Raw genomic sequence first — 41,098 nt, 5'->3', positions numbered from 1 at the left:
GCGATGTCTGCAGGGCCCACGGCCGGTGCATTGCTCCGCGCGGCGAGAGAAGCTGCAGGCATTCACATTGCTGCCTTGGCGGCGCTGCTCAAGGTTCCCGAGACGAAGCTTCAAGCGCTGGAGCATGACCGCCTGGACTTGTTACTCGACGCCGTTTTCGCGCGCGCGCTGGCCTCCAGCGTGTGCCGTACTCTTAAAATTGATGCGCGGCCAGTGCTTGAGCGGCTGCCTCCAACCAGTGCCTGTCAGCTCAAACGATCTGGTGGCGAGATCAATGCACCGTTTCGCTCGTCAGTTGCCGGCCCGGTATTGTCAGCCCGTTCACGCATTTCGCGGCCCGTAGTTCTTGCGGGGATTGCACTACTGCTTGGGGCAATGGTTCTGATCGTTTTACCCACCATCGAGCAGTACGGTGAGCAGGAACAACGCGATCCAGACGGTGCGCCTGGCAGTGCTGGTCTTGTATTGCTGCCGCTTGCAAGCGCGAGGGCTGGTTCAGGCGATGACTTGCCTGTGCCCGTGGCTGAAATCCCTGGCGCGGGTGTCGCTGACGGCCCTGCTACGGTGGATGCTCCGCTTTCCGGGTCTTCGAATTCACCTGCATTGGTATCTCAAGACACGTTGGTTGCCGTTCAAGCGCCAGTGCCTCCATCAGGCAATTCAGCAATACCAGCCGCCCCCGCAGCTTCAACTGCTGGCCCAGTGGCGCAGGTCGCTTCCCCGGGGAATGTGTCGTTTCGCGCAAGCGGCCAGTCCTGGGTCAAGGTGACGGATGCGAACGGCATGGTTGTGTTGACCCGAACCCTTGCGAGTGGCGAGGCTGCCGAGGCTTCCGGCGCGCTACCGCTTTCGGTTGTTGTGGGCAGGTCTGACCTGACACAGGTTCAAGTACGTGGGAAAGCTTTTGATTTGTCCGCAGTCTCCAGAGATAACGTAGCCCGATTCGAGGTGAAATAGTGCAGGTTTGTCTCCCTATAGAGTCGGCATTTCCAAAGGCCAAACGCTCTACCCAAGTACAGGTCGTCTGGGCTTCCCGCATCGTGACGGTGGGCGGCGACGCGCCGGTCCGAATTCAGTCCATGACCAATACGGACACTGTAGATGCCATAGGCACTGCCATTCAGGTCAAAGAACTGGCTGTGGCTGGATCCGAAATGGTCCGTATCACGGTCAATACGCCTGAGGCGGCCGAGGCCGTACCCTACGTGCGTGAGCAACTGGATCGAATGGGTATTGACGTCCCCTTGATTGGCGATTTCCATTACAACGGCCACCGCTTGTTAACCGACTATCCCGCCTGCGCTGAGGCCTTGTCCAAATACCGGATCAATCCCGGCAATGTGGGCAAGGGCAACAAGCGAGACAGACAGTATGGGCAGATGATCGACGTCGCCATGCGCTGGAACAAACCGGTGCGTATTGGGGTGAACTGGGGTAGCCTTGATCAGGAATTGCTGGCCAGCCTGATGGACGACAACAGCGCACGCGCCGCGCCTTGGGACGCCAGGCAGGTCATGTACGAAGCGCTGATCACTTCGGCGATTGACTCCGCCCGGCGCGCCGAGGAAATGGGTATGCAGCGCAACAAAATTATTTTGTCGTGCAAGGTAAGCGGTGTTCAGGATTTGTTATCGGTCTACCGTGAATTGGCCAGGCGCGGCGATTATGCCCTTCACCTTGGTCTGACCGAAGCCGGCATGGGAACCAAGGGGACCGTGGCATCTGCAACGGCGCTGTCCATCTTGCTGCAAGAAGGCATTGGCGACACCATTCGGGTATCGCTGACGCCTCAGCCCGGTGAGGCCCGCACGCAGGAAGTCGTGGTTGCGTCCGAAATTCTCCAGGCGCTGGGATTGCGCAACTTTGTGCCCAGCGTGACCGCATGCCCCGGATGCGGGCGCACGACAAGCACCACTTTTCAGGAACTGGCCAAGCAGATCGACGACTTTTTGCGTGCCCAGATGCCAGTCTGGCGCCTGCGATACCCGGGCGTTGAAGGTCTTAAAGTTGCAGTGATGGGTTGCATTGTCAATGGCCCCGGTGAAAGCAAGCACGCGGACATCGGCATCAGCTTGCCTGGTTCCGGTGAAGTGCCGGTTGCCCCAGTGTTTATCGATGGCGAAAAAAGACTGACCTTGCGTGGTGAAAATATTTCGCAGGAGTTCCAGGCCATTGTTGAAAACTACATAGAAAAACGCTTTGGCACGCAGCCCGCTGTTGCTGAAGTCGCATAGTACTGACGAATCCATGCTTGAAAATATGACTGCCAACCCGGCAGGGAAACCGCCTTTTCCAAAGGCCGAGAAACTGACTGCTGTCAAAGGCATGAACGACATTTTGCCGCCGGACTCAGCTCGCTGGGAGTGGCTTGAGGGCAAGGTGCGTACCTTGATGGAGTGTTACGCCTACCGCAACATCCGTACGCCCATTCTGGAACATACCCAGCTGTTTGTGCGGGGCATCGGCGAGGTGACGGACATCGTCGAAAAAGAGATGTATTCGTTCGAAGACCGTTCTGACAAACACGGCGACCACGATCACCTGACCATGCGGCCTGAAAATACTGCCAGTGTGGTGCGTGCGGTCACGGAACACAATTTGCTCTATGACGGCGGCAAGCGTCTCTATTACATGGGGCCGATGTTTCGGCGTGAACGGCCGCAACGTGGCCGCTACCGCCAGTTCCACCAAATAGGCGCAGAAGCGCTTGGCTTTGCTGGGCCCGAGGTCGATGCTGAATTGATTTTGCTCGCGGCCGCGCTGTGGAAGGAATTGGGTCTCACGGATTGGCGCCTGGAAATCAATAGCCTGGGTCAGCCCGAAGAGCGCGCACAGCATCGCGCGCAACTGATTGCCCATTTCGAATTGCATGCAGATGCGCTTGATGAAGAAGCGCGCAGGCGGCTTCACAGCAATCCGCTGCGTATTCTGGATTCCAAGAATCCTGCCATGAAGGCGGTGATTGAAAGCGCTCCCCGTCTTATCGACTTTTTGGGGACCGAGTCGCTGGCGCATTTTGACGAGCTTAAAGCCATTCTCGATGCCAATCGAATTTCCTGGACGCTCAATCACCGCCTGGTACGCGGCCTGGACTATTACAACCTCACCGTATTCGAATTTGTGACCGATCGACTGGGGGCACAGGGCACCATTTGCGCCGGTGGTCGCTATGACTACCTGATTGAACAAATTGGCGGTAAAGCGGCACCTGCCGTGGGTTGGGCGCTGGGGGTGGAACGTGTACTGGAGCTTATCAAGGAGCAGGGCAAGCAGGTCCCCGTCCTGGTGCCAGATGCCTATGCGGTGATTCCGGATGCGTCTGCCTTACCCGTCGTTTTGAGGACGCTGCAGGCTTTGCGCGCAGCAGGCGTGCGTGTGCAAATGCATGCGGGCGCCAGCGTCGACGGCATGGGGAGCATGAAATCGCAATTCAAGAAGGCTGATGGCAGCGGTGCAAAGTACGCATTGATTTTTGGTGCCACCGAACTCTCGGAAGGCTTCGTTGCCGTCAAACCTTTGCGAGGCGAGAAATCGGAGGGTGAACAGGTACAGACGCATCAGTCGCTGGACGATGTCCATGCATGGGCTCAGATGCTGCGCGCTTAAGCCGGGATCAGAGCAACCACTTAAGCGCGCGTTAGCGCCCTTTACAATCGACCTCACGCATTTCGCGCCGTTATCGGGCAGAACCAGCAGAATTTTTATGGCAAAACACCTCGATTTGGAAGAACAGGAACAGCTTGACGAGCTTAAGCATTTCTGGAAACAGTATGGCAACCTCATTACGTGGTCCCTTATTGCAGTATTAAGCGCCTTTGCTGTCTGGAACGGCTACCAGTATTGGCAGCGGAATCAGGCCGCGCAGGCGGCAGTGATGTACGACGAGGTCGAACGCGCCTTGAAGTCGGGCGACCTGGCAAGGGTAGACCGCTCATTTGCCGACATGAAAGACCGTTTCAGCCGCACCACCTATGCACAGCAAGCGGGTCTCCTGGCAGCCCGGGCACACTACGACAAAGGCAATGTCGACGCCTCCCGCGCTGCATTGACTTGGGTCGCAGAGAAGTCTTCGGATGAAGGTTATCAGGCCATTGCCAAGTTGCGCCTTGCCGGGCTCTTGCTCGACAAGAAGTCATATGACGAGGCTTTGCAGCAACTCTCCGGCAACTTCCCCAAGGATTTCGCGGCGCTGGCAGCCGACCGGCGCGGTGACATCCTGGTAGCGCAAGGGAAAAAGACTGAAGCCAGAGCGGAATATGAAAAGGCCTACAGCGGCCTTGAGGACCGTGTCGAGTACCGTCGGCTCGTCGAGGTCAAGCTCAATGCGTTGGGCGTTGACCCGACTGCAAACCAAGCCAAGTTGGCTGAAGCAGCATCCACCTCTGGGGTCAATAAATGAGTCGTCAGTCCTTTGCCTCTCTAACCCTCTCTGTGCGGGCTCCTGTTGCTATTTTGCTGGTAGCTGCGCTGAGCGGCTGTTTCGGTGGCGTGAAGAAGCCCCAACCTGCAGAGCTTCAGCCGGTGGTTGCCCTGGTGTCCGCCAGTCAAAGCTGGAGTACGCGTATTGGAACTGTACGCTTTCCGCTCGAGGTGGCAGTTTCTGGTAACACCGTGGCGCTTGCGAGCGGTGATGGTACCGTCGCCTTGCTGGAGGCCACTACGGGCCGGGATGTTTGGCGAATGGCGCTCAACACGCCTATCGCCGCAGGCGCCGGGAGTGACGGAAAAGTGGTGGCGGTGGTGACGAAAGCCAACGATGTCGTCGCCCTGCAGGATGGCCGTGAAATCTGGCGCCAGAAGCTTGGTGCGCAGGTCTTTACCGCGCCTCTGGTTGCAGGGGCCCGGGTGTTTGTGCTGGCAGCTGATCGCTCCGTCAATGCTTTCGACGGGCAGACGGGCCGCAAGTTGTGGTCTCAGCAGCGCCCCACCGAACCCTTGGTATTGCGTCAGTCCGGCGTGCTGCGTGCTGTGGGCGATACCCTCGTCGCTGGCTTGTCGGGTCGGCTGGCAGGGCTCAATCCCTCCAACGGAAGTATTCAATGGGAGGCGCCAATTGCCTCGCCACGCGGCATCAATGACGTGGAGCGCCTGGTCGATCTGGTCGGCCGGGTCAGCCGGGTCGGGGATACGGTGTGCGCGCGGGCTTTCCAGGCCAGCATCGGATGCGTGAATGCGGTGCGCGGCAGCTTGCTCTGGACCAAGCCCGCCAGCGGCGCGCAGGGTATAGACGGTGATGAGCGCTTTCTGTTTGGCACCGAATCGGACGGGACGGTCATGGCTTGGCGACGTAACGACGGCGAGCGCGTATGGTCGACAGATCGCTTGCGCTACCGTGGCCTGACGGCGCCGCTGATGGCCGGGCGCTCGATCGCTATCGGCGATTCGAGCGGGTTTGTTCACCTGTTGTCGCGGGAAGACGGTTCACTGTTCAACCGCTTGCCGACCGATGGATCTGCCATCGTTGCATCTCCTGTACTCGCGGGCAATACGCTTATTGCGGTGACCCAAAACGGCGGCGTTTACGGCTTCAAGCCTGAATAAACACGCCTTACCAGAAACCTTATTGATGAAACCTGTAATTGCATTAGTTGGTCGCCCGAATGTGGGTAAATCGACAATTTTCAACCGGCTGACCAAGACGCGGGATGCGATCGTGGCCGATTTCGCCGGGCTGACACGGGACCGTCATTACGGCAATGGTGACTTGGGGGACCACGAATATATCGTCATCGATACCGGTGGTTTCGAGCCTGATGCCATCACCGGAATTTACAAGGAAATGGCCAAGCAAACCCGGCAGGCGGTAGCTGAAGCTGACGTCGTTGTCTTTGTGGTGGATGCCCGCGCTGGCATTAGCGCCCAAGACCACGACATCGCCAAGTACCTGCGCAAGCTAGGCAAGCCGACGGTCCTGACGGCGAACAAGGCCGAAGGCATGACGGAGGGCGGCCGCTTCTCCGAGTTTTTTGAGCTTGGATTGGGGGAGGTGTTGCCGGTCTCCGCTTCCCATGGGCAGGGCATGCGCATGTTGGTGGACATGGCACTGGCGCCGCTGCATTTGCCAGAAGTCGACGAAGACGTTGAACCGCAGGATCCTTCGGTGATCAAGCTGGCGGTTGCGGGCCGTCCCAACGTGGGCAAGTCCACGCTGATCAATGCCTGGCTTGGAGAAGAGCGGCTGGTTGCATTTGATTTGCCTGGTACAACCCGGGATGCGATTTCGGTTCCGTTTGAGCACGCCGGCCAAAAATTTGAGTTGATTGATACGGCTGGTTTGCGGCGCAAGGGTAAGGTTTTCGAGGCGATCGAGAAGTTCTCGGTGGTCAAGACCTTGCAGGCGATTGAAAGCGCGAACGTGGTGCTACTGCTGCTGGATGCCACGCAAGGCGTGACCGATCAGGATGCGCACATCGCGGGTTACATTCTTGAAAGCGGACGGGCGGTGGTGCTGGCCATCAACAAGTCCGATGCAGTTGATTCTTACCAGCGCGAGCTTCTTGAGCGGTCGATTGAAACCCGTTTGGGTTTCCTGAAATTCGCGGCAATTCACCGGATATCGGCTACCAAGCGCCAGGGTTTGGGCCCGGTCTGGAAGTCGATCATCCAGGCCCATGCATCGGCCAACCGCAAGATGTCCACGCCGGTGCTGACGCGCCTGTTGCTGGAAGCCGTGCAGTTTCAGCAGCCCCAGCGCTCTGGCGTCTTTCGGCCCAAGATGCGTTATGCGCATCAGGGCGGGATGAATCCACCGATCATCATCATTCACGGAAATTCCCTGGAGCATGTCACCGAGTCCTACAAACGCTTCCTGGAAGGCCGGTTTCGAAAAGAGTTTGACCTGGTCGGCACCCCGCTGCGCATCCAGATGAAAACCTCTCAGAATCCGTTTTCCGGTAAGGATTAGACGGGGCGCCGCAGGGTACAAAGATGCGCTGTGGTAAGGTCAAGGTCTCTTAACTTTTGAACACGGAAAATATCGTGAGCACAAATAAAAGCCAGCTATTGCAGGATCCATTTCTCAACACATTACGTCGCGAGCATGTTCCTGTTTCCATTTATCTTGTCAACGGCATTAAATTGCAGGGCCAGATCGAGTCTTTCGACCAGTATGTGGTCTTGCTTCGCAATACGGTAACCCAAATGGTTTACAAGCACGCGATCTCGACGATTGTGCCGGGTCGCGCTGTTACCTTTTCAACGGGCGAGACTGAAGAAAGTCCCTCCAACTGAGCCCGAACGATACACCCCTGAAATCACGCCCTCTGGCCTTGCTGGTGGGTGTGGATCTGGGGTTTCCCAATTTTGATGGCGATCTGCATGAGCTGGGCTTGCTGGCGCAGACTGCAGGCCTGGAGCCTGTCGCTCGCGTGACCTGCAAGCGCAAAGCGCCTGACGCCGCGCTGTTTATTGGCACTGGAAAAGCCGACGAGATCAAAATGTTGGCCCTTGAGACTGGGGCGACCGAGGTGATTTTCGACCAGTCGCTCAGTCCGGCGCAGCAACGCAACCTGGAGCGTCATCTTGACCTCCCTGTCAATGACCGGACCTTGCTGATCCTGGAGATTTTCGGTCAGCGGGCGCGCAGTCACGAAGGCAAACTACAGGTTGAATTAGCCCGACTTCAGTATATGTCCACCCGGCTGGTGCGCCGATGGTCTCACCTTGAACGTCAAACAGGGGGCGCAGGTGTGCGTGGCGGGCCAGGCGAGAAGCAGATTGAACTCGACAAACGCATGATTGGCGAAGCCATCAAGCGGACCAAGGAGCGTCTGGTAAAAGTCAAGAAGCAGCGCCAGACGCAGCGCAAACAGAGGGAGCGGCGTAACTCCTTCACGATCTCGCTGGTTGGCTACACCAACGCCGGAAAATCGACGTTGTTCAATGCATTGGTCAAGGCCCGGGCCTATGCGGCCGATCAGCTTTTTGCAACGCTTGACACCACGACGAGGCAACTCTACCTCGGTGAGTCGGCCCGTTCAGTATCGCTTTCTGACACTGTAGGTTTTATTCGGGATTTGCCCCACGGCCTGGTCGATGCATTTGCAGCCACGCTGCAGGAGGCCGTTGACGCGGACCTGTTGCTGCATGTCGTTGATGGCTCGAACCCTGACTATCTTGAGCAAATTGAGCAAGTGCAGCGGGTCCTGTCCGAAATTGGGGCCGCTGAAGTTCCGCAGATTCTGGTATTCAATAAACTTGATGCCATTGACCAGGACAGCCTGCCACTACAACTGCGGGACATGTTTGAATTGAAGGATGCGTTTGATGGTTCAGGCAAAAGCGTGGACCGGGTATTTGTGAGCGCCAAGACGGGTGAGGGATTGCCGCAATTGCGTGAACTTCTGTCCGCCAGAGCAACCAGTTTGCCGCCAGGATAAATCCACAAACAACTGAGGGCGTTGCCCGGTGCTACAAGTTCATTAGGCACAATGGTGCGGTAGTAAAAAAAATGTATCAAAAAAGTGAGTTTGATCCCATGAATCTGAATCCCGTGCTGCAGACGTTGACGGCTTTGCCAGGCCAGCTGAAACAACGCGCCCAAGGCATGTTCAACCTCAATGACCCGCGCTGGGGTCGGGATGACGACAAGGCGTCTTCTGGAGAACCCAGGCCGGAACAGCCACGCGAGGAAAAACAGCCACCAAAGCCGACCAACCGTCCCCAAGGCCAGGGGCCAAACCAGGGTCCGCCTGATCTGGATGAACTCTGGCGTGATTTCAATCGCAAACTCGGCGGTCTCTTCGGCGGTGGAAAAAAGGGTGGCAGTCAAGGTCCCAATTGGGGTGGCGCCGGAGGAGGCGGCAGCGGGGGGTTTCAGCCCGACATGAAAAGCGCGGGTATCGGCGTTGGCTTGATTGCCGGCGTGGTGGGCCTGATCTGGTTGGGCACGGGCTTTTTCATTGTCCAGGAGGGTCAGCAGGCCGTGATTACCCAGTTCGGGAAGTATCAGTCCACTGTAGGGGCAGGTTTTAACTGGCGCCTGCCTTATCCGATACAGCGGCATGAAATTGTCGTGGTGACGCAGATTCGCTCGGTCGATGTGGGCCGTGATGTGGTGATCAAGGCGACAGGTTTGCGCGATTCAGCCATGCTGACTGAAGACGAGAACATCGTCGAGATCAAGTTTGCCGTTCAATACCGTCTGAGTGACGCGCGTGCTTACCTGTTTGAGAGCAAGGATCCTGCCAGTGCAGTGGTTCAGGCGGCTGAAACAGCCGTCCGCGAGGTAGTCGGGAAAATGAAGATGGACTTGGCACTGGCTGAGGAGCGCGACCAGATCGGTCCACGCGTTCGCGTGCTGATGCAGACCATTCTTGATCGCTACAAGGTTGGCGTGGAAGTTGTGGCCATCAATCTGCAGCAGAGCGGTGTACGTCCGCCCGAGCAAGTGCAGGCGGCCTTTGATGATGTGCTCAAGGCCGGCCAGGAGCGTGAGCGCGCCAAGAACGAAGCACAGGCTTACGCCAATGATGTGATTCCGCGTGCAGTAGGTTCGGCGTCGCGCCTGAAAGAGGAGGCTGATGCCTACAAGGCGCGTATCGCGGCGCAAGCCCAAGGCGATGCCCAACGCTTCAGTTCTGTGCTGGTCGAATACCAGAAGGCGCCCCAGGTCACCCGTGACCGCATGTACACCGACGCCATGCAGCAGGTGTACACCAACGTGACCAAGGTACTGGTGGAATCACGCCAGGGATCCAACCTGCTATACCTGCCGATTGACAAAATCATGCAGATGTCCGCACAAGGCGGCGTGGCGGGTGCCGATTCACCGGCGACCGCTGGCGCCGTTGCGCCATCATCCGGGACCGCGCCGTCCCAGCCCGCCTCTAGCGTGCCCCTTGACGCGCGTGCGCGTGATGCATCCCGTACCCGCGACCGTGAAACCCGCTAAGGAAGAAAAAAGTGAACAGAGTTGGACTAATCGTTTCTTCGTTCCTGGTAGCGCTGGCGCTGCTGGCTTCTACGCTGTTTGTGGTCGACCAACGCCAGTTTGGCGTGGTGTATGCACTGGGCCAGATCAAGGAGGTGATCACTGAGCCGGGCCTCAATTTCAAGCTTCCGCCGCCATTTCAGAACGTTTCCTATATCGACAAGCGTTTGCTGACGCTGGACAGCACGGATGCAGAACCCATGCTGACCGCTGAAAAGCAGCGCGTCGTGATTGACTGGTATGTGCGCTGGCGCATCACCAATCCGTCTGAATACATTCGCAACGTCGGCCTGGACGAGCGGGCCGGTGCCAACCAGCTTAATCGGGTGGTCCGCAACGCCTTCCAGGCAGAAATCAACAAGCGCACCGTGAAAGATTTGCTGTCGCTTGAGCGCGAAGCGCTGATGGCTGATGTGAAAAAAGAAGTGCTGCAGGTCGTCAAGGGCACCAAAGCCTGGGGTGTTGATGTCATTGACGTGCGGATCACCCGTGTCGATTACGTTGAGGCCATCACTGAATCGGTTTATCGCCGGATGGAAGCGGAGCGCAAGCGGGTTGCCAACGAGTTGCGGTCCACAGGTGCTGCTGAAGGTGAAAAAATCCGTGCAGATGCCGACAGACAGCGCGAAGTGACCATCGCCAATGCCTACCGGGACGCGCAGAAGATCAAGGGCGAGGGCGATGCCGAGGCGGCACGTACTTACGCTGAATCATTTGGCCGCGATCCGCAATTTGCGCAGTTCTATCGCAGCCTTGATGCCTACAAGGCGAGTTTTGGCAAGAAAAGCGATGTGATGGTGGTTGATCAGTCTTCAGACTTTTTCAAGGCCATGCGTGGCGCTGGCAGCAGCACGACGTCCCCTGCCAAAAAATAACTGCCCTTGCGCAAGGGCGGCAGATGTTTTAATAGAGGCTTCGCCGTTCACCACGGGGAGCCTTTTTTATGCGCTGCAGCAGCCCGTGACGCGTCCGTAGTGGACCTGATTTCACTCCGTCCGGATGCTATACAAAAGCCAAGTCTGGCGCCTCTATTTGTCGTTGACTTTCCCTTGGCTGGCGCGACGGGGAAAAAAGCGGCTCCAAGCCCGGTAAAATCTGTTCTTTAACAGCCCCCGAGAAAATCACAATGCCCGCTTGGTCATCATCATGGCAATTGCCCGATCAAATTGCCGATGTCCTTCCCTCAGAGGCGCGTCACATCGAAGAGTTGCGCCGTCTGTTTCTGGATACCGCCCGCAGCTACGGCTATGAGCTGGTCATGCCTCCCATGCTTGAGCATCTGGAGTCCTTGCTGACAGGGACGGGTGAAGCGCTGGATCTGCAGACCTTCAAACTGGTGGATCAGTTGTCGGGCCGTACTTTGGGATTGCGTGCCGACACGACGCCCCAAGTCGCCCGCATCGATGCCCACCTGCTGAACCGCAGCGGCGTGGCCCGTCTTTGCTATTGCGGGCCTGTGCTGCATACCCGCGCCGAGCGCCCGCACGCCACCCGTGAGCCTTTGCAGTTTGGCGCAGAAATTTACGGCCATGCCGGACTTGAAGCCGATCTTGAAGCCCAGTTGCTCGCCCTGGAGGGCCTTCGGGCCGCTGGTGTCACTGCGCTGTCGGTCGACATGGCGGATGTGCGCATCGTCAACAGCCTGCTGGCCGGCGCGCAGGTCGATGCGTCCACCATGGCGCTGATTCATGCCGCTTTGGCGGCCAAGGATGCCAGTGCGCTGGGCAGCCTTACCGCTCGTCTTGACGGCAGTGTTTCCCTGGCTGCGCGCGAAGGGCTGAAAGCCCTGCTGCAGCTTTACGGTGACAGCCAAGTCCTGCTTGAGGCTGAAAGAGTCCTGCCGCCCCTGCCGGGCGTGCAGGAGGCGCTGCAAAATTTGAAATGGCTGGCTTCCCACATCTCCCATGGGGATGATGTCAAGGTCAGCTTCGATCTGGCTGATTTGCGCGGCTACGCCTATTACAGCGGAACCCGCTTTGCAATCTATGGCCAGGGCGCCGAACTGGCGCGTGGCGGCCGCTACGACGAGGTGGGCGCCGTGTTTGGCCGCAACCGTCCAGCGGCAGGTTTCAGCCTGGATTTGAAGGAACTCGTTCGCGTGCTGCCACCCCGGCCTTTGCGGGCTGCCATTTGCGCGCCCTGGGGTGAAGACGCCGGGCTGCGCGCTGCCATTGCCCGGCTGCGTGCCAGTGGTGAAACCGTGGTGTGCGCACTGCCCGGGCACGAGCACGAACTCAGTGAATTTGACTGCGACCGCATGTTGACAGAAGCTGCGGGACACTGGGTACTGCAGCCCATGCCGGAATCTGCATGAATAACCGGATGAAAAGCATCCAGAAGCGCCAGACGCCAAGTCGGCTAAGTTGACTTTTTCCCACCGAACCCTAACGAGAAAATCGAAGATGATAAATAAACCAACCGCAACCGCGGGTCGCAATGTCGTGGTCGTTGGCACCCAGTGGGGCGACGAAGGCAAGGGCAAGCTGGTCGACTGGCTGACTGAAATGTCCCAGGGCGTAGTGCGCTTTCAGGGCGGTCACAACGCCGGCCATACCCTGGTGATCAATGGTGTCAAGACCGCCTTGCACCTGATACCCAGCGGCATCATGCGCCCCGGCGTCAAATGCTATATCGGCAACGGCGTGGTGCTGTCGGCCGCCAAATTGTTCGAGGAAATCGAAGGGCTGGAAAAAGCTGGTGTTGAAGTGCGTTCGCGCCTGCGCATCAGCGAAGCCTGTCCACTCATTTTGCCGTTCCACGCGGCGATTGACATTGCCCGTGAAGCCTTCCGCGAAAAGGGCGGCACCGAAAAGATCGGCACCACCGGACGCGGCATTGGCCCGGCCTACGAGGACAAGATTGCCCGCCGCGCCCTGCGCGTGCAAGACCTCAAGTACCCCGAGCGCTTTGCCACGAAGTTGCGTGAACTGCTGACATTGCACAACTTTGTGCTGACCGGCTTTTTGAACGCCCCGGCGGTTGACTTTGATACCGTGTACGACGAGGCCATGCGCCACGCCGAGCTGCTCAAGCCCATGATGGCCGATGTTTCGCGCGAGCTCAATGATGCGAACCGTGATGGCGCCAACCTGCTGTTTGAAGGCGCGCAGGGCACCTTGCTCGACGTCGACCATGGCACTTATCCGTACGTGACTTCCAGCAACTGCGTGGCCGGCAACGCCGCTGCGGGCGCGGGCGTGGGTCCGGGCATGCTGCATTACATCCTGGGCATCACCAAGGCGTACTGCACCCGCGTCGGCGGAGGCCCGTTCCCGACTGAACTTGACTGGGAAAAGCCGGGAACACCGGGTTACCACATGAGCACCGTGGGCGCTGAAAAAGGCGTGACCACTGGTCGCAGCCGCCGTTGTGGCTGGTTTGATGCGGCCTTGCTCAAGCGCTCGGCCCAGGTCAATGGCCTGTCGGGTCTTTGCATCACCAAGCTGGACGTGCTCGACGGCATTGACGAATTGAAACTGTGCACCGGCTACGAGCTGGACGGTCACATCACCGATATTTTGCCGATGGGGGCCGATGACATTTCCCGCTGCGTGCCGATTTATGAAACGATGCCAGGCTGGACCCAGAGCACGGTTGGCGTGACGCAATACGACAAACTGCCCGCCGCGGCGCAGCAGTACCTGCGGCGTATCGAGGAGATCACTGGCGTGCCCATCGACATGATTTCGACCAGCCCGGATCGGGACCACACCATCCTGCTGCGCAACCCCTACGTAGCCTGAATTCGGAATTTTTAGAGAAATAGGCCGCCAGCGCAATGAGTACCGGCGCAGGCAGCTATTAAATCAGGAGTAATTTCATGTTGACCGAAGACGGCAAGCATCTCTACGTCAGCTATGACGAATACCACAACCTGATTGAAAAACTGGCCATCAAGATTCACCAGTCCGATTGGGAGTTCGACACCATCCTGTGCCTGGCGCGCGGCGGCATGCGGCCGGGTGACATTCTTTCGCGCATTTTTGACAAGCCGCTGGCCATCATGTCGACCAGCTCCTACCGCGCTGACTCCGGCACGCTGCAGGGCAACCTCGACATCGCCCGTTTCATCACCACGCCCAAGGGTGAAATCGCAGGAAAAGTGCTGCTGGTGGACGATCTGGCCGATTCCGGAAAAACCCTGAACGCCGTGATTCACCAGTTGCGCAACAACTACAAGCCAATCACCGAGCTGCGCAGCGCGGTGATCTGGACCAAAGGCGTGTCCACGTTTCAGCCCGACTATGCGGTGGAGTTTTTGCCCACCAATCCGTGGATTCATCAGCCTTTTGAGAGCTACGATGCGCTGACGCCTGTCCAGTTGCTGGCCAAGTGGAAGATCTAGCACCGTAAAGCCGGCTGCGGCAGGGCGGGCCTGCCGTTAACATGGGCGCATGAGCGACCTATTTACCGACCCATCTCCGGACCCATCTACCCAACTGATTCACCACCCCTACGTCCCGCCCGCGGGGTTTGAAACCGTCACCACAGCGGTGCACAAGGCTTCCACCGTCATCTTTCCGAGCGTTGCGGCCTTGCGCAATCGCGACTGGAAACACAAAAGCGGCTACACCTACGGCCTGCACGGCACGCCCACCACCTTCACCCTGGAGGCACGCATCGCCACGCTGGAGGGCGGCAAGTACTGCACCCTGGTGCCTAGTGGCCTGGCTGCAGTGACGCTGGTGGACATGGCCTTGCTCAAGGCAGGCGATGAAGTCTTGATTCCCGACAATGCCTACGGCCCCAACAAGGCCTTCGCCCAGGGTGAACTCGCGGGGTGGGCCATCAGTTTGCAGTTTTATGACGCCATGAATCCGGCCGATCTGGCGGCGAAACTGAACGCCAGAACGCGCCTAGTCTGGCTCGAAGCACCCGGCTCGATCACGCTGGAGTTCCCCGACCTTACGGCACTGGTCGCCACCGTGCGGGCGCACAACCAGACCCCGGGGCAGGCGCATCCGCTGGGCGTCATCACGGCCCTCGACAACACCTGGGGCGCCGGTCTGGCGTTCAATGCCTTCACGCTGGGCGTTGACCTGTCCATGCAGGCGTTGACCAAATATCCTAGCGGCGGCGCCGACGTGCTGATGGGCTCGGTGGTGACCAATAACGAGGCGCTGCACCACCTGATCCACCTGTGCCACATGCGCGTTGGTTTTGGCATCAGCGGCAATGACGCCGAACTGGTGCTGCGTGGCCTGAACACCATGGCGCTGCGCTACGCGGCCCAAGACGCAGCAACCCGGCAGCTGGCGGCCTGGCTGGCCAACCAGCCGCAGATTGCGGTCGTGCTGCATCCGGCCTTGCCCGGCTCGCCCGGGCATGCCGAGTGGCAGCGCGATTGCACCGGCGCCGCCTGCCTGTTCAGCGCGGTGTTCAAACCTGACCTGAGCCAGACGCAGATTGACCATTTTTGCGACAGTCTGAAACTGTTCAGGCTGGGCTACAGCTGGGCCGGCCCCATGAGTCTTTGCGTCCCTTATGACGTGCCCGCCATTCGCACAACCCCATGGCCCCATCAGGGCGGACTGGTGCGCTTTTCAGTGGGGCTTGAGGCGGTTGCCGACCTCCAGGCCGACCTGGCCCAGGCGCTGATGGCAATGCAGTACAGTAAGGGCTAATTATTCAAGAAAGCACGCAGTGGCAACTCCCAATTATTCCTACGAAAAGCGCCAGAAAGAGCTTGCGAAAAAACGCAAAAAAGAAGACAAGCTCAAGCGCAAAGGCGAAGGCAGGCCAGATGACGCGCCCGATGACGGCACCGAAACGTCGGACACGCCCGCAGAGCCGCAGACGGACCTGCCATCGGCTGCGTCCTGAACTACGGGTGCTGAAGGCTACTGGTTCAGTAGGCTTCAGCCCGCAGTCAAACCCGACATCACCAAAGCGGTGGGGTCGGGTTTTTTTATGTCAGGCTGTCGCCAGCATGGTGCGCGCCAGCGCCGCCATGGCGGCCACCGAATGGCCTCTGGGCGCAATGACACGGGCGGCTTCATACTGCTCAAAATTGCGCCGCATCGACTGCAGGTAGACCGGGTCGTAGTGCTTCACCAGCAACTCGCGCACGACTGACGCCACGCCGCCGCTGCGCGCGCGCGCCTGCCAGTCCTCCACTACTGCCTTGCCACGCGCCTCGGTCAGCGCGCCCAGGCGGTCGCAGAAAAATTCGATGTCCTGGACAAAAAAATCATAGTCCTCCAGTAGCAGCGCCACACGTTCGTCTTCGGGCAAGTCCAGTTGCAGGCACGGGCTGCTGCGCATGGCGGCAATCAGGCCTTCCGGGACCGCCACGTTGCCGACTTTCTTGCTTTCGCTTTCGATGTAAACCGGGCGCGCCGGGTCAAAGCTGCGCAGGGCAGCCCAGATTCGGCTGTCGAAGGCCTTCTGGCTCGGTTGCGGCAGGCCCGGAATCAGGCCCAGCACCGAGCTGCGGTGATGCGCCAGTCCTTCCAGGTCCAGTACCTGCGCGCCTTGGGCGGCCAGGGCCTGCAGCAGCCTGGTCTTGCCCGACCCGGTGGTGCCACAAATGACCTGGTACTGGTGCCGGGCCGCCAGTTGCGGCAAGTCGGCCACCAGCGCCGCCCGAAAAGCCTTGTAGCCGCCGTCCACCAGCGTGACCTTGAAGCCGATCTGGTCCAGGATCAGCGCCAGCGAGCCGCTGCGCTTGCCGCCGCGCCAGCAATACACCAGCGGCTGCCATTCCCGGGGTTTGTCCAGCACCTCGCGCAGGATGTGCGTGGCAATGTTCTGGGCCACCAGCGCGGCACCGAGCTTTTTGGCCTCGAACTGGCTGATCTGCTTGTAGCGGGTGCCGACGATTTTTCGTTCCTCGTCATGCAGGCTGGGCCAGTTCACGGCGCCGGGCAGGTGGTCCTCAGCGTATTCGCCCTCGCTTCGGGCGTCGATGACTTCAGAGAAATGGCCTAATTGGCTGAGTGCGGCCTCAGCGGAAATGCGTTCAATGCTCACTTGATCAGCTTCTTCAGTTCGGGCCACACATTGGCCAGCATGCTGGCCTGTGACTGCTCGTTGGGGTGAATCCGGTCGGCCTGGAAGTTGGCGGTCGCGCCATCCACGTCGGCAATGCCCTTGAGGAAAAAGGGCACCAGCGCGACTTTTTCGGTCTTGGCGACCTGGGTAAACAAACCGGAAAATTCAGCGCCATAGGCCGCGCCGTAGTTGGGCGGCACCTGCATGCCCAGCAGCAGCACCTTGGCGCCGGCTTTTTTGGCGGCCTGCGTCATGGCCAGCAGGTTGCTCTGGGTCATGCTCATGGGCAGGCCGCGCAGGGCATCGTTGCCGCCCAGCTCAATCACCACCGCCGTCGGCTTGTGCTGCGCCAGCAGGGCCGGCAGGCGCGAACGTCCGCCCGAGGTGGTGTCGCCGCTGACGCTGGCATTGACCACTTTCACAGCATTTTTTTGTTTGGCAGCCAGTTGCTGTTCCAGCAACGCGACCCAGCCGGTGCCGCGCTTCAGACCATATTCGGCGCTCAGCGAATCTCCCAGCACCAAAATGACCGTGGCAGTGGGGGCCGTGGTTTTGGCGGCGGCGTTGGCGATCTGTCCATGCGCCAGCCAGGGCGTGCCCAGCAGCGCCGCGACCAGCAGCGCGCCAAAAGGTTTTAGCCCGCGCATCCGCTTTGCAAGGCCAGGCTTGGGACATACTGGCAGCGTGAATTTCAAGTTTTCTGATAAGGCTGACATGTTTGAACCTGTGGTTTCTGTTTCTGGCGACGTTGCGGCAACGTCCGCCCTCTCTTCAATTATTTCCGTTGAGCATGTTTTCAAGTCGGTGACGGACTCAACGGGCACGTTGACCATTTTGCGCGATATTGACTTTGCCCTGGCGCCGCGCGAAACCGCCGCCATTGTCGGCGCCTCCGGCTCGGGTAAAAGCACGCTGCTGTCCATCATCGCCGGCCTCGATACCCCTACAAAAGGGACGGTGCGACTGGCCGGCCAGGATATTTTTGCTCTCAGTGAAGACGACCGTGCCGCCTTGCGCGCCCAGCAGGTCGGCTTTGTTTTTCAGAGCTTTCAGCTCATGGGCAACTTGACTGCGCTTGAAAACGTCATGCTGCCGCTGGAGCTGTCGGGCACCAAAGGCGCGCGGCAACTGGCCACTGAAATGCTCAAGCGCGTCGGCCTGGGCCAGCGGCTGGGGCATTACCCCAAGGTGCTGTCGGGCGGCGAGCAGCAGCGCGTGGCGCTGGCGCGGGCGTTTGTGGTGGCGCCAGCGGTGCTGCTGGCCGATGAGCCGACTGGTAGCCTGGACTTTGCCACTGGCGACACCGTGATGAAGCTGATGTTTGAACTCAACCAGGAACTGGGCACCACGCTGGTGTTGGTCACGCACGACCCGGCGATTGCCGCGCGCTGCCAGCGGCGCATCACGATCGAGGCCGGTAAGATCATCAATTCTTGAGGGAAATACGGCTCCGGCGCCAATGGCGCTGAGCCGTATCGGCGCGCTGGCACAGTGCTGCCGCCGCGCCAGCAGCGATAATCCCGGCATGTCTTCATCCTCTAAAGTTCTTTTTGGCTTTCATGCCGTCGGTGTCCGCCTTAAAACCGCACCCAAGTCGGTGCTGGAAGTTTTTTACGATGTGTCGCGTCGCGACGCCCGCATGCGCCAGTTCACCGACCGCGCCCGCGAAGCCGGCGTGCGGCTGGTCGAGTCCGACGGCCTGCGCCTGGCCAAAATGTGCGGCAGCCACGGCCACCAGGGCGTGGTGGCTCGGGTGGACGCGGTGGCGCAGGTCACCTCGCTCGACGAGTTGCTGGAGCAGCTGGAGGCCGCCGGCACCGCCCAGCCCCTGCTGCTGGTGCTCGACGGCGTGACCGACCCGCACAACCTGGGCGCCTGCCTGCGGGTGGCCGATGGCGCGGGGGCGCAGGCCGTGATTGCGCCCAAGGACCACGCGGCAGGCATCAACGCCACCGTGTCCAAGGTCGCCAGCGGCGCGGCTGAAACCGTACCGTATTTCATGGTGACCAACCTGGCGCGCACGCTGGGTGAACTCAAGGAGCGCAACATCTGGTGCATTGGCACCAGCGACGACGCGACCAAGACGATTTACGACGTGGACCTGACCGGCCCGGTGGCGCTGATTTTGGGCGCCGAAGGCGAAGGCATGCGCCAGCTCACGCGCAAAACCTGTGACGAGCTGGTCCGCATCCCGATGCAGGGCGCGGTCGAAAGCCTGAACGTGTCGGTGGCCAGCGGCGTTTGCCTGTACGAAGCGCTGCGCCAGCGCCGCCCGGCAGCCGCCTAAATCAGGCCGTACCAGCCCAGCAGGGCGCCGGCGCCCAGCAGCCAGAGCAGGTGGGTCCGGGTGCGCCAGACGATGAGCGCCGTCGCGACCGTGACCAGCCACACTGGCCAGTCGTTCAGCGAACTTCCGTTGGCGCTGGCCAGAATCCAGCCGGTGGCCATCAGCAGCGCCACCACGATGGGCGCCATACCCTGCTTGAATGCACGCACAGCCCGTAATTCACGGTTGCGGTGTCCCCACCGGGAAGCAACATAGGTCAGCACGGTGCTGGGTATCAGGATGCCCAGGAGAGACAGTAGAACCCCTAGTAATCCGGTCAGCATGCCGCCCGCGTTAAGGCCCACATTCCAGCCCAGCAGCGCAACAAACAGCACATTCGGGCCGGGCGCGGCTTGTGCGATGGCAATGGAGGCATTGAACTGCGCGTCGGTCAGCCAGTGCTGCTGGTCCACCAGAAAGCGGTGCATGTCGGGCGCCGTGGTGATGGCGCCGCCTATCGAGAGCAGGGAAAGCGTCAGGTAATGCAGGAACAGGGTAAACCAGTCCTGCAGTGTGAAAATGAGCGCGAGCGGCTCGGTCATGGCTTGAGCTTTTTGTACGCCAGCACGCAGGCCACGCTGCCCAGGCCAGACAACACATAAAACAGCGGCCAGCGCAGCAGCGCGATAGCCACAAAGCACACCGCGCCAAGGGCCAGGCACTGGCGCATGCCCAGCACGTTATTGAGCAGGGCGCCAGAAAGTCTCAGGCCGGTTGCGGCAATCAGTCCGGCGGCCACCGCGCCCATGCCGCGCAGTGCGCCCGCTACGCCGGGCAGATCCGCAAACTGTGCGTACACCAGCGCCAGCAGCAACACCAGAATGAGCGGCACGGTCAGCATGCCGGCCAGCGCCACCATGGCGCCCTTCAGGCCAAAGTAGCGCCCGCCTATCATCAACGACAGGTTCACCACGTTGGGCCCCGGCATGACCTGCGCCACCGCCCAGTCTTCAATGAACTCGTCGCGCGTCATCCAGCGTTTTTTTTCGACGAGTTCGCGCTGCACCACGGCCAGCACCCCGCCAAAGCCCTGAAGCGCCAGCCAGGTGAAGGAAAAAAACAGATCGGTTAGCGACTGGGGGTGCGGGTGGTCGGGCGCGAGCAGTGAATTCATGGCCAGATTATCGCCGTTCACCCCAACTTCACAGGCGCCGTACAGGCATTTCTGCGACTTTTTTGCTATTTAAAATATAGCTATATATTGCCGTCGATATTGGGCTGGAGTCTTGAAATGCTTAAAAATAGAAAAGGTGTCCCATCAGACGGTCATGCCGCCCGACACCTCGATCACCGCGCCATTGACGTAACTGGCCTCTTCGCTGGCCAGGAAGGCGTACACGTTGGCAATTTCCCCGGGCTGGCCCAGCCGCTTGAGCGGCACGCGGGTTTCCATTTCCTTTAAAACGTTCTCGGGAATGGTGGCCAGGATGGGCGTGGCAATAAAGCCGGGCGCTACTGCGTTCACGCGCACGCCCTTGGGCCCGAGTTCGCGGCTCCAGGTCTTGGTAAAACCGATCACGCCGAACTTGGTGGCGGCATAGTTGGTCTGGCCAAAGTTGCCGTAAATGCCCACCACCGAACTGGCGTTCAGGATCACGCCCTGTCCCTGCGCGATCATGGTGTCAGCCACGGCCTGCGCGCAATGAAACACGCCGCGCAGGTTGACATCAATCACGCGGTCGAACTGCTCCAGCGTCATCTTGACCAGCCGCGCATCCTGCGTGATGCCGGCGTTGTTGACCAACACGTCGATGCGGCCAAACTGCGCCTTGACCTGGGCCACCACGGCGTCCACGGCGGGCCGCTGCGTCACGTCCATGACATAGCCGACCGCCTGCGCGCCGAGCGCCTGGCACTGTTTCACAGCCTCGTCAACGGCGGCCTGCTTCAGGTCGCAGACGATGACGATGGCGCCTTCCTGTGCAAACTTGAGGGCGGTGGCCAGGCCTATGCCTTGCGCCGCGCCGGTGATGAGGCTGACCTTGTTCTGGAGTCTTGGCATGAGGGGACCTTTTTTGGAGTGAGAAAAGATGAATCAGTACACCGGCTGGTGCTGGCGGATGGGCGCTTTTACCGCGTCCGTCAGCAGGAATCCCGCACCGAACCGGGCCGCCAGCGCATCGCAGCGCGCAACAAAGGCGTCCACGCCCATGCCATAGATGAACTGCATCGCGCCGCCAGTCCAGGCCGGAAAGCCAATGCCAAAGAGCGAGCCGATGTTGGCCTCGTGCACGCTGGTCAGCACACCTTCGGCCAGGCAGCGGGCGGTTTCCACCGCCTGGCGGTAGAGCAGGCGGTCCTTCAGGTCCTGGATGTCCCAGGCAAGCTCCGGTTTTTCAAACAGCGGTTTGAGTCCGGTCCACAGCGTCTTTTTGCCGCCTTTTTCAGGTGGGTAGTCATAAAACCCGCCACCTGCCGCGCGGCCGCTGCGCTTGAACTCCTTGACCATGCGTTCCACCAGCAACTCGCCCGGCGTCGCGCTGTAGGTCTGGCCCTGGGCGCTGAAGTCGGCGCGCGTCTGGTCCAGCACCAGCACGCTCAGCGACAGCGCGGTTTCATCCAGCACGGCCAGCGGCCCGACCGGCATGCCCGCCTGCATGCCGGCGTTCTCAATCGCGGCGGCCGGGATGCCTTCGCCGAGCATGGCCGCGCCTTCCATCACAAACGTGCCAAAGGTGCGGCTGGTGTAAAAACCGCGCGCGTCGTTGACGACGATCGGGATCTTGCCCAGCGCCTGCACGTAGTCGAAGGCGCGCGCCACGGTGTCATCGTCGGTGTGTTGGCCGCGAATGATCTCGACCAGCTTCATCTTGTCGACCGGGCTGAAGAAGTGGAGGCCGATGAATTTCTCGGGCCGCGCGCTGGCCGTGGCCAGGCCGCTGATGGGCAGCGTGGAGGTGTTGGATGCAAAAAAGCCGCCTGGCGCCAGCCAGGGTTCTGCTTCCCGCGTGACCTGGGCTTTCAGCGCGCGGTTTTCAAACACCGCTTCGATGATCAGGTCGCAACCGGCCAGGTCTGCCGCCTCGCCGGTGGCCGTGATGCGGGACAGCAGGGCGGTCTGCTCGTCCGGCGTCATCCTGCCTTTGTCAACGCGCTGCTGGGTCAGCCTGGCGCTCCAGGCCTTGCCCGCATCGGCCTTGGCCTGGTTCACATCCTTGAGCACCGTGGCGATTCCCCGGTTGGCCTGGGCGTAGGCGATGCCCGCGCCCATCATGCCGGCCCCCAGAACGCCGACTTTTTGCGGCTTGAACGCAGGAAATCCCCGGGGCCGCGACTGGCTGGACTTGATCGCGTTCAGGTCAAAAAAGAAGGCGCTGATCATCGCCTTGGCGTTGGTGCCGATCAGCAGCGGCGCCAGGTAGCGGCTTTCAATGCGCAAGGCGGTGTCCATGTCGACCAGCGTGCCTTCCACCATGCAGGCCAGGATGGCTTCAGGGGCGGGGTAAAGCCCGCGCGTCTGCTTCTTGAGCAGGGCGGGCGCCACGCTGAGCGCAGCGGCTACTTGCGGGTCGGCCGGCGTGCCGCCCGGGATCTTGTAGCCCTTGGCATCCCAGGGGTGTTGCGCGCTCGGGTGGGCGGCAATCCAGGCCAGCGCCCTGGCGCGCAATTGCGACGCGTCGGCCACCAGTTCATGCACCAGGCCCAGCGCCAGTGCCTCGCGCGGGCCAAACAGCTGGCCTTGCAGCAAGTAAGGCTGGGCCGCCGTCAGGCCGAGGTGGCGCGTCATTTTGGTCACGCCGCCGGCCCCTGGCAGCAGGCCCAGCGTGACTTCGGGCAGGCCGAACTCGATTTTCGGGTCATCGACCGCGAGCCGGTGGTGGCCCACCAGCGCCACTTCCCAGCCGCCGCCCAGCGCCGTGCCGTTCAGGCAACTGACGACCGGTATGCCCAGCGTTTCGAGTGCGCGGAAATGGTGTTTCAGTCGCTCGACTTCGGCATAGGCCTGCGGCGCGTCGGAAGGCTGCAGCCGCATCACGGCTTTGAGGTCGGCGCCGGCAAAAAAAGTGCTTTTGGCCGAGGCCAGGATGATGCCCTTGATCGCGTCCCGGTTTTTAAGCACCAGCGCCGTGACGTCGCCCAGGTCGTTTTGCCACTGCTGGCACATCGTGTTGACCGGCGAGCCGGGCTCGTCAAAGGTCAGGGTGGCCACGCCGTCGTTGTTCAGTGCGTACTGGATGGTTTTCATCAGATTCTTTCCACGATGGTGGCAATGCCCATGCCGCCGCCCACGCACAGCGTGGCCATGCCGTAGCGCAGCTGGCGCCGGTGCAGCTCGTCCACCAGCGTGCCCAGAATCATCGCGCCGGTCGCGCCCAGCGGGTGGCCCATGGCAATCGCGCCGCCGTTCGCGTTGACCTTGTCGGGCAACACCTTCATCTCCCGCATGAAGCGCATCACCACGGCGGCAAAGGCTTCGTTGACCTCAAACAGGTCGATCTGGTCCACCGTCATGCCGGCCTTGACCAGCGCCTTGCGCGCCGCCGGCATGGGGCCGGTCAGCATGATGGTCGGGTCGGCGCCACTCAGTGCGGCAGCCACAATGCGCGCCCGGGGCGTCAGACCGTGGGTTTTTCCGGCGGCTTCGGAGCCGATCAGGACCGCTGCCGCACCATCGACAATGCCCGACGAGTTGCCCGCATGGTGCACATGGTGGATGCGCTCGATGTGCGGGTAGCGCTGCAGCGCGACGCTGTCAAAGCCCATCGCGCCGAGCTGCTCGAACGCGGGTTTGAGTTGCGCCAGGCCTTCGCGCGTGGTGTGGGGTTTGATGAATTCGTCGTGGTCCAGGATGATCTGGCCGATGGCGTCCCGGACCGGCACCACAGAGCCCGCAAAGTAACCGGCCGCCTGCGCCTTGGTGGCGCGGCGCTGGCTTTCCAGCGCATAGTCGTCCACGTCGGTGCGGCTGAAGCCTTCTATCGTGGCGATCAGGTCGGCGCCTATGCCCTGCGGCACAAAAAGGGTCGCACTGTTGGTTTCCGGATCTTGCGCCCAGGCACCGCCGTCAGCGCCCAGCGGCACGCGGCTCATGCTTTCCACGCCGCCGGCCACCACCAGGTCTTCCCAGCCCGAGCGCACCTTTTGCGCCGCCAGGTTCACCGCTTCCAGGCCCGAGGCGCAAAAGCGGTTGATCTGCACGCCCGAGGCGCGAAAGTCCCAGCCGGCTTTCAGCGCCGCCACCTTGGCAATCACCGCGCCTTGCTCGCCTACCGGCGACACCACGCCCATCACCACGTCGTCGACGGCCGCCGTGTCAAAGCCATTGCGGCGTTGCAGTTCGGTCAACACGCCAGCCAGCAGGTTGACCGGCTTGACCTCGTGCAGGCTGCCGTCCTTTTTACCCTTGCCGCGTGGCGTGCGGATGGCGTCGTAGATGAATGCTTCGGTCATGCGGGCTTTCCTGGGAGCGGCACGGGGCCGGTAAGAAAAAATACTTTAAAAGTATAGGCACGAGACGTTGCATTTGCCTGACGCGAAGGCGCCATGTGGGCTGCGGCGGACTGCGCAACTGCTATTTTTTTAGTAGCTAATTATTCCCGTATTCATTGGGCATCAGGCATTAATGCTCGATGGAAAAGCTCAGGAGGCGTCTTTGCTGCGCGTGCGGCCTACCGCGCTGAAAATACCGATGCCCAGCACGATCAGAGAGCCGATGCCGATGTAGAGGTGCGGCACGCCCGCCACCACGGCACCCCAGACCACGCCGCCCAAAAACATCAAGAACCCGACCATGTAAATTGCGAAAGACATTTATTTTCTCCAAAGTTGTGGGCTGACTATGCGGCTGAGCGGAGTTTTCGGCCATCGGGGACAGGCGCTGTTTGCTGTCAGCGGCGGCCTACCCGCCACCGGCCAGGCCGATGAAGAGTCCCCGCATCCAGACAAGATGACGGTTTCTGCCGCAAAATCCGGGCTTGCGCGCATCAACAAAGGCTCCCATGACCACTTCCCTCAAAATTGATTTTGTGTCCGACATTTCCTGCCCTTGGTGCGTGGTCGGCCTGAAGGCGCTGGACCAGGCGCTGGCGCGCGTGGCCGGTGACATCAGCGCCGAACTGCATTTCCAGCCCTTCGAGCTCAATCCGAACATGGCCGCCGAGGGCCAGGAAATCACCGAGCACATCACGCAAAAGTACGGCATCACGCCCGAGCAGGCCCAAGCCAACCGCGAAAACATTCGCCAGCGCGGCGCGCAGCTGGGCTTCAAGTTCAGCGCTGCCGATGAGCCCGGCGGCGGGCGCCATCGCATCTACAACACTTTTGATGCGCACCGGCTGCTGCACTGGGCCGAGCTGCAGGGCGCAGGCCCGCAGCGGGCGCTCAAGGAAGCGCTGTTTGCAGCCTATTTCACCGACGGCGAAAGCCCGGCCTCGCACGAGGTGCTGGCGCGCGTGGCGGGCGAGGTGGGCCTGGATGCGGCGGGTGCGCGCGAGGTGCTGGCCTCCAACGCCTACGCCGACGAGGTGCGCGAGCGCGCGCAGTTCTACCTGAGCCAGGGCATTCACTCGGTGCCGGCCGTCATCATCAATGACCGCCACCTGATCTCGGGCGGCCAGCCGGTCGAGGTGTTCGAGCAGGCCCTGCGCCAGATCGCGGCAGCGGGCTGAGGCGGCCATGCGCTACGAACTGCACTATTGGCCGACGATTCAGGGCCGTGGCGAATTTGTCCGGCTGGCCCTGGAAGCGGCAGGCGCCGACTACCTGGACGTGGCGCGCGGCCCCGAGGGCGAAGGGCAGGGCGTGCCGGCCATGCTGCGCTTCCTGGAGGGCCCTGACGTGCCGCACCCGCCGTTTGCGCCGCCTTTTCTGGTCCATGGCCAGCTCGTCGTTGGCCAGACTGCGGCCATCCTGCTTTACCTGGGTCCGCGCCTGGGCCTGGTAGCCAAAAACGAGGCCCAGCGCCTGTGGACGCACCAGCTACAGCTGACCATCGCCGACGCGGTGGCCGAAGCGCACGACACGCACCACCCGATTGCCGGCAGCCTGTACTACGAAGACCAGAAACCCGAGGCCGCCAGGCGGGCTCAGGAGTTCCGCGAGTTTCGCGTGCCCAAGTACCTGGCCTGGTTTGAAAGCGTGCTGCAGCGCAACCCCAGGGGCAGCGCGCATCTGGTGGGGGCGCGGCTCAGCTACGCCGACCTGTCGCTGTTCCAGTTGGTCGAAGGCCTGCTGTACGCCTTTCCCAAAGCGGGCCGGCGCGCGCTGGCCCAGGCTCCGCGGGTTCAGGCCCTGCATGACCTCGTCGCGCTGCACCCGCGCGTGACGGACTACCTGGCCAGCGAACGGCGCCTGCCTTTCAGTGAGGACGGCATTTTCAGACGCTATCCGGAACTGGACGCCTGAGCGCTGCGCCAGGCAGGCAGGCGAAAAAAAGCTGGCGACCGCCAGCTTTTTTCGTTTTCACCAGAAAATCAATACTGTGTCAGTCCCTGTTTCCGTGTCCCTTGCCGTTGCCTTTGCCATTACCGTGGCCTTTGTTCCCGTGTTCGTCATGGCCCCGATCTTCCTTGTGCTTGTCCTTTTTGAACTTTTGCTGCTGCACCGGAACGTACTGAACTTCGCGCACCCAGCTGCCAGGTTGCCGGTAGTAGCCACCACTTTTTTGCTCCCAACGGTCGGGGGCCCAGCGGTAGCCATCGCGCTTCATGATGGAGTGACCGCGCACCCAGACGTGGCGATCGCCGTTCCAGGCCCAGTAACCGGGTGCCCAGACGCGGTTGGGGGCGAGCACCGGAACCACTTCATATTGCGGCTGGGGTGGGGCCAGGTTGATGTTGATGCTGACTTGCGCCAGTGCCGGCGCGGCTGCCGCACCTGCGAGCAGGGCAGCGAGCAGGATTTTTTTGAGCGGGTTGCTGAGGGTCATAAAAGTTTCCTTCGGTGTTTGATGGGAGTGTCTGCCCCGGCGGGATACGGCGTTGCGCATGCCGCGTAAAGTTCTTTGTGGCGCCGGGCTTGATCTGTAAAGCGGTTGGGCCGGATGCTACTGCATGGAGGCGCCCTGGCGGTCAAGCTTGCTGCCGCAATCGACCTGGGCATCGAGTTGCAGGCCCTGGCGTGACCAGTCGCTGTCGGTCACTTTGCAACCCGATGCTTTTGCGATCGCGTCCAGCAGCGCGCTCCGGCTGGACTGCGTGATGGCAAACGGCTTGCCGATCCCGCTGGGCGTGGCGATCCAGGTGCTGTTGGTCAGCTGCCCGATCTGGTAGGTCCGGCCATCAATGCTGACCGGATGTTCAGCGGTGCCCGTGGCCGACGGCAGCGCGCAGGCACTGAGGCAGACGGCGCTGGCCGCGATCAGGATTTTCATGCGCTCACCCAGCCAGACCCTGGCAGCGGGGTTGCGGGATCGGCCGGGCCGGCGGGCTTGTGCAGCGCGCTGCCAGCGGCTTTGGGTACAGGCACATTCGGCGGCGGCGTGGGCAGTTTGGCGTCAGGACAGCCGCTGAGCAGCAAGCCCAGCAAGGCGATCAGGGTTAATGGCAAAAGGTGTTTCATGATGTCTCCAGACGTAATCAGTCTGCGTTTTGGCGAATCATAGGCTGCAGCTCGGCGCCAGACCAGTACCGCACGCCAACTCGCGGCAAACGCCTACAAACCCGAATGCTTGTGTCGGGTTTGTCCTAGGGCGGGCCGCTGATGCGCCCATGACAATCATTTTTAAACTTGAAAAGGAAGCCCGCCATGTCTACACGTCGCCACGTCACCCGTCTTTCCCTGGCCGCCATTTTGGTGGCTGCCGCCGCGTTGTCAGGCTGCAGCATGATGGAGCGCCAGTCCAACCTGGTGGCCTTTACCACCCAGCTGCGCGCTGGCAACGAAGTACCGCCCAACACCAGCCAGGGCAGCGGCTCGGTCGACGCGGTGCTCAACAAGGACACCAATCTGTTTCGCTGGAAGGTCAACTACACCGGTTTGACCGGCCCCGCTACCGCCGCCCACTTTCATGGCCCGGCGGCCGTGGGCGCCAACGCTGGCGTGGCCCTGGCATGGCCCAGCCCGGTTCGCAGCCCCCTGGAAGGCCGCGCCACGCTGACGCCAGCGCAAGCGGCCGATCTGCTGGCGGGCCGCTGGTACGCCAACATCCACACGGCAGCCTATCCGGCGGGCGAAGTGCGCGGCCAGATGACACCGCGCTACTGAGCCAGATTCGGGCGTCAGGTCGGGCATTCAGCGCGCCAAGAGTCCCTTGCCGGTGCGTGGCCCGGCTTAAAACCTTAAAATCGCGGGTTAACTTTCAACTGCTGGCGCATCCACACGGTGATTTTGCGCAGTTACAACCGATCGCCCCATGAACGCCCCCGTCGACGTCTCCTTTTTCACGCGCTCCGCCAAGCCGCTGACCAGTTACCGCAAGTACTGGGCAGCCCGCTTTGGCACGGCCAGGTTTTTGCCCACCAGCCGGGCTGAAATGGACGCACTGGGCTGGGACAGTTGCGACGTCATCATCGTGACCGGCGACGCCTATGTCGACCACCCGAGCTTTGGCATGGCGGTGATTGGCCGCATGCTTGAAGCGCAGGGCTTTCGCGTCGGCATCATTGCGCAGCCCGACTGGCAAAGCGCCGAGCCCTTCAAGGTGCTGGGCAAGCCCAACCTGTTTTATGGCGTGGCGGCCGGCAACATGGACTCGATGATCAACCGCTACACGGCGGACCGCAAGATCCGCAGCGACGACGCCTACACCCCCGGCGACATCGGTGGCAAGCGCCCCGACCGCGCCGCGCTGGTGTATTCGCAGCGCTGCCGCGAAGCCTACAAGGAAGTTCCCATCATTCTGGGCGGCATCGAAGGCTCGCTGCGCCGCATTGCCCATTACGACTACTGGTCCGACAAGGTCCGCCGTAGCGTGGTGATCGACTCCAAGTGCGACCTGCTGCTCTACGGCAACGCCGAGCGCGCCGTGGTCGAGGTGGCGCACCGCCTGGCCGCCAGGGAACCCATCGAGAACATGACCGACATTCGCGGCACGGCGTTTGTTCGCCGTAGCGGCGACGAAACCGCGCAGGGCTGGTTCGAGATTGATTCGACCAGCGTGGATGCGCCCGGCCGGGTCGAGGCGCACGTCAATCCTTACCTGATGATTTCGGAGCAGGCCAAGGAGCAGGGCGCCACCTGCGCCCGCGAAGACGAAGCCGCCGAGGTGGCCGTGAACGCCGAGTCGGCCGGCTCGCCCGCGCTGAAAAAGATGCAGCAGGCCAACCCCGCCATCAAGCCGCTGACCTTTGTGCCCAACCCCAGCCTGCCGTCCATGCAGGGCAAAATCCGGGTGCCGCCGCGCGACCGCTCGGTGATTCGCCTGCCGTCCTACGAGCAGGTCAAGAGCGACGCCGTGCTGTATGCCCACGCCAACCGCGTGCTGCACCTGGAAACCAACCCCGGCAATGCGCGTGCCCTGGTGCAGGCGCACGGCGAAGGCGCCACGGCCCGGGACGTGTGGATCACGCCACCGCCCATCCCGCTGACCACGGCCGAGATGGACTTTGTGTTTGACCTGCCGTACGCGCGCAGCCCGCACCCCCGCTACGCCGACGAAAACGGCAGCCATGACCACGCCACCAAGATTCCGGCCTGGGAAATGATCCGCTTCAGCGTCAACATCATGCGCGGCTGCTTTGGCGGCTGCACCTTCTGCTCGATCACCGAGCACGAAGGCCGCATCATCCAGAGCCGCTCCGAAGACTCGGTGATCCGTGAGATCGAGGCGATCCGCGACACCGTCAAGGGCTTTACCGGCGCGATTTCCGACCTGGGCGGTCCCACGGCCAATATGTACCGCATCGGCTGCAAAAGCCCCGAGATTGAGGCCGCCTGCCGCAAGCCGTCCTGCGTGTACCCGGGCATTTGCTCCAACCTGAACACCGACCACAACCCGCTGATCAAGATGTATCGCCGCGCGCGGGCGCTCAAGGGTGTGAAAAAGATCCTGATCAGCTCCGGCGTGCGTTACGACCTGGCGGTGCAAAGCCCCGAGTACGTCAAGGAACTGGTGACCCACCATGTGGGCGGCTACCTCAAGATCGCGCCCGAGCACACCGAGCAGGGGCCGCTGACCAAGATGATGAAGCCGGGCATCGGCAGCTACGACAAGTTCAAGCAGCTGTTTGAAAAGTTCACGCTTGAAGCCGGCAAGAAGCAGTTTTTGATTCCGTACTTCATCGCTGCCCACCCCGGCACCAGCGACGAAGACATGATGAACCTGGCGATCTGGCTCAAAAAGAGCGGTTTCCGGGCCGACCAGGTGCAGACGTTCTACCCGAGCCCGATGGCCACGGCCACGACGATGTACCACACCAGCCGCAACCCGCTGCGCAAGATCACGCGCGACAGCGAGACCGTGGACATTGTGCGGGGCGACAAACGCCGCCGCCTGCACAAAGCCTTTTTGCGCTACCACGACGCCAACAACTGGCCGCTGCTGCGCGAAGCGCTCAAGGCCATGGGCCGCGCCGACCTGATCGGCAACGGCAAGCACCACCTGATCCCGACCTATCAGCCGCTGACCGACGGCGGCTACACCAGCGCGCGCAAGAAGAACTCGACGACCGTGGCCTTGAAGCCGGCCGCACCCGTCAAGGGCCGCTTGCTGACGCAGCACACCGGCCTGCCGCCGCGGGACAACGGCGCGGCCAAGCCGCCGGGCGTGAAGTCTTCGCGTAAACCGCGCTGATTCGCAGTCTGCGCCAGGCGCAGGCGCCCACCAGGCCAGGCTCTATTTGTAACTAAAATAGAGCCTGGCCTTTATGTTTAGGGCGTCGTTAGCTATTTTACTTATAGCAAGATCCGCCCGCCCCAATAGCACCTCAAACCACATGGCGACTCTGCCACTGACCACCTTCCTGTCCCACCATGAACATCACCGTCAACGAAGAACTTCTTGCCTACATCGACCCGCTGACCCCCGACGAGCACGAGGCGCTGGAGCGCAGCCTGCTGGCCGAGGGCTGCCGCGACGCGCTGGTGCTGTGGGGTGAGGTGCTGGTCGACGGCCACAACCGCTATGGCATTTGCAGCAAGCACGGGATTGCCTTCAACACCGTGCAAAACACCCAGTTCAAGTCGATGGACGACGTTCACCTGTGGATGATCGACCAGCACTTGGGCCGACGCAGCCTGTCGGACTTCCAGCGCGGCGTGCTGGCGCTACGCAAAAAAGACATTCTGGCCGCGAGCGTGCCGCCAGCGCCGGCCGAGCCGTCAGCAGGAGCGCCCATCAAGCCCGAAGTGACCACCCGCGACGCCATTGCCAAGTCCGCGCGCATCAGCAGCAACACCGTCAGCCAGATTGAAAAAATCCAGAAGTCCGCCGCGCCTGAGCTGGTGGCCGCCGTCAAGTCGGGCGCGATTTCCATCAACGCCGCAGCCACCGTGGCCTCGCTGCCCGTTGAAGCGCAGGTGGCAGCCGTGGCCGGCGGCAAAAAAGAGCTGCAGCAAGCCGCCCGCCAGGTGCGCGAAAGCAAGGCTGTGGCCCGCACGGAGCCTGAATCACCTGAAGGCCTGATTGCCCGGCTGAAGCAAACCATCTCCGAACTCAGCGCGGAGAATGCAGCGCTTAAAGCGAAGCTGGCCGAATTTACCGCCTGATCGCCTGACAGTGTGCGGATCATGAGCCGCTACCGACCGGGCGGCTGTTGTCCCTGAAAAAAGGCTAATTCATGGGTTTAATGCACAAAAAATGGCATTAGATCACTTTCGTGGCTGTAAGGTAGTGCTTTTCGAGTAAATTTAAAAAGATACCAAAAAAACTGTTTTTCCCTGCGCGCAGGAGAGTCGCCAGTTTTAATTGCTAATAATGTGCGCCTGCTTGGATCGGGCGTGTTCCCGCGCGATGCAGAAGGCGACCCATGAAAGCCCCCGCTCCATGACCCCCCACGGCCAGATTCAGCGTGTAAGCGATGCGCAGTGCCGCCTGCTCATGGACGCAATGCCTCAGATTGTCTGGATCATGCATGCGGATGGCTCGCACACCTACTTTAATCAGCGGTGGGTTGATTACACCGGACTGTCAATGGAGGAAAGCCTCGGCCAGGACTGGACCCGTCTCATTCATCCGGATGACAGCCTGCGCGTGTCCAGGCTTTGGGAGCAGGCGTGCGGCAGCGCGCCCTGTGAGCGCGAATACCGGCTGCGCCGGGCTGACGGCGCCTATCGCTGGATGCTGGACCGATCGATTGCGCAACGCGATGAGGCGGGCCAGACGACCCAATGGCTTTGTACGCTGACCGATATTGACGACCTGAAACAGGCCACGGCGCATCTGGAGAAAAACCTCTCCATGAACCGGATCGCTGGCAGGGTGGCGCGGCTGGGGGGCTGGACCATTGAACTGCCGGACCGCACGCTGAACTGGTCGGACGAAAACTGCGTGATTCATGACGTAGCGCCGGGGTATCAGCCAACCCTTAAAGAGGGGATTAGCTACTTTTTTCCAGAGCATCAGGCCACAGTGATCCAGCTTGTGGAAGCTTGCGCGCAACATGGCACGCCTTATGACTTTGTGCTTCCCAAGTTCACCGCCAAGGGCCGGCAGATCTGGGTGCGCTCGATCGGTGAAGCGCAGCGCGATGCAGCAGGAAACATCGTTCGGCTTCAAGGTGCTTTTCAGGACATCACCGCGCAAAAGGAGGCCGAGGCGCGCGCGCTTGCGCTGGAAACGCAGCTCATCACCACCCTGGAAAGCATCACGGACGGCTTTTGCCTGATCGACAAAGCCTGGAAGTTCACGTTCGTAAACGGTCAGGCAGAGCGCATGCTCAAGCGCCGCCGAAAAGACATCCTGGGCAAAACCTTGTGGCAGGAATTCCCGGAGGCCGTGGGCACCTGGATGGAGCGCAATTACCGCGCGGCAGTTGACGAGCAGCGCACAAGCCGCTTTGAGGCGTTTTATCAGTCTCTGGACAAGTGGTTTGATGTTCACGTCTATCCCACCGAAGCGGGGCTTGCCGTCTATTTCCAGGACATCACCCAAAGGCGCCTGGAGCAGGCGCAGTTGCACCTGCTGGAAACGGCGGTGTCGCGCTTGAATGACATCGTGGTCATTACCGAGGCCGAAGCCTTCGATGATGCGGGTCCGCGCATTGTTTTTGTGAATGACGCTTTCGAGCGCCACACGGGCTACAGCCGCGAGGAGGCGCTGGGAAATACCTCCAGGCTTTTATGGGGACCGAAGACCCAGCGAGCCGAACTGGACCGGATCCGCGGCGCCATGGAAAAGTGGCAGGCAGTGCGGGCGGAAATTGTCATTTACACCAAGGCTGGCGAAGAGCGCTGGCTGGAAACAGATATTGCGCCCATCGCCGACGAGACTGGCAGATTCACCCACTGGGTGGCTGTGGAGCGCGACATTACGGAGCGCAGGCAGCAGCGCGAAGAGATCCTCAGCCTCAATGGCGAACTCGAAGAACGGGTGCTGCTGCGCACGGCCCAACTGGCTAGGGCCAACCAGGAACTGGAATCTTTTGCCTATTCCGTGTCGCATGACCTGCGCTCGCCGCTCAACACCATTCATGGATTCAGTCAGTTGCTGCTGAAAATTGAAGCAGACAAGGTCAGTGAAAAGGGCAAGCATTACCTGGACCGAATCCGCGCCGGGGTCGAGCAGATGAGCAATCTGATTGAAGGCTTGCTGACGCTTGCGCACCTGTCCCGTGAGCAGATCAAGTCAGACCACGTCGATCTGTCTGCCATCGCCCGGCTGATCGCGCTGGACTGGCGCGAGCGGGAGCCTCAGCGCCAGGCACAAGTGCATATTCAGGACGGCCTGAGCGCCCAGGGCGACCCGCGCCTGCTGTTGGCCGTGTTTCAGAATTTGCTGGGAAACGCGTGGAAATTCACGTCCAGGCAGGCGCAGGCACGGATCGAGGTGGGCAGGCAGCCGGACACAGGCGGTGAGAGCATCTTTTTTGTCAAAGACAACGGCGCAGGGTTCGACATGGCTTTCGCCCACAAACTCTTTGGCACTTTCGAGCGTCTTCATTCGCCCGGGGATTTCTCCGGAACCGGCATCGGGCTGGCTACGGTGAAGCGCGTCATTGAGCGTCACGGCGGCCGCGTCTGGGCTGAAAGCAAATTGAACGAAGGCGCTACGTTCTACTTCACGTTGCCTCAAACGTCTTGCGGCATGCGGCGGTGACCGCTTCGGGTAAATGGTAAACCCTGGTTCAAAACCCCCGGCCATAGGTCACAAACCACCGAACAAAATCCAGACAAGTTACAGGGAGAACATGAATGAGATGCGATCAATGCCAGTATTGGCGGCGTTTTAATTTGGAGTCTGTGCCAGACCTGCAAAAGGGCCATTGCCACAGGTACCCTCCCGCGGCGGTTGGCACATGGCACGACGCAGCCAGTGCCGATGCGTGGTCTTTTCCTGTGGTTTACGCATCGGTGTGGTGTGGGGAATTCAAGGCCGCCGCATAGCGGGTCAATAGCAGCTTGGCCAGCAGGCCAAATCAGCGGGCCAACGTATGCAGCGGAATGTCTTTGGCCTGCGCCAGCTGGTCCAGTTGCTTGCGCGTTCGTGTGCTCAGAAAGGCGGCGACAGCCTCGTGCGTGGCGGCCGTAAACATGGCCTGCATGCTGGCCGCTTCAACGCCCGCCGCCGCGCACAGACGGGCGGCGAAATGGGGCTCCAGCGCGGCCAGCGCCACGCGGCCGTCCTTGCACGGATAGACGCGGTAGCCCGCGTGGCCGCCACCAACGGCTGCGCCCGGCTGGGTCAGGCCCCAGGTGCGCGGCAGCGCAAGATAGGCCGCCGCGCCGGAGAGGGCGATTTCGAGGTAAACGCCCTTGCCCTTGCCCTTGCTGCGCTGGTGCATCACCGCCTGCAGCACCGCTTCGCTGGTCATCAGCGAGCCGCCCATGTCGGCATACAGCGTGGCGGGCAAGTCAAGACCGGTGACCAGGCCGTTTTCTGCCAGGTAGGTGAGGTCGTGGCCGGGTTCTTCGGCGCGTTCACCGGGGGCGCCGACAATCGCGATCTGGCTCAGTTGCGGGTGCTGCTGGTGAAGCGCCTTCCTGGTCAGGCCCAGCTTGACCAGCGCCGACGGCCGGAACGAAGTGAGCAGCACGTCGGACTTGGCCAGTTCGCGGTGCAGCAGCGCCTGGCCAGCATCGGTTTTCAGGTCGCCGCTGAGCATCTTCACTCCGGCGTGCATTTCGGCGTAGGCCAGCGCGTTGTATTGGCGCATCGGGTCGCCCGCCGGTGGTTCGAGCTTGCGGCAGGTGGCGCCCATCTGGCGGCAGCGCATCAACGCGGCCGGGCCGGGCAGGTTGAGCGCCAGGCTCAGGATGCGAACGCCTTTGAGCGACTGCAGTGGTTTGATGGGCTTTGGCGCTGGCGAGGAGGGGAGTGTCATTTGCTCTTTTATTAGTAGCGGCTTGCAAAGTATTTGCATGGGCTGCAGGCCAAAATAACCACTAATTTAACGCAAAAACTGCCCCGCCATGCAAAACGGGCGACACCGTAGCCCGCAAGATGCCGCTTATGCCTTATTCGCCGAAGTCGAGCGGCAGGCCGACGTAGTTTTCGGCCACCGAGCGTGCGCCGGCCTCGGAATGGATCAGGTAGTCAAGTTCGGCTTCCTGAAACTTCTGGCCGATTTCGCCGTTTTCAGGAAAGCGGTGCATCAGGCCGGTGAACCACCACGAAAAGCGCTCGGCGCGCCAGATGCGGCGCAGGCAGCGCTCCGAATAGTTGTCAATGCCGGCTTCGGTCTTGTCCTGGTAGAACTCGATGAGGGCGTTGGACAGGTATTTCACGTCGGTGGCCGCCAGGTTCAGGCCCTTGGCGCCGGTGGGCGGCACGATGTGCGCGGCGTCGCCGGCCAAGAACATGCGGCCAAAGCGCATTGGTTCGGTCACAAAGCTGCGCAGCGGGGCAATGCTTTTTTCAATCGACGGGCCAGTCACCAGCTTGGCACGCGCTTCGGGGTCCAACCGCAGGCGCAACTCCTGCCAGAAGGCTTCGTCGGACCAGTCTTCGACCTTGTCGGTCAGCGGAACCTGCAGGTAGTAGCGGCTGCGGGTATGGCTGCGCTGCGAGCAAAGTGCAAAGCCGCGCGGGCTGTTGGCGTAAATCAGTTCGTGATGCACCGGCGGCGTGTCCGACAAAATGCCGAGCCAGCCGAAGGGGTAGATTTTTTCGTATTCGCGGATCGCGCTGCGCGGCGCGCTGGCCCGGCACACGCCATGAAAGCCGTCGCAACCGGCAATGAAATCGCACTCGATTTCATGCACTTCCTTGCCGTTCGGGCCGTCTTTTTCGTAGCGCACGCGGGGTTTGTCGGTGTCAAAGTCATGCACCGTCACGTTGCTGGCTTCGTAAATCGTGGTCAGCCCCGCCGCCTGGCGCGCGTCCATCAGGTCGCGCGTCACTTCCGTCTGGCCATAGACCATGACGTTTTTGCCGCCTGTGAGGCGATTCATGTCGATGCGGTGGCGTTCGCCCTTGAACAGCATGTCAAAACCGCCATGCACCAGTCCTTCTGCGTGCATGCGCTGGCCCACGCCAGCCTCGTCCATCAGGTCGATGCAGACTTGCTCCAGCACGCCCGCGCGAATGCGCCCCAGCACATAGTCGCGCGTCTGGCGCTCGATGATGACGGCGTCGATGCCGGCCTTGTAAAGCAGTTGCCCCAGCAAATGCCCGGCTGGCCCGCCGCCCACAATGGCTACTTGTACTCGCATGTTGGTCTCCGTTGATCGTTGGTTGGTGATGTGCTGCAAGCGTACGCGGCGGGGCATCTTGTGGCCAGTGCCAACGGCTGGCTTTGCACGGTGGTCAGCAGATTTGTGCGATGATCGCGCAATGGCCATTCACAGAATCGATAGCGCCGCCGGCGCCTTTCCTATCGCCAAGCCCGACCTGATTGAAGGCATGGCCAAGGGCATGGCGGTGCTGGAGAGCTTTGACACCCAGCGCCAGCGGCTCAATGCCACGCTGGCGGCCGAGCGGGCCGGAATTACCCGGGCCGCTGCGCGCCGCCACCTGCTCACGCTGGCGCATCTGGGCTATCTTGAAACCGACGGCAGCTACTTCTGGCTGGCCGCCAAGGTGCTGCGGTTTTCGGGCAGTTACCTGGCCACCGCCCGCCTGCCGCGCGCCGTGCAGCCCACGCTGAACCGGCTGGCGGCCCAGGCGCAGGCCTCGTTTTCGGCGGCGGTGCTGGACGGCGACGAGGTGGTGATCATTGCGCGCAGTGGTTTTGAGTGGAAGATCCTGGGTGAAGGGCAAACAGCGCCAGCCCGCGTGCTGGCCCATGGCCTGCATCTTGGGGCGCGCCTGCCGGCCCACGCCACGTCCACCGGCCGTGTGCTGCTGGCCGCCAAGCCAAAGGCGGAGGTCAGCGCCTGGCTCAAGGCCCGGGCCGAGGCCGGCCCCTTGCCCCGGCTGACGCTGCACACCACCACCGATGCGCGCAAGCTCAAAAGCCTGATCGACCAGGTGCGGCTGGACGACTTCTGTGTGGCCAGCGAAGAACACGAACTCGGCGTGACTGCCCTGGCGGTTCCGCTGCGCGACCTGCAGGGGCGCACGGTGGCCGCGATCAATGTGGTGAGTTCGTCGCAGCGGCTGATGCCGCAGGCTCTGCAGCGCGAGTTGCTGCCGCTGCTGCTGGACGCAACGCGCGAGTTGCGCCCGCTGCTGTAAGGCTTTTTTAAACGCTTAAACGCTTAAACGCCCAGATACTGCTGCAGCAGTTCGGGCTGGGCGTGCAGTTCGGCCGAGCTGCCTTCAAACACCACCTCGCCCTTGAGCAGAATCACGTTGCGGTCGGTGATTTGCGTGACGTGTTTCCAGTTTTTGTCGACGATGATGCTGCTGATGCCGGTGCCCTTGACCAACTGGCAGATGCGCCAGATTTCGCGGGCCACCAGCGGCGCCAGGCCTTCGGTGGCTTCGTCCAGAATCAGCACATCGGGGTTGGTCATGAGGGCGCGGCCTATGGTGAGCATTTGCTGCTCGCCGCCGCTCAGTTGCTGACCGCCGTGGCCCAGGCGCTCCTTCAGGCGCGGAAAGGTGTCGAGCACGCGCTCGCAGGTCCAGTCGCGCTGGCCGCGCGTGCCGGCCCGCGCCGCCATGTTGAGGTTTTCGAGCACGCTGAGGTTGCCGAAAATGCCCCGGCCTTCGGGCACATAGGCGATGCCCAGCCGGGCAATTTCATAGGGCGCTCGCCCCATCATGGGCCGGCCGGCAATGTCAATCGCGCCGGAACGCGGCTTGACCAGCCCCATGATGCTTTTGAGCAGGGTGCTTTTGCCCATGCCGTTGCGTCCCATGAGGCCAATGGTTTCGCCGCGCGCGACTGAAAAGTTGAGGTTGCGCAGAATGTGGCTGGCGCCGTAATAGGTGTTGATTTTTTGGGCGTTGATCAGCAGGTCGTTGTTCATGGGTGCTCCACGCCAATGTCTTCACCCAGATAGGCCGCCTGCACGCCCGCGTCGGCGCGGATGTGGGCCGGTGTGCCGCTGGCAATGACCTGGCCGTTGACCATCACCGTCAGCTGGTCGGCCAGCGCAAACACTGCGTCCATGTCGTGCTCGACCAGCAGGATGCCGTGGTTTTTTTTCAGCGCAAGCAGCAGCGCCACCATGCGTTCGGCCTCTTGCGCGCCCATACCGGCCAGGGGTTCATCGAGCAGCAGCACCTGCGGCTCGGTCGCCAGGGTCATGGCAATTTCAAGCTGGCGCTGCTCGCCATGGCTGATGGTGCCAGCGATGGCGAACTTCCTGTCTTTTAAGCCGGAAAGCTCTATGGCGCTTTCAGCGCGCGCATTGACGGCACTAAAACTGGCAGCAGGCCGAAGCCAGCGTGCGGCATGGGGTTCGCGCGACTGGGCCGCCAGCCGCACGTTTTCCCAGACGTTGAAAGGCAGGAAGATGTTGGTTTTCTGGTAGCTGCGGCCCAGGCCCTGGCGGGAAATGCGCTCGGGGCGCCAGCCCGTGACGTCGTGCTGGCCCAGCAGCACGGTGCCCGAGGTGGGCAGCAAGTCGCCCGACAGCAGGTGGGTCAGCGTGGATTTTCCCGCGCCGTTCGGGCCAATCACCGCGTGGATGCAGTTGCGGTGCAGGTCCAGCGACACCCCGTTGACCGCGGCCAGCCCGCCAAAGCGTTTGGTGAGGTTCTTGGCGCTGAGCAAGATGTCATTCATGGGGCGACTCCCCGCCTTTCCTGCCCTTGCCAAAGCGCTCCACCAGCCCCAGCAGGCCGCGCGGCGCAAACGTCACCAGCAGCACAATGAACAGGCCCATCCAGAGCTGCCAGTGCTTGCCCAGGTTCACGCTGCCCAGTTGCGGCAGGTCCTTGAACACATGCAGCAAATACTCAAACGCAAACGCGCCGACGATGGCGCCGGCAAAGTTGCCCATGCCGCCCAGAATCACCATCATGATGGCGTGCGCGCTCATCTGAAAACCCATCAACTCGGGGTTGATGTACCCGGTTTGCGTGCCCCACAAATAGCCCGCCAGCCCGGCCAGGCTGCCTGCCAGCGTGAAGGCGGCCAGTTTGTAGCCAAAGGTGCCAAAGCCCATGGCCCGCATGCGGTGCTCGTTAACGCGGATACCGGCCAGCGCGCGGCCAAACGGGCTCCAGAGCAGGCGCCGCAAAAAGACATAGACCGCCAGCATCGCGCCCAGCGTGAAGAAGTACATGGTGCGCTTGCTGTCCAGGTCAAACGGCACCCAGCCGGCCACCGACGCATCGGGCTTGAAGTTGATGTAAAGCCCGTCCGATCCGCCCAGCGCCCGGTTGTCAAAAAACAGGTAAAACACCATCTGCGCAAAAGCCATGGTGACCATGATGAAGTAGATGCCGTGCGTGCGCACCACAAAAAAGCCGATGATCAAGGCCGCCAGGCCCGAGGCCAGCACAGCGGCGGGCAAGGTCCACCACAGGCTGGCCGGCTCGCCTTGCGGCATCAGAAAGGCCAGCGCATAACCGGCCAGCCCAAAATAAGCCGCGTGGCCCAGCGACACCAGGCCGGTGACGCCCTGCAGCAGGTCCAGGCTCATGGCAAAAATCGCCATGATCATCATGCGCGTGAGCATCTGGATGTAGTAGTCGGTGCCGGTAAAAGGAAAGGCGAGCAGCGCCACCAGTCCCAGGGCCAGCGTGACCTGCACGCCGCGCGGCAGGATTTCAAGGTTTGCTTTTGCCGTGCTCATTGCTTGAACAGCCCTTCGGGTTTCCAGAGCAGCACTGCCGCCATCAGCATGTAAATCAGCATGCCGGCCATTTGCGGCAGCAGCACCTTGCCAAAGGTGTCGACCAGCCCGACCAGCAAGGCCGCGATCAGCGCGCCGCGCACCGACCCGATGCCGCCAATCACCACCACCACAAAGCACATGATCAGCACCTGCGCACCCATGTTCGGGTAGACGCTGGCAATCGGCGCGGCGATCATGCCGGCCACAGCGGCCAGGCCGACGCCCAGCGCAAACACCACGGCGTGAATCAGCTTGATGTTGATGCCCAGCGACTCGGCCATGTCGCGGTTGAAGGCGCCAGCGCGAATCTTCATGCCCAGGCGGGTTTTGGAAATCAGCCCATAAAGGCCCAGCGCCAGCGCAATGCACACGCCGGACATGAACAGGCGGTAGACCGGGTAGGCCAGGGTCTCGGTCAGCGGAATCGACGCGCTGAGCAGCTCGGGAATCGGCACGCCATGCACGTCGTCGCCCCAGACGATGGAGCGCAACTCTTCAAAAATATAGATCAGGCCAAACGTGAGCAACACCTGGTCCAGATGGTCGCGCTTGTAAAAGTGGCGAAACAGCAGCCATTCGAGCGCAAAGCCGAACGCCACCGCCAGCAGGGCGCCCACGATGATGGCCAGGCTCAGGCT

General features: G+C 61.5%; 41 protein-coding genes. 24 read left to right on the top strand and 17 right to left on the bottom strand.

The window, feature by feature from the left end; genetic code table 11:
- From IV091_RS02480 to IV091_RS02410, 15 genes are all read left to right on the top strand, one after another.
- Positions 1 to 957: RodZ domain-containing protein (locus tag IV091_RS02480; RefSeq protein ID WP_366806974.1), on the top strand; the 957-nt coding region annotated here is incomplete at its 5' end.
- The gene (gene ispG / locus IV091_RS02475; RefSeq protein ID WP_293464642.1) at positions 957 to 2,234 is read left to right on the top strand and encodes a flavodoxin-dependent (E)-4-hydroxy-3-methylbut-2-enyl-diphosphate synthase; all 1,278 of its coding nucleotides are present in this window, start codon (positions 957 to 959) and stop codon (positions 2,232 to 2,234) included. The genes IV091_RS02480 and ispG, both read left to right, overlap by 1 nt.
- A 13-nt stretch (positions 2,235 to 2,247) precedes the next feature.
- Positions 2,248 to 3,606 carry a histidine--tRNA ligase gene (hisS, locus tag IV091_RS02470; RefSeq protein ID WP_293464639.1) on the top strand — a complete coding sequence of 453 codons (1,359 nt, stop codon included), beginning with the start codon at positions 2,248 to 2,250 and terminating at the stop codon, positions 3,604 to 3,606.
- A 97-nt stretch (positions 3,607 to 3,703) separates the two neighbouring features.
- Positions 3,704 to 4,399 carry a tetratricopeptide repeat protein gene (locus IV091_RS02465; protein ID WP_293464636.1) on the top strand — a complete coding sequence of 232 codons (696 nt, stop codon included), beginning with the start codon at positions 3,704 to 3,706 and terminating at the stop codon, positions 4,397 to 4,399.
- Complete coding sequence (gene bamB, locus IV091_RS02460; RefSeq protein ID WP_293464633.1) at positions 4,396 to 5,541, top strand: outer membrane protein assembly factor BamB; 1,146 nt, start codon at positions 4,396 to 4,398, stop codon at positions 5,539 to 5,541. The genes IV091_RS02465 and bamB overlap by 4 nt, the downstream gene beginning before the upstream one ends.
- 25 nt (positions 5,542 to 5,566) lie before the next feature.
- Positions 5,567 to 6,904 (top strand): ribosome biogenesis GTPase Der, encoded by a 1,338-nt coding sequence (der, locus tag IV091_RS02455; RefSeq protein WP_293464630.1) that lies wholly within the window; start codon positions 5,567 to 5,569, stop codon positions 6,902 to 6,904.
- A gap of 56 nt (positions 6,905 to 6,960) precedes the next feature.
- Positions 6,961 to 7,230, top strand: a complete 270-nt coding sequence (gene hfq, locus IV091_RS02450) for an RNA chaperone Hfq (RefSeq protein ID WP_293464627.1) — start codon at positions 6,961 to 6,963, stop codon at positions 7,228 to 7,230.
- A gap of 38 nt (positions 7,231 to 7,268) precedes the next feature.
- A complete protein-coding gene (hflX, locus tag IV091_RS02445; RefSeq protein WP_293464624.1) occupies positions 7,269 to 8,378 on the top strand; it encodes a GTPase HflX in 1,110 nt (369 codons plus the stop codon).
- Between the two features lie 98 nt (positions 8,379 to 8,476).
- Entirely contained in the window at positions 8,477 to 9,892 is a 1,416-nt protein-coding gene (gene hflK / locus IV091_RS02440; protein ID WP_293464621.1) for an FtsH protease activity modulator HflK, read from the top strand.
- 11 nt (positions 9,893 to 9,903) lie between these two features.
- Positions 9,904 to 10,806, top strand: a complete 903-nt coding sequence (hflC, locus tag IV091_RS02435) for a protease modulator HflC (protein ID WP_293464618.1) — start codon at positions 9,904 to 9,906, stop codon at positions 10,804 to 10,806.
- Positions 10,807 to 11,057: 251 nt separating this feature from the next.
- Positions 11,058 to 12,245 (top strand): ATP phosphoribosyltransferase regulatory subunit, encoded by a 1,188-nt coding sequence (locus IV091_RS02430; protein WP_293464616.1) that lies wholly within the window; start codon positions 11,058 to 11,060, stop codon positions 12,243 to 12,245.
- Between the two features lie 88 nt (positions 12,246 to 12,333).
- Positions 12,334 to 13,674 (top strand): adenylosuccinate synthase, encoded by a 1,341-nt coding sequence (locus IV091_RS02425; protein WP_293464614.1) that lies wholly within the window; start codon positions 12,334 to 12,336, stop codon positions 13,672 to 13,674.
- Positions 13,675 to 13,751: 77 nt separating this feature from the next.
- Positions 13,752 to 14,276, top strand: a complete 525-nt coding sequence (locus tag IV091_RS02420; protein WP_293464612.1) for a phosphoribosyltransferase — start codon at positions 13,752 to 13,754, stop codon at positions 14,274 to 14,276.
- A gap of 49 nt (positions 14,277 to 14,325) precedes the next feature.
- Positions 14,326 to 15,555 carry a PLP-dependent transferase gene (locus tag IV091_RS02415; RefSeq protein WP_293464610.1) on the top strand — a complete coding sequence of 410 codons (1,230 nt, stop codon included), beginning with the start codon at positions 14,326 to 14,328 and terminating at the stop codon, positions 15,553 to 15,555.
- 19 nt (positions 15,556 to 15,574) lie between these two features.
- Entirely contained in the window at positions 15,575 to 15,754 is a 180-nt protein-coding gene (locus IV091_RS02410; RefSeq protein ID WP_293464608.1) for a hypothetical protein, read from the top strand.
- Positions 15,755 to 15,844: 90 nt separating this feature from the next.
- On the opposite strand, the gene mnmH is transcribed toward IV091_RS02410, so the two are convergent.
- Positions 15,845 to 16,903 carry a tRNA 2-selenouridine(34) synthase MnmH gene (mnmH, locus tag IV091_RS02405; RefSeq protein ID WP_293464606.1) on the bottom strand — a complete coding sequence of 353 codons (1,059 nt, stop codon included), beginning with the start codon at positions 16,901 to 16,903 and terminating at the stop codon, positions 15,845 to 15,847.
- Positions 16,900 to 17,571 (bottom strand): arylesterase, encoded by a 672-nt coding sequence (locus tag IV091_RS02400; protein WP_293464603.1) that lies wholly within the window; start codon positions 17,569 to 17,571, stop codon positions 16,900 to 16,902. The genes mnmH and IV091_RS02400 overlap by 4 nt, the downstream gene beginning before the upstream one ends.
- A gap of 67 nt (positions 17,572 to 17,638) precedes the next feature.
- Between IV091_RS02400 and IV091_RS02395 the strand changes: the two genes are divergently transcribed.
- Both IV091_RS02395 and rlmB read left to right on the top strand, forming a co-directional pair.
- Positions 17,639 to 18,361, top strand: coding sequence for an ABC transporter ATP-binding protein (locus IV091_RS02395; RefSeq protein WP_293464600.1), 723 nt, complete (start codon positions 17,639 to 17,641; stop codon positions 18,359 to 18,361).
- 88 nt (positions 18,362 to 18,449) lie between these two features.
- Positions 18,450 to 19,211 carry a 23S rRNA (guanosine(2251)-2'-O)-methyltransferase RlmB gene (rlmB, locus tag IV091_RS02390; protein ID WP_293464597.1) on the top strand — a complete coding sequence of 254 codons (762 nt, stop codon included), beginning with the start codon at positions 18,450 to 18,452 and terminating at the stop codon, positions 19,209 to 19,211.
- Here rlmB and IV091_RS02385 read toward each other — a convergent pair.
- The 6 genes from IV091_RS02385 to IV091_RS02360 form a co-directional block, all read right to left on the bottom strand.
- Positions 19,208 to 19,792 (bottom strand): chromate transporter, encoded by a 585-nt coding sequence (locus IV091_RS02385; RefSeq protein WP_293464594.1) that lies wholly within the window; start codon positions 19,790 to 19,792, stop codon positions 19,208 to 19,210. The genes rlmB and IV091_RS02385 overlap by 4 nt on opposite strands.
- A complete protein-coding gene (locus IV091_RS02380; protein WP_293464592.1) occupies positions 19,789 to 20,364 on the bottom strand; it encodes a chromate transporter in 576 nt (191 codons plus the stop codon). The genes IV091_RS02385 and IV091_RS02380 overlap by 4 nt, the downstream gene beginning before the upstream one ends.
- A 144-nt stretch (positions 20,365 to 20,508) precedes the next feature.
- Positions 20,509 to 21,252: a 3-oxoacyl-ACP reductase FabG gene (gene fabG, locus IV091_RS02375; RefSeq protein WP_293464590.1), complete on the bottom strand. Its 744-nt coding sequence runs from the start codon at positions 21,250 to 21,252 to the stop codon at positions 20,509 to 20,511.
- Between the two features lie 33 nt (positions 21,253 to 21,285).
- Positions 21,286 to 23,436, bottom strand: coding sequence for a 3-hydroxyacyl-CoA dehydrogenase NAD-binding domain-containing protein (locus IV091_RS02370; protein ID WP_293464588.1), 2,151 nt, complete (start codon positions 23,434 to 23,436; stop codon positions 21,286 to 21,288).
- Entirely contained in the window at positions 23,436 to 24,641 is a 1,206-nt protein-coding gene (locus IV091_RS02365) for an acetyl-CoA C-acetyltransferase (RefSeq protein ID WP_293464585.1), read from the bottom strand. Before IV091_RS02365 ends, IV091_RS02370 begins: the two co-directional genes overlap by 1 nt.
- Before the next feature lie 189 nt (positions 24,642 to 24,830).
- Positions 24,831 to 25,001, bottom strand: a complete 171-nt coding sequence (locus IV091_RS02360; protein ID WP_293464583.1) for a hypothetical protein — start codon at positions 24,999 to 25,001, stop codon at positions 24,831 to 24,833.
- Between the two features lie 188 nt (positions 25,002 to 25,189).
- Between IV091_RS02360 and IV091_RS02355 the strand changes: the two genes are divergently transcribed.
- Both IV091_RS02355 and IV091_RS02350 read left to right on the top strand, forming a co-directional pair.
- Entirely contained in the window at positions 25,190 to 25,858 is a 669-nt protein-coding gene (locus IV091_RS02355; RefSeq protein ID WP_293464580.1) for a DsbA family oxidoreductase, read from the top strand.
- 7 nt (positions 25,859 to 25,865) lie between these two features.
- Positions 25,866 to 26,594, top strand: a complete 729-nt coding sequence (locus IV091_RS02350) for a glutathione S-transferase (RefSeq protein ID WP_293464577.1) — start codon at positions 25,866 to 25,868, stop codon at positions 26,592 to 26,594.
- 79 nt (positions 26,595 to 26,673) lie between these two features.
- On the opposite strand, the gene IV091_RS02345 is transcribed toward IV091_RS02350, so the two are convergent.
- The 3 genes from IV091_RS02345 to IV091_RS02335 all read right to left on the bottom strand — a co-directional run bounded on the left by IV091_RS02345 (position 26,674) and on the right by IV091_RS02335 (position 27,749).
- Positions 26,674 to 27,117, bottom strand: coding sequence for a YXWGXW repeat-containing protein (locus IV091_RS02345; protein WP_293464574.1), 444 nt, complete (start codon positions 27,115 to 27,117; stop codon positions 26,674 to 26,676).
- Positions 27,118 to 27,234: 117 nt separating this feature from the next.
- On the bottom strand, positions 27,235 to 27,561 hold the full coding sequence (locus IV091_RS02340; RefSeq protein WP_293464572.1) for a hypothetical protein: 327 nt from the start codon (positions 27,559 to 27,561) through the stop codon (positions 27,235 to 27,237).
- Positions 27,558 to 27,749 (bottom strand): hypothetical protein, encoded by a 192-nt coding sequence (locus IV091_RS02335; protein ID WP_293464569.1) that lies wholly within the window; start codon positions 27,747 to 27,749, stop codon positions 27,558 to 27,560. The genes IV091_RS02340 and IV091_RS02335 overlap by 4 nt, the downstream gene beginning before the upstream one ends.
- Before the next feature lie 186 nt (positions 27,750 to 27,935).
- On the opposite strand from IV091_RS02335, the gene IV091_RS02330 reads away from it, so the two are divergent.
- The 4 genes from IV091_RS02330 (at position 27,936) to IV091_RS02315 (ending at position 34,383) form a co-directional block, all read left to right on the top strand.
- Positions 27,936 to 28,394, top strand: a complete 459-nt coding sequence (locus tag IV091_RS02330; protein WP_293464566.1) for a CHRD domain-containing protein — start codon at positions 27,936 to 27,938, stop codon at positions 28,392 to 28,394.
- Positions 28,395 to 28,542: 148 nt separating this feature from the next.
- Positions 28,543 to 30,921, top strand: coding sequence for a YgiQ family radical SAM protein (locus IV091_RS02325; protein ID WP_293464563.1), 2,379 nt, complete (start codon positions 28,543 to 28,545; stop codon positions 30,919 to 30,921).
- A 179-nt stretch (positions 30,922 to 31,100) separates the two neighbouring features.
- Positions 31,101 to 31,835: a hypothetical protein gene (locus IV091_RS02320; RefSeq protein ID WP_293464562.1), complete on the top strand. Its 735-nt coding sequence runs from the start codon at positions 31,101 to 31,103 to the stop codon at positions 31,833 to 31,835.
- Between the two features lie 277 nt (positions 31,836 to 32,112).
- Entirely contained in the window at positions 32,113 to 34,383 is a 2,271-nt protein-coding gene (locus IV091_RS02315; protein ID WP_293464560.1) for a PAS domain S-box protein, read from the top strand.
- Between the two features lie 319 nt (positions 34,384 to 34,702).
- Here IV091_RS02315 and IV091_RS02310 read toward each other — a convergent pair whose 3' ends face one another.
- Positions 34,703 to 35,608: a CoA transferase gene (locus IV091_RS02310; RefSeq protein ID WP_293464558.1), complete on the bottom strand. Its 906-nt coding sequence runs from the start codon at positions 35,606 to 35,608 to the stop codon at positions 34,703 to 34,705.
- A gap of 133 nt (positions 35,609 to 35,741) precedes the next feature.
- A complete protein-coding gene (gene pobA, locus IV091_RS02305) occupies positions 35,742 to 36,938 on the bottom strand; it encodes a 4-hydroxybenzoate 3-monooxygenase (protein WP_293464550.1) in 1,197 nt (398 codons plus the stop codon).
- A 121-nt stretch (positions 36,939 to 37,059) separates the two neighbouring features.
- Here pobA and IV091_RS02300 point away from each other — a divergent pair, with 121 nt between their 5' ends.
- On the top strand, positions 37,060 to 37,902 hold the full coding sequence (locus IV091_RS02300) for an IclR family transcriptional regulator C-terminal domain-containing protein (protein WP_293464547.1): 843 nt from the start codon (positions 37,060 to 37,062) through the stop codon (positions 37,900 to 37,902).
- A 23-nt stretch (positions 37,903 to 37,925) separates the two neighbouring features.
- Here IV091_RS02300 and IV091_RS02295 read toward each other — a convergent pair whose 3' ends face one another.
- The 4 genes from IV091_RS02295 to IV091_RS02280 form a co-directional block, all read right to left on the bottom strand.
- Positions 37,926 to 38,642 (bottom strand): ABC transporter ATP-binding protein, encoded by a 717-nt coding sequence (locus IV091_RS02295; protein WP_293464544.1) that lies wholly within the window; start codon positions 38,640 to 38,642, stop codon positions 37,926 to 37,928.
- Positions 38,639 to 39,403, bottom strand: a complete 765-nt coding sequence (locus tag IV091_RS02290) for an ABC transporter ATP-binding protein (RefSeq protein ID WP_293464541.1) — start codon at positions 39,401 to 39,403, stop codon at positions 38,639 to 38,641. Before IV091_RS02290 ends, IV091_RS02295 begins: the two co-directional genes overlap by 4 nt.
- Positions 39,396 to 40,418 (bottom strand): branched-chain amino acid ABC transporter permease, encoded by a 1,023-nt coding sequence (locus IV091_RS02285; protein ID WP_293464538.1) that lies wholly within the window; start codon positions 40,416 to 40,418, stop codon positions 39,396 to 39,398. Before IV091_RS02285 ends, IV091_RS02290 begins: the two co-directional genes overlap by 8 nt.
- The coding region (locus IV091_RS02280; protein WP_293464535.1) for a branched-chain amino acid ABC transporter permease at positions 40,415 to 41,098 on the bottom strand (684 nt) is incomplete at its 5' end. The genes IV091_RS02285 and IV091_RS02280, both read right to left, overlap by 4 nt.

The organism is Polaromonas sp. (assembly GCF_018780625.1).
In the GTDB taxonomy this organism is placed as follows: domain Bacteria; phylum Pseudomonadota; class Gammaproteobacteria; order Burkholderiales; family Burkholderiaceae_C; genus Polaromonas.
This window is presented reverse-complemented; position numbering and strand designations above follow the sequence as displayed.

What these genes read in the sequence shown, in the direction of transcription:
- hisS (WP_293464639.1), top strand. Translation starts at nt 2,248, where the DNA reads ATGCTTGAAAATATGACTGCCAACCCGGCAGGGAAACCGCCTTTTCCA.
- IV091_RS02465 (WP_293464636.1), top strand. Translation starts at nt 3,704, where the DNA reads ATGGCAAAACACCTCGATTTGGAAGAACAGGAACAGCTTGACGAGCTT.
- bamB (WP_293464633.1), top strand. Translation starts at nt 4,396, where the DNA reads ATGAGTCGTCAGTCCTTTGCCTCTCTAACCCTCTCTGTGCGGGCTCCT.
- der (WP_293464630.1), top strand. Translation starts at nt 5,567, where the DNA reads ATGAAACCTGTAATTGCATTAGTTGGTCGCCCGAATGTGGGTAAATCG.
- hflK (WP_293464621.1), top strand. Translation starts at nt 8,477, where the DNA reads ATGAATCTGAATCCCGTGCTGCAGACGTTGACGGCTTTGCCAGGCCAG.
- IV091_RS02430 (WP_293464616.1), top strand. Translation starts at nt 11,058, where the DNA reads ATGCCCGCTTGGTCATCATCATGGCAATTGCCCGATCAAATTGCCGAT.
- IV091_RS02425 (WP_293464614.1), top strand. Translation starts at nt 12,334, where the DNA reads ATGATAAATAAACCAACCGCAACCGCGGGTCGCAATGTCGTGGTCGTT.
- IV091_RS02420 (WP_293464612.1), top strand. Translation starts at nt 13,752, where the DNA reads ATGTTGACCGAAGACGGCAAGCATCTCTACGTCAGCTATGACGAATAC.
- IV091_RS02415 (WP_293464610.1), top strand. Translation starts at nt 14,326, where the DNA reads ATGAGCGACCTATTTACCGACCCATCTCCGGACCCATCTACCCAACTG.
- IV091_RS02400 (WP_293464603.1), bottom strand. Translation starts at nt 17,571, where the DNA reads ATGCGCGGGCTAAAACCTTTTGGCGCGCTGCTGGTCGCGGCGCTGCTG.
- IV091_RS02395 (WP_293464600.1), top strand. Translation starts at nt 17,639, where the DNA reads ATGTTTGAACCTGTGGTTTCTGTTTCTGGCGACGTTGCGGCAACGTCC.
- rlmB (WP_293464597.1), top strand. Translation starts at nt 18,450, where the DNA reads ATGTCTTCATCCTCTAAAGTTCTTTTTGGCTTTCATGCCGTCGGTGTC.
- IV091_RS02385 (WP_293464594.1), bottom strand. Translation starts at nt 19,792, where the DNA reads ATGACCGAGCCGCTCGCGCTCATTTTCACACTGCAGGACTGGTTTACC.
- IV091_RS02380 (WP_293464592.1), bottom strand. Translation starts at nt 20,364, where the DNA reads ATGAATTCACTGCTCGCGCCCGACCACCCGCACCCCCAGTCGCTAACC.
- fabG (WP_293464590.1), bottom strand. Translation starts at nt 21,252, where the DNA reads ATGCCAAGACTCCAGAACAAGGTCAGCCTCATCACCGGCGCGGCGCAA.
- IV091_RS02370 (WP_293464588.1), bottom strand. Translation starts at nt 23,436, where the DNA reads ATGAAAACCATCCAGTACGCACTGAACAACGACGGCGTGGCCACCCTG.
- IV091_RS02365 (WP_293464585.1), bottom strand. Translation starts at nt 24,641, where the DNA reads ATGACCGAAGCATTCATCTACGACGCCATCCGCACGCCACGCGGCAAG.
- IV091_RS02360 (WP_293464583.1), bottom strand. Translation starts at nt 25,001, where the DNA reads ATGTCTTTCGCAATTTACATGGTCGGGTTCTTGATGTTTTTGGGCGGC.
- IV091_RS02355 (WP_293464580.1), top strand. Translation starts at nt 25,190, where the DNA reads ATGACCACTTCCCTCAAAATTGATTTTGTGTCCGACATTTCCTGCCCT.
- IV091_RS02350 (WP_293464577.1), top strand. Translation starts at nt 25,866, where the DNA reads ATGCGCTACGAACTGCACTATTGGCCGACGATTCAGGGCCGTGGCGAA.
- IV091_RS02345 (WP_293464574.1), bottom strand. Translation starts at nt 27,117, where the DNA reads ATGACCCTCAGCAACCCGCTCAAAAAAATCCTGCTCGCTGCCCTGCTC.
- IV091_RS02340 (WP_293464572.1), bottom strand. Translation starts at nt 27,561, where the DNA reads ATGAAAATCCTGATCGCGGCCAGCGCCGTCTGCCTCAGTGCCTGCGCG.
- IV091_RS02335 (WP_293464569.1), bottom strand. Translation starts at nt 27,749, where the DNA reads ATGAAACACCTTTTGCCATTAACCCTGATCGCCTTGCTGGGCTTGCTG.
- IV091_RS02330 (WP_293464566.1), top strand. Translation starts at nt 27,936, where the DNA reads ATGTCTACACGTCGCCACGTCACCCGTCTTTCCCTGGCCGCCATTTTG.
- IV091_RS02325 (WP_293464563.1), top strand. Translation starts at nt 28,543, where the DNA reads ATGAACGCCCCCGTCGACGTCTCCTTTTTCACGCGCTCCGCCAAGCCG.
- IV091_RS02320 (WP_293464562.1), top strand. Translation starts at nt 31,101, where the DNA reads ATGAACATCACCGTCAACGAAGAACTTCTTGCCTACATCGACCCGCTG.
- IV091_RS02315 (WP_293464560.1), top strand. Translation starts at nt 32,113, where the DNA reads ATGACCCCCCACGGCCAGATTCAGCGTGTAAGCGATGCGCAGTGCCGC.
- IV091_RS02310 (WP_293464558.1), bottom strand. Translation starts at nt 35,608, where the DNA reads ATGACACTCCCCTCCTCGCCAGCGCCAAAGCCCATCAAACCACTGCAG.
- pobA (WP_293464550.1), bottom strand. Translation starts at nt 36,938, where the DNA reads ATGCGAGTACAAGTAGCCATTGTGGGCGGCGGGCCAGCCGGGCATTTG.
- IV091_RS02300 (WP_293464547.1), top strand. Translation starts at nt 37,060, where the DNA reads ATGGCCATTCACAGAATCGATAGCGCCGCCGGCGCCTTTCCTATCGCC.
- IV091_RS02295 (WP_293464544.1), bottom strand. Translation starts at nt 38,642, where the DNA reads ATGAACAACGACCTGCTGATCAACGCCCAAAAAATCAACACCTATTAC.
- IV091_RS02290 (WP_293464541.1), bottom strand. Translation starts at nt 39,403, where the DNA reads ATGAATGACATCTTGCTCAGCGCCAAGAACCTCACCAAACGCTTTGGC.
- IV091_RS02285 (WP_293464538.1), bottom strand. Translation starts at nt 40,418, where the DNA reads ATGAGCACGGCAAAAGCAAACCTTGAAATCCTGCCGCGCGGCGTGCAG.